Origin of the sequence: Glutamicibacter uratoxydans, from assembly GCF_050753455.1 — a bacterium.
In the GTDB taxonomy this organism is placed as follows: Bacteria; Actinomycetota; Actinomycetes; order Actinomycetales; family Micrococcaceae; genus Glutamicibacter; species Glutamicibacter uratoxydans_A.
On the sequence record NZ_CP192736.1, the window covers coordinates 1 to 57,671 of the forward strand.

The following is a 57,671-nucleotide window of genomic DNA, read 5'->3' on the forward strand; positions in this document are numbered from 1 at the left end:
GTGAGCAGCGACGAAACCAATAGCATTGGGAGCTCATGGCGCCAGGTGATCCGCCAAATCGAGAACGACGATCGGGTTAAAGCCCGGCACCGCCCGTATGTTTCTATGGCCAAGGCCCAGGGCTTGATCGGTAGCACGTTACTAGTTGCAGTTCCGAACGATTTCACCCGAGATATTCTGCAAACACAGCTACGCGAGCCACTAGATGATGCGCTTCGTATCGTTTTCCAAAAAGAGATCCGCTGTGCTGTCAGTGTTGATCTCACCTTGGAAGAAGTCGAGGAAACGGATCCTGAAACTGAATCAGTAGCAGCTACTCCCCTAGTTGACGATGATGAAGTAACGACCACCGGGCCACGTCCGAAGCCGGCCCCGCAGCCAACTCCCCCGTCGAATTCTCAGGAATTCGGCCGGCTCAACCCGAAGTACATTTTCGATACATTCGTCATCGGGTCCTCGAACCGCTTCGCGCATGCCGCGGCAGTGGCCGTTGCAGAAGCGCCGGCCAAGGCCTACAACCCGCTCTTCATCTACGGCGACTCCGGGCTGGGCAAGACTCACTTATTGCACGCAATCGGTCATTACGCCCGGCATCTCTATAAGGGGATTCGCGTACGCTATGTGAATTCTGAGGAATTCACGAACGACTTCATCAACTCGATTCGCGATGACGAAGGCGCTAGTTTCAAACAGACTTATCGTAATGTCGACATTTTGCTGATTGATGATATCCAGTTCTTGGCGAACAAGGATGCTACTCAGGAAGAGTTCTTCCATACCTTCAATGCGCTACACAACCACAATAAACAGGTTGTCATCACTTCGGATCTGCCGCCAAAACAGCTTCAGGGTTTCGAAGACCGCATGCGTTCGCGATTCGAATGGGGTCTACTGACCGATATTCAGCCTCCCGAGCTCGAAACCCGTATCGCCATTCTGCGTAAAAAGGCCGATGCAGAAAATCTCTCTGCGCCCAGCGACGTTATGGAATACATCGCTTCACGGATCTCCACGAATATTCGTGAGCTCGAAGGTGCGCTCATTCGAGTGACAGCTTTCGCCTCACTAAACAATCAACAGGTTGATCTAGCCTTGGCTGAAACTGTGCTCAAGGATCTCATTAGTGAAGACGGCGCGCAGGAAATCACTCCCGCGACCATCATCAAGCAGACCGCAGAGTACTTCAGCCTGACTATCGAAGAACTCAATAGCAAATCTCGTACACGCACTCTCGTCACTGCTCGCCAAATCGCTATGTACTTGCTGCGTGAGCTGACCGATATGTCGTTACCAAAGATCGGTGCCGAGTTAGGCGGCCGTGACCACACAACGGTTATTCACGCTGACCGCAAGATCCGTGAACTGATGGCTGAACGACGCGCGATTTTCAACCAAGTCACCGAACTAACTAACCGCATCAAACAAAGTCAGCGAGAGCACTAAATCCCGATAATCACAAGTGTGGATAACTTTGTGGATGAATTGGTGAAAGGTGGGCAGTTGCCTGCGGATAACCCGTAGGGCACCTGTGGAACCTAAAAATCGTGGAACTGAGTGTCAACAACCCTTTGGAACTAAGTTCCACCGTTAGCCACAAACTGTACACATGCACAATTGCGGGGATTTCGCGTAAGTTAGGGCTTATCCACAGGATCCACAGGGGTTATTAACACTCTTACTTTTAACCCTTTGAAACCAAATAACGAGTCCACTCCCCCGGATCCCAAAATTCGATCTAGCAAGCTCCACAAATTTTTGTGATCAATGCTTTACCGATCACAATCAGGTACCTAGCGGAAGATGGAGCTCACTTAACATGGCAAGATTGAAGATGGTCTACGTATCGTTGTCTATGATTACGACCCCGTAGACAATGGCCATACAGGCTCAAAGTAAACTTGTACGCTCCGAAAGGCGGATTGATTCGTGAAGTTCAGCGTTGAAAAGGATGTTCTGGCTGAGGCCGTATCCTGGACCGCTCGGTCTTTGTCACAGCGTCCGCCTTCACCAGTACTTGCTGGCATTTTGTTGACCGCACAACAGGGAATCGTGCGTCTCGAGGGATTTGATTACGAAATCTCCTCGCACATTCAGATACCAGCAGAAATTGCTGAAGAAGGTGCGATCCTCGTCTCAGGCCGACTATTGGCAGACATTACTCGCAGCCTTCCGCAGTCGACAGTCACTATCGAAACCGAAGGTTCAAAGATCACCGTCAGCTGTGGTCGCTCCCGGTTCCATTTGGCGACGATGCCCGTGGAAGAGTATCCAGATCTTCCAAAACTTCCAGAAGTTACCGGCACCGTTGATGGGCAACGTTTCGCAGAAGCAGTTTCACAAGTAATCGTGGCTGCATCAAAAGATGATACTTTGCCGGTGTTGACCGGAATCAAGGTTGAAATTGAAAACGATCAAATCACGTTCTTGGCTACTGACCGTTACCGTCTGGCCATGCGCGAGTTGAACTGGAAGCCAAACCAGCCTGAAATTTCTACCTCACTGCTGATCAAGGCCAAAACCTTGAATGAAGTAGCTAAAACGTTGGCGCATGCTGGTGAGTTAAAGATCGCCATCAGCGAGAACGGTGAGATGGTGGGATTTGAAAGTTCTAACCGCCGCACCACATCGCTATTGATCAACGGTGACTATCCAAAGATCCGTTCGTTGTTCCCTGAGAACACTCCAATTCATGCCACAGTGCGTGCGTCTGAGTTGATCGAAGCCGTACGTCGCGTTTCAGTTGTGGCCGAACGGAACACCCCGGTACGCATGGCCTTTACCGACGGTCAACTGACCATGGATGCGGGTACAGGTGAAGACGCTCAGGCCGAAGAGTCGATTGAAACTCAACTGACCGGTGAAGATATCACGGTCGCCTTCAACCCAACATTCCTTGGTGAAGGTTTGAGCTCATTCAATACCGAATTCGTTCGTTTTTCCTTCACCAGTGCACCTAAGCCTGCAATGATGACAGGCCAGGCCTCGTTAGAGGAAGCAGATCAGGATCAGTACCGGTATTTGGTCATGCCGGTACGCCTTCCAAACGCGAATTAGTAACTTCTTGGCGGTGAGTGGCAATAATGTCACTCACCGTATTTCTTTCGGGGACCTAGGTGTATATCTCTCAGTTGTCGCTCACCGACTTTCGCTCCTATGCGCAAGCCGACGTGCGTTTATCGCCTGGCATCAATGTGCTCATCGGCCCCAATGGAGTAGGTAAAACCAACATTGTTGAGGCCATCGGCTATCTAGCCAACCTCTCATCACATCGAGTGAGCAACGATGGACCGTTGCTTCGCTTCGGCACCGAACGCGCGGTCATCCGCGGAGCCGTACATCGAGCAGAGCGTGTCACTTCACTCGAGGTTGAAATTACCAGCGGAAAAATCAACAAAGCGCGAATCAACCGAGCAAATCCGGTGCGTGCACGCGAAATCTTAGGCATCGTAAGGACAGTTCTCTTTGCTCCTGAAGATTTGTCGCTGATTAAAGCCGATCCATCGTTCCGCAGAAAATTTCTCGATGATCTCTTGGTGTCGCTTCGCCCCGTTGAAGGCGGAACCAAGAATGATTACGAACGGATTGTGAAACAACGCAACGCCCTATTGAAGTCTGTGCGGGGCAAGAGCAAAATCAGTTCATCCCAAGAAGCCACCCTCATGGCGTGGGATTTGCAGCTAGCTGCCACCGGCGCCCGGCTGATGCGTGGCCGACTGAACGTTCTGGAATTATTAAAACCCTATGTGGTGGCGGCCTATGCTGACTTAGCCGATGGGGCGAAGATCGCCAGCGTGCAGTATCTCAGCTCATTAAGCGCAGAAGGTGCTGCGCCTGAGCTCGATCCACAAATACTCTCCCAATTGTCACAAGATGAGTTACAAGAACTTATCTTGCGTGCCGTGGAATCGAACCGGGCCAAAGAAATCGACCGTGGCCTTACGCTTTTTGGGCCGCATCGCGATGATTTAGCTTTACATCTTGGAAACACCCCAGCTAAGGGCTATGCATCGCATGGCGAAACCTGGTCTTTTGCCTTAGCTCTGCGGCTTGCCGCCTATCGGGTCTTTGGGGATGATGATCCACGTCCAGGTTCCGGTCCGATCTTGATCCTTGATGATGTTTTTGCTGAGCTGGATGCCACTCGGCGAGACCGTTTGGCGCATATTGTTGCTGGAGCCGAACAGGTTCTGGTCACGGCGGCCGTGCCAGAAGATGTTCCTACCGCGCTCAAGGGATCTTTCTTCCAAGTCAGCCCGGGGCAAGTTGACGATGTCTGAGCAGGAGATTGACCCAGCGAAGGCGCTCTTGAATCGGATGCGCCGGCTTGCCGAGGAACGCGGTGAGACCCGTCTTGACCCGGCGCGTCTTGCCCGTGTGCAACAGCGCCAGGCGGCTCGGAAGACTGGCGCCCAACCGGCAAAAACTGAATCGGATCCCAACGCTCGAGACCCACGAGCCATTGGCGATGTCATCGGCAGGCTCTCTAAAACACGTGGTTGGGGTACCCAAGTGGCCGTCGGGTCGGTGCTGGGACGCTGGTCGCAGATTGTCGGTGAGGAGATTGCTGCGCACTGCAAACCCGAATCTTTCGAAGACACCGTCGTCGTAGTACGCTGCGATTCGACTTCCTGGGCCACCCAGTTAAGGCTGTTGAGCCATGAGCTGCTCAAACGTTTCGATGCTGAGCTAGGACCGGGGATTGTGACCGTTATTCGGGTCTTGGGACCCAATGCTCCTTCGTGGCGTCATGGTCGACGCTCGGTAGCTGGTCGAGGTCCACGAGACACTTACGGGTAAGAATTGCTGGTGCGCCATGTGGCGCTCTCACGCACCCCGTGGCTGGATCCCCCCTCAGCGGATCGTTCTAGATCGCTCAGATGTCGGTTTTTGTGCGTTTAGTGGCCTGTTTTGCCCTGCCGATCCCACCATATTTCCATCTACCGGGTAGAATTGAGGCAAGTGTGTCATGGCTAGGCGGATGGTTTCGTCTGTGCCGTGCATAAGAACATGATCGCGGTGTTCCGAAGTGATTCGGCCCGTCGGTCTGCGCATCAAAATTCGAGGAGTACGTAGCACCCGTGTCTACCGAAAACGCTTCACCGCAGGAGCCGGCCAACAGCCCCAGCTCCACGGAATCGATGACTGCCAAAGTTGAGCATACCTACGGCGCACAAGACATCACCGTGCTCGAGGGCCTGGAAGCAGTCCGTAAACGCCCCGGCATGTACATTGGCTCCACCGGCCCCCGCGGCTTGCACCATCTGGTCTATGAAGTCGTGGATAACTCCGTGGACGAGGCCCTGGCAGGTTACTGCGACACCATTGACATCACGTTGCAAGCCGATGGCGGTGTTCGCGTAGAAGACAATGGGCGCGGTATCCCAGTGGATATTCACCCCACCGAGGGTAAGCCCACCGTTGAAGTGGTTATGACGATTCTGCACGCCGGCGGTAAATTCGGCGGCGGTGGTTACGCGGTTTCCGGCGGTCTGCACGGTGTGGGCATTTCGGTTGTTAACGCCCTATCCCGCCGGGTGGAAACCAAGATCTGCCGACAGGGTTACGAATGGCGCATTTCCTTCGCTAACGGCGGTGTCACCCAGCAAGAGCTGACTCAAGGCGCCGCCACCGAGGCCACCGGTACCCAGCAGATCTTCTACCCAGATCCGGAAATCTTCGATACCACCGAGTTTGATTTCGAGACGCTGCGTGCTCGCTTCCAGCAGATGGCCTTCCTGAACAGGGGTCTCCGAATCCGTCTGACCGATGAGCGGGTTGCGGCCGATGAGCCGGAAGCAGAGATTGACGAGACCGGTGAAAACGCGGCACCGAAGCCACGCGTGGTGGATTATCACTACGAGAATGGGCTGCTGGACTACGTCAAGCACCTGAACCAGGCCAAGAAAATTGAGCTGGTGCACGATGAGGTCATTGCCTTCGAATCCGAAGACACTGCCCGCGGCATCAGCATTGAGGTGGCGATGCAGTGGACCACCGCCTACGCCGAGTCGGTGCACACCTACGCCAACACCATCAACACCCATGAGGGCGGTACCCACGAAGAGGGCTTCCGCGCCGCGTTGACCTCGCTGATCAACCGCTACGCGCGGGATAATAAAATCCTGCGTGAAAAGGACGAGAACCTCACCGGCGACGACGCTCGCGAAGGATTGACCGCGGTCATTTCGGTGAAGCTCTCCGAGCCTCAGTTCGAAGGCCAGACCAAGACTAAGCTGGGCAACTCCATTGCCCGTGGCTTTGTTCAGGGCGTGGTCAATGAGGAACTTGGTGACTGGTTCGAGCGTAATCCGGGGGCTGCTAAGGACATTATCCGCAAGGCACAGATGGCCTCGCAAGCTCGTCTGGCCGCCCGTAAGGCTCGCGATAACGCCCGCCGTAAATCCCCGATGGAATCCTTCGGCATGCCCGGTAAGCTCTCGGATTGCTCATCGAAGAATCCTGTGGAATGCGAAATCTTCATCGTCGAGGGTGACTCGGCCGGCGGTTCGGCTAAGCGCGGCCGTGACCCGCATACGCAGGCCATCCTGCCGTTGCGCGGCAAGATCCTCAACGTGGAACGTGCCCGCTTGGATCGCGCGCTGGGTAACGCCGAAGTACAGGCAATGATCACCGCCTTCGGCACCGGTATTGGCGAAGAGTTCGATATGGCCAAGCTGCGTTACCACAAGATCGTGCTGATGGCCGACGCGGACGTGGATGGCCAGCACATCACCACGCTGCTGCTAACCCTGATTTTCCGTTTCATGCGCCCACTGATCGAACACGGTTATGTGTACCTGGCGGCTCCGCCGCTGTACCGCATCAAGTGGTCCAACGCCCCACACGAGTACGTGTATTCGGATAAGGAACGCGACGATTCGCTGACCAAGGGCGCGGCTGGCAATAAGCGTTTGCCTAAGGAAAACGGCATTCAGCGTTACAAGGGTCTGGGTGAGATGGACTACTCCGAACTCTGGGACACCACCATGGATCCGGCACGCCGCACCCTGCGACAGGTCGCCATGGATGACGCGGCCGCAGCCGACGAGGTGTTCTCGGTGCTGATGGGTGAGGACGTCGAGTCCCGCCGCAGCTTCATCCAGCAGAACGCCAAGGATGTGCGCTTCCTAGACATCTAGGACGCCACTTGGCCCTGCCACCTGATGCACGACAGAATTCTTGACTTACCCAAAGGGATGAAATGAGCGACGAGCAGACTCCTGAGAACGCGCCGATCGACGGTGAGATCGTAGCCGCTGGCGATACGATCGACCGGATCGATCAGGTTGATCTCCAAACCGAAATGCAGCGGTCCTACCTTGACTACGCCATGGCGGTCATCGTTGGGCGTGCGCTGCCGGATGTCCGTGATGGACTGAAGCCGGTGCACCGCCGCGTGCTGTACGCCATGTATGACGGCGGCTACCGGCCGGAACGGTCCTACAATAAGTGTGCTCGCGTGGTCGGTGAGGTCATGGGCCAGTACCACCCGCACGGTGACACCGCGATCTACGATGCGCTGGTGCGTCTGATTCAGGACTGGGTGATGCGCTACCCACTGGCTCTAGGCCAGGGTAACTTCGGCTCACCGGGTAATGACGGCGCCGCCGCCCAGCGTTATACCGAAACCAAGATGGCTCCGCTGGCCATGGAAATGGTGCGGGACATCAACGAAAACACCGTTGATTTCCAAGACAACTACGACGGTAAGAACCAGGAGCCGGTGGTTCTTCCGGCCCGTTTCCCGAACCTTTTGGTCAATGGCTCCTCCGGTATTGCGGTGGGTATGGCCACCAACATTCCGCCGCATAACCTGCGCGAAGTGGCCGAAGGTGTGCAGTGGTACCTGCAGAACCCCGAGGCATCCCGTGAGGAACTGCTGGCCGCGTTAATGCAACGCGTCAAGGGCCCGGACTTCCCCACCGGTGCCATGATTCTGGGCACCAAGGGCATTGCTGATGCCTACCGCACCGGCCGTGGCTCAATCACCATGCGTGCGGTGGTGAACGTCGAAGAAATTCAGGGCCGCACCTGCCTGGTGGTCACCGAGCTACCGTATATGGCCAACCCCGATAACTTGGCGATCAAGATCGCTGATTTGGTCCGTGACGGAAAGATTTCCGGGATCGCCGATATGCGCGATGAGACCAGTGGTCGTACCGGCCAGCGTCTGGTCATTATCTTGCGTCGCGATGCCGTGGCTAAGGTCGTGCTGAACAATCTCTACAAGCACACCGAACTGCAGTCGAACTTCTCCGCAAATATGCTGGCGATTGTTGATGGGGTGCCGCGTACCTTGCCGCTGGATGGTTTCATTCGCCACTGGGTGATCCACCAGATCGAAGTCATTGTTCGCCGCACCCAGTACCGGCTGGCCAAGGCCGAAGAAGAAGCGCACATTTTGCGCGGCCTGCTCAAGGCCTTGGATGCCCTCGATGAGGTCATCGCACTGATTCGTCGCTCCCCTACCACCGAGGCAGCCCGCGACGGGTTGATGGAACTGCTGGATATCGACGCCGAGCAGGCGCGCGCCATTCTCGACATGCAGCTACGTCGGCTTGCCGCCCTGGAACGCCAGAAGATCCAGGACCGTCACGCCGAGCTGGAAATCATGATTGCCGAGTTCAAGGCCATCATTGCCGATCCGCAGCGGCAGCGCAGCATCGTGTCCGAGGAACTAGCCGAGATCGTGGAGAAGCACGGCGATGATCGCCGTACCAAGATCCTGATGGGCTACGACGGGGATATGAGTGTCGAAGACCTGATCCCTGAAGAGGAAATGGTCGTCACCATCACCCGCGGTGGCTATGTCAAGCGCACCCGTATTGATAATTACCGTTCGCAGCAACGCGGGGGCAAGGGGATCAAGGGCGCCAGCCTGCGCGGGGACGACGTGGTGGAGCACTTCTTCGTCACGTCTACGCACAACTGGCTGCTGTTCTTCACCAACCATGGTCGGGTCTACCGCACCAAGTGCTACGAACTGGCCGAGGCCGGACGCGACGCTAAGGGCCAGCACGTGGCCAACGTGATGGCTTTCCAGCCCGATGAGCATATTGCTCAGGTACTGGATCTGCGTACCTACGAAGACGCTGAATACCTCATGCTGGCTACCCGTAACGGCTTGGTGAAGAAAACCCGTCTGGCGGATTACGACACCAACCGCACCGCAGGGGTCATCGCCATCAAGTTGCGCGAAGACGATGAACTGGTCTCTGCACAGCTGATCAGTGAAACCGATGATGTGATGCTGGTCTCGCGTAAGGGGCAGTCGGTACGCTTCACCGCCACCGATGCGGCATTGCGTCCGATGGGCCGGGCCACTTCCGGGGTGACCGGTATGCGCTTCCGTGAGGGGGATCAGCTCTTGGCCGCCGATGTGGTGCGCGAGGACGCCTTCGTCTTCACTGTTACCGATGAGGGCTATGCCAAGCGCACCGAAGTCTCCGAGTATCGCGTCCAATCCCGCGGTGGCTTGGGCATTAAGGTTGCTAAACTCAACGAAGAACGCGGTGAACTAGTCGGCGCGTTGATCGTTGAAGAAGGCGATGAGGTGCTGGTGGTGATGGCTTCGGGCAAGGTAGTTCGCTCGGCGGTTTCCCAGGTTCCGGCCAAGGGCCGTGACACCATGGGGGTCATCTTCGCTAAGCCCGATAAGAAGGACCATATTATCGCGGTAGCGAAAAATTCCGAGGAGGAGCTCGAAGAGAACTCCGAGGAAAGTGCAGTACCGTTGAATCCAGAAAATACGACCACTGAATCATCAGCGGAAGCAACCCCCGAAACTTCGGGCCCCGCGGATGAAAGCACTGACGGAGGTAACGCATGAGCACACCATCGACGCCTCGCCCGAGCGGTAATGGTGAATCATCGAATGCGACACCACGGACCACTCAGGTGAAACGACCAGCCCAGGGTGGCACTAACCCACGCCCGGGAGCGGCGCGTCCCGCTGCAGCCCGGCCGCAAGCCGGCGCCTCGCGTCCGGCACCAACCGGTGCCAAGCGCCCAGCGGCGACCGGTGCGCGTCCGGGTGGTTCAGCCCCCGGTGCACCCACACGCCCGGCCCCAAGTCAGGAAAAGTTGGTTCGACCAGCCCCGAAGGCCAAGGTGCGCAAGGCTCGCCTGTTGGTCTCGAAGGTTGAACCTTTCTCCGTGTTGAAACTCTCCTTCCTGCTTTCGGTCGCCTTCGGTGTGCTGACCGTGGTGGCTGCAGTGGCCTTCTGGGCGGTTTTGGATCTCACCGGCACTTTCGAAACCTTCAATCAGCTGATGCGCGACGCGATCGGCGCAGAGAGTAACTTCGATCTACGCAATGCCTTCTCGCTGGGTCAGGTCGCCTCTTACGCGACGATCTTGTCCGTAGTCAACGTGGTGGTTATTAGCGTTATTTCGATGCTTGGCGCGGTCTTGTACAACATCGCCGCCTCACTGGTCGGTGGCGTTGGAGTCACTCTAACCGACGACTAAAAGCCTCAAATCGGACCCCGGAAACGACTGTGATGGACGCCACCGGGGTTCGATTTGTATCCGGAGCAAAACCCCGGTAATGTTTTATTTCGTTCCGAAGGGAATGGTAAGGGCGTATAGCTCAGGCGGTTAGAGCGCTTCGCTGATAACGAAGAGGTCCCAAGTTCAAGTCTTGGTACGCCCACGGAAACCTTACCGACGAGAAAGAGGTAGAATGAAAAAGCTGCTGATTCTCGGATCGATTGCGGCCGCGGCAGTGGTCTTGATCAAAAAGGCTAAGGGTTCTGCGGAAACGAAGGAAACCTGGCATCAGGTAACCGACAAGGTTTCCTAAAACCTTCTCGGGGGTATGGCGCAATTGGTAGCGCACCTGCTTTGCAAGCAGGGGGTTAGGGGTTCGAGTCCCCTTACCTCCACCAGAGAAAAAGAGCCTCATCCACACGGATGAGGCTCTTTTGCTATCTACCGAGACCTCAAAGCAGGGTTCTCCGAAACCCTCCAAGAGCCTAGAACCGTTTCTAACGGACTGAATTACCCAGAATAGGCCCGAGAGCGGACTTGCGCATAATAGGCCAGTAGCTGATCCCCTATGACCTTCCACGAACGATCCTGAACGCTCCGGTGGGCGGAGCTGGCGAAAGCAAGTCGTTTGGTATCGTCATAGACCAAATCCGATACCTTGGCGCGAAGGTCGCTGAGATCGTTAGGCGCGTAGAGCCACCCGGTATGCGAAGAATCCACGAGGTCGACCGGGCCACCACGGCCTACGGCTACCACCGGAACTCCACTGGCCATCGCCTCCTGAATCGTCTGACAGAAGGTTTCGGAGGCACCGGGATGGACGAATAAATCGAAACTCGCCAACATGCCAGCAAGCTCTCCTCCGGTGAGGAAACCTGGGAAATGCGCATTCGGTAGTTCCGTGCGCAGGGTATCGCGCAATGGACCCGAGCCGACGATGACTAACTTGGTGTTCGGTAAATCAGCCAAGACTTTCAAATCAGCGACCTGTTTTTCCGCGGCCAAACGACCGATATAGCCGATGATTCGTTCACCATTGGGCGCTAACCGGGCGCGTAGCTGCGGGTCACGGCGTGCGGGGGTGAACAAAGAGGTATCTACCCCCCTGCGCCACAGTGCAAGACGGGAAATATTCAGTTGCTGGAGCTGATTCATGGAGAAACTACTAGGCGCAAGCGTCAAGTCGGCCGCATTATGGAGGGCTCGAACATGCTCCCAAAGCCTGGTCTCCAGCCATGGCACCTGATACCGCGCGGCATAAGAAGGAACTTCAGTCTGATACACAGCCACACTGGGAATTCCCAGATCCCGGGCCGCTCGTACCGCACGCCAGCCAAGTACAAAGGGGCTAGCTAAGTGCACGACATCGGGTGCGGAGTCATGGAGCATTCGACGAATCGAAGCAACCGGTCCTGGCGCCAATCGCACGCTGGGGTAGCTAGCTAAAGCCACAGACGGAACGGTACGAACCGGAAACCCGCAGTAACGACTGGGAACCGGACGCTGTCGCCGTGAATCGGCTAAAGAACCAGCCGGAGTGATGACTTCAGCCTGGTGCCCTTGAGCGCGTAAATGCTCCAGGGTTTTTAGCACGGAATTGGTGACGCCGTTCATATGCGGCAGGAAAGATTCGGCAACAATGGTGACCTTCACACATCCAGCGTGAGAGGTGCGAGTTGCCACTGCGTAAACCGCAGGTTCCGCGTTTATGAACTTCTTGGTTTTAACCCGCTCTCGAAATGTGTCCACGGTAAGCCCGCGCATAAATATCTGATTGGCCGCTTGAAATGTACTCTTATCAGGTGACCATCATTCTGGTGATCGTTGGTGTGCTGGGAGTTTCTGCTTCTGGCCCTTTGATTGCAGCTTTCCCCGCAGTACCCGTGCTAGCCATGGCTCTGTGGCGTAACTTCGGTGCCACCGCTGTGCTGGTGCTCCCAACTCTGGCTAAAGATCCGCGGAGTTTCCAAAAAATGCGCGGTCGAGAATGGACTTTTTGCAGCATCGCTGGTGTGTCCTTGGCGCTGCACTTTGTCTGTTTCATGTACGCGGTACGGATGACTTCGGTGGCGGCAGGCACGGCACTGGTCTGCATTCAGGGCGTATGGATCGTGCTTTTTCAACGATTGCGTGGGACGCGCTACAGTGCCAAGGTATTTTCCGGAATCGCAGTGGCGCTAGCTGGGGTTCTCGTGATTACCGGCTTTGATTTAGGCCATGGACGCGAAGCGATTATTGGGGATCTATTGGCTATCGCCGGCGGAATCCTGGCTGGTACCTATACGATCGCCGGATCGGTCGCGCGACGAACCATGAGCACCGGAGCTTACACCTCGGTGTGTTACGCCATTACCTCGGCAGTCTTATTGATCATCTGCCTGGTCACGGGTGAACAAATCTGGGGATTCGACGCTTGGGGCTGGTTTGGCATCATTGCGCTCACCGTATGCGCGCAGTTACTAGGGCATACAGCTCTGAATCATCTCTTATCGATTCTCGGGCCGTTGACTGTGTCGACCTTGATCCTGCTTGAGATTCCCGGGGCGGCGTTCATTGCAGCGCTCATGATCGGTCAAATCCCACCACCCGGAACCGTGCTGGGACTGATTGCGATACTCATTGGATTAGTTCTGGTCATCCGTGGGCAGAGTAAACAAACAGTCCCTAAGCCTGATAGCTAACCCGCAAGGCTATATGCGAATGAAAGCATATAGCCTTGTCGATTCACTATTAGTTCTCTTTCGCCAAGTTCTTGACCTCGTCGACGGTCGCCGGCTTCGGGGCATTTACTGGATCGAGAGTCGTTGGTTTAGGCGCCGGAAGCGTCCACGGGTCGTCGATTGGATTTGATGCCTTCCATGCCGCGACCACCGCAGCAACGGCGGCGGCAATGAGTCCCACGAGCAGGAACTTGCCGAACGTACACTTCTTCTTGGCCATGAAAACTCCTTGGCGTTCCGTTCTACTGATTCCCTTCCAGCGTAGGCACAAACAGGGGTCGCAGGCTACGCATGGCACATCCGCCAAGCGAAATTCTCAAAGTTTTCACTCAACGCGTAGTCCGGCTTTGGCAGTGCCGCATCTGATCATGGGAGAATGAACGCATGACTGCAATTGCTACGCATAAAGCTACGATTCACACCAACCAGGGCGACATCGTCGTAAACCTCTTTGGTAACCATGCACCAAAGACCGTTGAAAACTTCGTTGGTCTGGCTACCGGTACGCAGGAGTGGGTACACCCTGAATCCGGTGACAAGAAGACCGATACTCCGCTCTACAACGGAACCATCTTCCATCGCATCATTGCCGACTTCATGATTCAGGGCGGTGACCCATTGGGTCAGGGCTTTGGCGGTCCGGGTTACCAGTTCGATGACGAGATTCACCCAGAACTCGACTTCAACTCGCCATACAAGCTGGCTATGGCCAACGCTGGTATCCGTATGGGCCGTGGCACCAACGGCTCGCAGTTCTTCATCACCACCATCGCTACCAATTGGTTGCAGGGCAAGCACACCATCTTCGGTGAGGTCACCGACGAAGCATCCCGCAAGATTGTTGACGCGCTGAACAACGTGGCCACCGATGGTCGTGACAAGCCGCTCGAGGACGTTGTCATCAATTCGATTGACGTCGAGACTCTCTAAGGACCTTGCGTCCTTGACGCATGAGGCTCCGGCTATCTCTTGGTAAAAGGGAGAGTCGGAGCCTCGAACTTTAACTAGCAGCACATTTTCAAGCACTCAGGCAGGAACCCCTATGGCATACGGGCAAGTATCTCCCACACCGGCGCAAGCACCGAGCTGTTTCAAGCATCCGAGCCGGGTCTCTTATGTTTCATGCCACCGCTGCGGCCGCCCGGTCTGCCCTGAATGCCAGGTGCCCGCGCCAGTAGGAGTTCAATGCACTGAATGTGTACGCGCTGCTAACAAGGCAATTCCGCGGACCAGAACCCAATTTGGTGGGACCGCTCGGGCAGGAAAGCCCGTGGTGACCTATACATTCATTGGTTTGAATGCGCTGATGTATGTGCTGCAATGGGCCATTCCAAATTTTACGCAACAGATTTATCTGCTCGGTGCCCTCGCGTATTGGGAACCATGGCGCATCTTGACCAGTGCCTTCGCACATTCCCAAGGTTCACTGCTACATATCGCGATGAATATGTATGGGGTTTACATTTGCGGAACACTGCTAGAACCTCGGCTGGGGCGACTGCGGTTTACTTGGCTCTATCTCTTATCGGCATTCGGAGGCTCACTGGGGGTGCTAGTGCTCAGTAACCCCTTGAGCGCGACGCTGGGGGCATCCGGTGCCCTCTCAGGACTATTCTTAGCTCTCTTCATCGTGTTTAGAACTAATCGGTCGGCCCTGAAACAAATGGGTATCGTGCTCATGCTCAATGCGGTTATGGGATTCATAGTTCCTGGGATTTCTTGGCAGGGGCATCTAGGTGGGGCGGTATTGGGAGCCATTGCTGCAGCTGCAATCGTACTTATCCCCAAGGGCGCAAAGCGCTCCGCGATCCAGTTCACGCTTCTTAGCTCGATCACTCTCCTGCTGATGGTTAGTTGCTACCTCGCTGCATCGATGATCCGCTGGCCAATAGGCTAATTCGAACACAGGAATCCAAACTTATCCACAACTACTGTCCACAGTGTTAATAACTTACACACATGTAATTTGAGCCCAGGCGGATAGCTAACCAAGTGACTAGACCTGAATTCCCGGGGAATAGTCGCTCCCCATCGAAATTGTGCACAGATTAATTCACAAGTGTGGATAACTTTTAAACAGGCTCTGTAGATAATGTGGATTCCGACGCTGTGCACCGATCCACCGGGCTCTTCGAATTAATCTACGAACAGCGTATGACTTGGGAATATGACGTGTTTTCACACTACTTGTCGAAACTGTCCACACTGGAAATCCACAGTGTTAATAACTTACAACCATGTAGTTTGATGTTGCAGAACCCCGGAATTTGGCTGTATCTATCGGCTGGCTTCGAATTGCATCGCCACATATCCCCAGCTGTGGATAAACTTGTGAACAATTTATCGGACTCGATATCCACAGTGGCTGTGGACATCTGTGTATATCTGTGGAAGATGACTCAGAGAAGTGGCAAAACCAGTCGTACAGCTAAGTACGCCATGAAAAGGCAGATCAGCAGATCCAGTATTTGCCAGGCCCTAGGTTTGGCGAATAACCGAGAGAGTATCCTGGAGGCTGCTCCGAGGGTGCAAAACCAGATCACACTAGCGGCGATGGCACCTGCGGCGAACTGCCAACGATCAGCCGCAAAGCTATTGCCGATGGAACCAAGCAGAATAACGGTGTCCAGATAGACATGAGGATTTAACCACGTCAAGGCAAGGGTTGTGGCGATGACCTGTTTAGCAGATGGGGCCGTAGAAGTTTGTTTTGTGCTCAACGAGGTGGGTGAAAGGGCGCGACGCAAGGCAACCACTGAGTATCCAGCTAGGAAGAGTGCCCCCAGCATGCTTGCAGCGGGAAGAACCCAATTCGCCCGTTCGATGACTGCGCCGATTCCAGCGATTCCGGCGGTTATTAACACTGCGTCTGAGATGGCGCAGATTGCAACACAAGTCCAGACGAACTGTTTGGTGATTCCTTGGCGTAAAACGTGGGCATTTTGTGCGCCAATCGCCACGATGAGAGATAGGCCGGTGCCGAATCCAGTCAGAGCGGGGGAGATGAGCATGGAATGACGATAAAGTACCGAGCTTAGTGCTGTCGAACTTAACTAACTTACCTAACATTAGACTTGCTTACGTGAACTTCGACCTTGAGCAATTACAGACCCTATTAGCCGTGATTGATACGGGAAGCTTTGAGGATGCCTCAATCGATCTGGGCATTACTCCGTCGGCGGTGAGTCAGCGAATTAAGGCTCTAGAGTCACGGGCGGGAGCTATCCTAGTAATTCGTTCCAGACCTGTTTTGCCCACCGAGCAAGGGCTGAAAATCTTGGGTTACGTTCGACAAATCAGCATGTTAGGCAGTGCGTTGAACTCTGAGCTGCAAAGCCAGAGCGGAACCGAGGCGCAGGCTGAAATCTCTGTTGCGGTTAACGCTGATTCTCTAGCTACATGGTTTGGCCCCGTCCTCAAACGTTTGGCCGTGCGTCGCGATCTGAGTTGCGAATTTGTTCGAGCAGATGAACACCAAAGCGCGAAGCTACTGAAGCAAGGTACGGTCAGTGCCGCGGTCACCACCCAAGCCGAGGCCATGCAGGGGTGTGCTTCCCAAAAATTGGGTACTACGCGATATTTCGCGGTGGCAGCTAAGGGATTAGTTGAACAACAAGGCACTAAGCCAGGCGAGCAGCTGCAACTTGCAGACTTGCCAGTGGTGAACTTTGATCGCGATGATCCATTGCAACGTGATTTGCGCGAACGCCTTACCGGCTCACGCCGGTGGAGTCCTAACGTTCCAGTACATTATGTTCCCGACTCTTCACAATTTGCGCAGGCCATCCAAGCGGGGATGGGTTGGGGCATGATTCCTGAAATTCAACTTCGAGAGCTGTCGGGGGTCATGATTTTGGAGCATTCATGGTTCGTTGATGTGCCTTTGTATTGGCAACGATGGACGGTCTCCTCGACAGCACTGGACGCTTTAGGTGACATGTTATTTGCGGCCACCGGAATCGCCGGCCTACGTAACCATTAGTCTTGATGCGGTAACCGGGCCGGAAAGGTAAAGAAAAATCCCGGTCTGGGTAGAGCGGGATTTGGCGACGTACACCTAGGAATGTGCTGAACTATTTCCAGTTCGTCGTCATGAAAAAGCCGACCATCGCGATGCCGAAACCAATGACAATATTCCAGCCGCCGATGTTTGGAATAGGGAACAGGGTCTGAGAAATGTAGTAAACCATCACCCACACTAGGCCCAGCAACATCAGTCCAAACATCACCGGCTTGTACCAAACTGGGTTGGTGCTTTCGGAGGTATGTGCACCTGGCTTCTTGTTCTCAGATTTGTCGGTGCGACGATTCGATTCAGACAATGTGCGGCTCCCTAACTTCATCAGCCTAATGTAGTAATCGGGAAGCACTCAGATGTTCCCGGTAGTCTTAAGCATGAAGTATCGGCAGTTGATTGCTAATACTTCGTTTAGCTTCCATACTAGCGGTTTTCGACACCTTGATTCGCGTCGGATCCACTTATATGCAATCTATCCAGCACTTGTTGCCTACTCCTGCGAGGAATGCATAGTGAACCGTACGGTTACACCAACTGGGCGTCGGATGGCCCGGTCACAGGCCAGCATTGGCAACCGGATCCTCGGTGTCTTCGGCGAAATCCTTATAACGCTCGGGATCTTTCTGATGCTGTATGTGGCATGGGAGCTGTGGTGGACCAACATTGATTCGGCCCAAGCTCAGAAACAGGTAACCAACGAGTTGGTGCAGAACCTTGGGGATGTGCACATTCCGGAAGAAGTTGAAGAGCGGGACTACGGTCCGGCTCCAGTTACCGAAATCGCGGACGGGGAAACTTTTGGCATCATGTATTTCCCGTCCTTTGGGCGTAACGGTACTCACCACCCGGTCACCAATGGTGTAGGACCAGACGTAATCAACAGGGTAGGGATTGGGCAATACCCGCAGACTCAGCAGCCCGGCGAATTAGGTAACTTCGCGGTAGCAGCCCACCGACAGACCCACGGGCAAGTCTTCTGGGACATTGACAAACTCGGCGAGGGTGACAAGGTTTACCTGCAAACCAAGGAGGGTTATTACACCTATACCTGGCGCGAGACCGAAATTGTCCTCCCTAGTGCCGGGGAAGTCCTACTGCCGGTACCTCACGAGTTTGGGAGTGAACCAACCACATCCATTCTGACGATGACCAGCTGCCACCCGCCGTTCTCCACTCGTGAACGAATTATCGCTTACTCCGAACTGACCAATTGGCGCCCCTTGGATGCCGGGCCGCCGGCAGAAATTCGCGACATGGTCAAAGACGCAACCTCGTAGGAACTACACATGTATTCATGGATTTTTCGTAATCTTCCCGGCCCTTTATGGATCAGAATTATCTTCGCGCTCATTCTGATCGCGGCGGTCGTACTATTACTAATGATGTACGTTTTTCCGTGGCTGAGTCAGTACAGCCCATTCACCGAATCAACAATTAGTTTGAGGATGCTGTGAGCGCGACAAAAATCCTAGTAGTCGACAACTACGACAGCTTTGTATATACGCTGGTGGGTTACTTACAAGAACTCGGTGCCCAGACCACCGTGATCCGCAATGACGAATACTCCTTGGACCAGGTACTGGGCATGGCGGCGTCCCACAATGGCGTACTTGTTTCGCCGGGCCCCGGGGATCCTGCCGGGGCAGGTGTCAGCATTGACCTAATCAAGTGGTGCGGTGAGCAGGTAAAGCCGATGCTTGGGGTGTGTTTGGGACACCAGGCTCTCGCCGAGGCTTTCGGTGGAACCGTGACTCATGCCGAGGAGCTGATGCACGGGAAGACTTCCCAACTGAAGCACCAAGAGCACCCGATTTTCCGGAATGTCGCCAACCCATTTACCGCCACGCGTTATCACTCGTTGGCGGCTGTGCGTTCAACTATCCCCGACGAGTTGGAAATCATTTGTGAAACCGACGGGGGAGTGGTGATGGGGCTGGCTCATCGCAGCAAGCCACTGTGGGGGCTCCAGTACCATCCGGAGTCCGTCCTAACCCAGGACGGCTATCTAATGTTGGGTAACTGGCTCGAGCACGTTGGGCTAAGCGGAGCCGCAGCGAAAGCAACCGCGCTTAGCCCACTATTCAGTGCTCAATAGTTAGCGACTGATCTAGTGCTCATCTGCAAATCTACAGATGAGCACCAAGTCAGCGTTCAGGGCTGTAATCAGCACGGACACCTTGCCCCGAAAGACAAACTTGGTGGAACGGGTGCCACAGTCCACAACTGGCTAAGCCGTCCTCGAGTGCAAATCGATCGTTTAGTTGATTCAATCGGCGTTTGATTTGTCAGCAGCGCAATGAACGGCCTCGTACAGAGCACTCCTACCAAGTAGATCTGGATTCGGTGGAACTACTCGCCGTGCATGTAGGTCCTTTGGATTGGCTTGCTGCCGAGAATGAGGCGTCCTATGGGGACGCGACGATTGTTTACGCATTGTTGGGCTTGCACGACAGCTGCGCTGTGTGCTCGCCCAAGTTCGAGGGTTTTATGTGGCCGTCGGATCCAAATGAACGTGGTTACTTTGGAGCGATTGAGTATCGGGCGAAACTACGGTGAGTCCTTCCACTGCCCCTGAGTGAGCAACAGGGCCTAGGGTTTCTGCGCGACCCCATTCTTTGGCGTACTCTCCCCGCGTGCGGGCGAACAGCCGCATGTCACCATCAGCCACAGACGATATCTGTGAAGTCTCGCCAGCTAATGTTACTATTGGTAACATACTGAGGTGGGGATAATCGTGACGGAGCCAAAGCGAATTCCAGCGGCTAAACGGAAAGCAATGCTGGTAGCTGCCGGGATTGAGATTGCTCGAGCCGAAGGCGGAAGCTCGGTCACTTTGGCGCGAGTTGCCAAGGCGTGCGGGGTAACTAAGCCAATCGCCTATCGACTTTTCGTCGACTTGCCCGATCTGCTCGAGCAGATGCAACAACAAGTTTTGGCGGGCTACGAGGCTGTCATTATGCAGGCCTTGAACCAGGCCAAGGCGGCGGGAGCCCGCCGCGCTGAGCTGTTGGGGGTGCTCGCTCGCACCTATGTCGAGCACAACCTGGCCGACGGGGCAGTTTACGATACCGTGTCTGCCGCTCTGGCCGCCACTGTCGCAGCCGAGGAACCATCTCTTACTCTGCCCGACTCTTACCTTGCCCTTGCCCGCGACCTGTTCGGCCTGCCTGTAGGGCAGGAGACGACGGCGGTGGTGATGTTCCTTGGAGCAGCGGACTATCTCGTTGCCGCAGTTCAAACGGGCCGCGTCAGCTCTCAGGACGCCATTGCTCAGCTGACGAGATTGTTTGAGCCGCTGTCCGGTGGCCAGGAGCAGCAATGAATGCGTGGGCAATCACTGGCAGCGTCGTTGGCCTTGGGATTGCAGGCTTGGACCCGCTCGGGGCACTGATGGTCATGCCGGCAGTGATGGCTGGAGTTCGTCGGCACGTGGTCATGCTCTTCTTCACCACCGCCGCGTTCTTCACGATCGCCACAGGGGTTCTGCTGGGCGAGTCGGTACAGTACGTAGTTTCTTGGCTTGAGAACCTGACCGTACCCGTATCGGTGCGTCTGGCCGTTCAGATTGTTACTGCTGCGGGCTTAGGGTGGTGGGCCATTTACCGTTGGATCCACCGCAAAGACCCCAAGCAGGAGAAGAAGAGCAAAACGGTGCTCGTCGGGCCGATGGCGATGAGCCTAGCTGGAACGTTCTGGGGCGTCTCAGCGGTGACTGACCCCAGCTTTCTGGCATTGGCTGCGATCGATTCCCGCATCGGAAACTTGCTGGTCTCGGTTGCGCTCTACCTCGGGTGGTTCGTGGTCAGTCAAGCCCCGCTGTGTGCTGTGGTGCTCGCCCTGGCTGCCGGACGCGACTCCGCGCCCGTGCGCCGCTCGCTTGCCCTAGCCAGCGTCTAGCGGCGCCCGTCGCAGTGCTTCTGACTTTCCTGCTTGCAGGCGTCACAGTAGTTTTGGTTCTGAACGTGGCCACCTACCTGACCAGCGGAGCGTTCTGGCCTGTGTGAGCTATAACTGCTTTAAACGCAGGCCTTAGTCTTCCCTTCCTTCGCCCTCATCCGTCTCGGATGGGGGTGTTGATGATTCTTCGGGATTGTCACTTGATTCTTGGGTCGGGGCAGGTGAAGGTTCTGCAGGTTCATCGGCAATCACCAATTCGATGAAACTGCCCTGTGCGACATCGGTGTCTCGATCCGGATTCTGTTCGATGACGGTCCCCGGGACCGCTCCTTCCGTAGCTTGCATACGGAATTGAACCTTCAGACGTAGTTCCTCGCCTTCCAGCTTGGTTGTCGCCTCTTCCAAGGTCAGATTTAGTACCGACGGGACGGTGACTTTACCAGTGGAAAGTACTAGATCAACCTTGGTTCCGGCTTTGACTTTCGATCCCATCTCGGGACTGGTCCGCACCACCCAGTCGGTCGGGATGCTCGGGTGATTTTCCCGAGTGACCTCTCCGACGTCGAGGCCCGCTGCGCGCAACGCCTCGCGGGCCGCAACCTCTGTTTGATCAGACAACGTCTCTGGAATGACTCGTTGCTCGGATCCCTGAGAAATATAGAGCCGAATTAAAGATTCGGGTGGAACCGAAACACCGGCAGCGGGGTCGGTGCGGGTCACTCGACCTTCATCGATCTCGTCGCTGAATTCGCGCTCCACCTGTACCGTGAAATTCAACGCGGTGAGCTGTGCGTGGGCTTCTGCTTCACTGAGTTCCATCACTGTGGGGATGGTTACCGGTGCATTCCGTTCCTGTTCGATTTGCATCATGCGGAACACCATAAAAGCTGCGAAACCTACGGCGATGACCGCAATAATCGAAATCAACCACAGCATCCCACGGTTCGACTTGGGTTTGGCGTTACTTTCTTGCAGCTCTTGCCGGGTCGCAAAGACGGCATGCTCGCCGGTGGTGGGGTGAACCGGCTCGTATTCGGTAGTTGCCTGATAGCTCGCGGTCGGTTCGCTTTGGTAAAGCGCCACGGTGGGATAGTTATCTGTCTGAGCTGTTGCTTCCTGGAAGGCAATACCCTGGGAGGCGTCATCTAAGGCGCGGGCCAGATCGCCAGCGGACCCGAAGCGTGCGTCGCGTTCCTTGGACAGCGCCTTGAGAACCACCGCATCGTAGATTTGTGGAACGTCCGGGTTGGCTTCGCTGGGTGGGACGGGGTCTTCACCCACATGCTGATAGGCCACCGATACGGGGGAGTCCCCGGTAAACGGGGGCTTGTGAACCAGCAATTCGTAGAGTAAACAGCCGGCCGAGTAAATATCGGTGCGGTGATCCACGATCTCACCGCGGGCTTGCTCCGGTGACAAATATTGGGCGGTGCCAACCACGGCAGCGGTCTGTGTCATGGTGGCCGAGGAGTCATTGACGGCTCGAGCGATACCAAAATCCATGAGTTTGACGTGACCATCATCAGTCACCATGACGTTGGCTGGTTTGATATCGCGGTGTACTACATTCTTGGAATGCGAATGTTCTAACGCTTGGCAGACCCCGTTCATCACGTCCACTGCGAATTGGGGCTGAAGGTCTTCGTCCTTTAATAGCTGACGCAGGGTCCGTCCGGTTACGTATTCCATGACGATATAGGGTAGATCTTCGGCCAGCTCGGCGTTCGCGGCGATAACCCCGGTGTCATAGACGGCGACAATATTCGGGTGGCTCAATCCGGCCACGGCCCGGGCTTCGCGTTCGAAGCGGGAAACCACCATTGAATCGCGGGCAGTGTCCGGGCGAAGGAGTTTGATTGCCACCGTCCGGGAGAGCACACGATCCATTCCCAAATACACATCGGCCATCCCACCGCGACCGATCAATGATTGGACCTCGTATCGCCCGTTAATCAGTGCAGGGATTCCGGGTGGAAGCGCTGAGTGCTCACTCATTGGTCTTCGTCCGACTCCGTCTCGGTGTCAACCTCTGGAGATCCGGTCGGTGTACCCGAAATGCTCGGGCTTGGCTCCGGCTCCGGCCCGGAAGAGACAACTAGGTCAACGGGGGTTCCGGGGGCAACGTTCCCTCCCGTTGGATTCTGCTCCAACACGGTCCCGGCTGCGAGGGAGTCAGGTTGTTCGGTGATGGATCCCACCTCCAAGCCAGCGTTCGCGATGAGGCTTTGAGCACGCTGTAGCTGCTCGCCCACGAGATCTGGAACTTCGACGGTGGTCGGAGCCATCGCATATTCGACCACAACGGTGGATCCTGCTGGAACCTGACCCATAGGGCGGATGGAGAGCACCTCACCCGGTTCGCTGGTGCTGGATTCAATGGGACGGGCGTCGACCTCGAGGCCCAGACTTTCCAGCTCAGCGGTCACTGCGTCAATGCTCGAGCCGATCATATTCGGAACTTGCACCGTTTGGGGGCTGGTTTCTTCGGCCGGTTCGCTGGTTTCTTCGGTTGGCTCAGTGGTTTCTTCCGAGGGCTCGGTAGATTCGGTCTGTGACACCGTTGGCGATGGTGAAACCGACTCTTCGGTCTCGTCACCTGCGGTCAACAACGGCAACAGCCAAGCACCCAGGGCGATCAGCGCACCAAGAACGATCAACACCACTAACGGAATGACCCATGAGCTGCTCTTCTTCTCCTGGTCATGTTGATCCTCGGAGTCGGCTACCGAGTCGCTATCGAACTGGGAGTACGCGGCTGAGGCGCCAAAAGAGTCGTCGGCAGATGCCGCCACTGGCAGGGCACTGGTGGCCGGGGCAGGCTGTTGGGTGCTGCTGGCAGCCTGGGTGTAGGCCTGCGTGGCAGCATCATTCTGGTCTAATGCTTGGGTGGCGGTGTCATCGATTCCGGTCAGTAGCATACCGGGTACAGCGATCACAGCGGTACGGGTATCTTCCACCCGCAGCGCCTCGGCTGCCTCCGCCAAGGCGTTGGCGTTCTTCGGGCGTTCGGCGGGATCTTTAGCCAACATCGACATAATCAGCTGACGCACCGGAGCCGGAATTGTTTCAGGCAATGGCGGGGGAGCATCGTTGACTTGCGCCAAGGCGATGGCGATTTGTGATTCGCCGGTAAATGGACGACGCCCAGCTAGCAGCTCGTAACCGATAACGCCCAGCGCATAAATATCTGAGCTGCCGGTGGCGGTCTGCCCGGTGGCTTGTTCGGGGGCTAAATATTGTGCGGTGCCCATCACTTGACCGGTCGCGGTCAGCGGAACTTGATCGGCTAAGCGCGCGATACCGAAGTCGGTAATCTTCACTTTCCCCGAGGGGGTGACCAGAATGTTTCCCGGTTTCACATCACGGTGCACTAGACCGTGTTCGTGGGCTGCCGCCAACGCGCGGGCGGTTTGTGCGATCAGCGACAGGGTACGGTCGACATCGAGTTTGCGGTCGCGCTCGATAATCGTTGACAACGGAGGGCCGGGAACCAGCTCCATGACCAGATAGGCGGAGCCTTCTTCCTCGCCGTAGTCAAAGACGCCAGCAATTCCCGCGTGATTCAGCAGCGCGGTATGGCGGGCCTCAACACGGAAGCGCGTCAAGAACCCCTCATTACCGGTGTATTCCTCTTTGAGGATCTTAATGGCAACTAGGCGCCCCAGCACCTGGTCACGAGCTTTCCAAACCTCGCCCATGCCACCGATCGCGATGCGGTCGGTCAGCTTGTAGCGACCCCCCAGAGTCATCCCGGATACTGGTCTCACTGGTTGAACACCGCCTCTGTCATTTGCTTCATTAGGTCTACTGCCACCCGGGAATGGGTGTTGTAATCAATTCTTTCTAAGGCCACCGTAATGGCCACTTCCGGATCATCCCCGGGGGCGAACCCTGTAATCCACGAGTTCACGATACGGCCTTCGCCTTCCTCACTTGGCAGGTTTGCCGTACCGGTCTTGGCTCGTAGATCCACGCCCGGAACTTGTGCCCGCACCGCGGTGCCGCTCTCAACCGGACCCTTCATCAATTCTGCAACCTGATCAGCAATTTCCTTAGTGGTAGCCGTGGAGAATTCCTTGGGCGCTGGCTCCTCGATCACTCGCAGATCCGGGGCGATCACCTTCTTGATCAGGTTGGGCTGCATAATCACCCCGTCATTAGCGATACCCATGGCCACCATGTTCATTTGTAGCGGTGTGGCCTGGTTTTCAAAGCCACCGATCGCTGACTGGGCCAGTTCCGCCGAAGACATATTCAATGGGAAATGGCTGTTCACGACTGGCAAAGGGATGCTGAGCTGTTGGTTGTAGCCAAAACGCTCCACCACGTCTTCGAACGGAGCGTTACCCAGCTTCTCGCTCATTAAAGCGAACGGAGTATTGCAACTATTAGCGGTAATCCAGCGCAGGTCCGCCTCCGTGCGGCTCGAGCAACGTCCCTCGATGAAGTTTGAAATATTCGCCCCGCCGACATTCACGCTATCGGGGTTCACGAGCGGGGTATCCAGATCGTATTCACCGGATTCGAGGCCTGCAACGAGATCGAGAATCTTAAAACTCGATCCGGGGGTGAAACGATTACCAATGGCCGGGTTGACGTATGGACTTAGGCCCTTGACTGAAGTCAATGCCTTGAGATTCTCTGTGGCGAGCTTGGTCGAATGCACGGACAGGTCATTCGGGTCGAAACTTGGCTTGGATGCCATGACCAGAATATTGCCGGTCTTGACCTCCGTCACCACGATATGACCACGTAAGTCATCGGGCAGCATCTCAAACGCGGCCTGCTGCAACCGGTCATCAATGGTTAGTTCAACCGCTGCCCCCTCGGAAGTGTTTCCGGTGAACATGGCCGTGAGCCGGTCGAGGAACAGGTCTGAGCTATTCCCGGTAAGCCAACTATTCAGTTCACTTTCCAGATGGGTTGACATGTTGGCCAGTGAATAGAAGCCGGTTAGATGAGCGTAGACTTCCGGCTCATGATAAACCCGCTGATAGGTGAACTGGCCGTCTTCGGTGGGCACGGATTCGGCAATGGGTTTGCCATCCACCAAAATTGCTCCGCGGGGTAGATCGAATTCACGGTACAGCTGTCGCTTATTCAGCGAGTTCCCCGAAAGCTGGTCAGCGGCAAAGAACTGGATGTAGCTCAGTGCGCCGAAACAAACGACAAAGAGGATAACGAGGGCGATCCATACGCGTCGAATAGCCTGATTCACTTAGGATTCACCGCCTTCGATGATGCAGATCCGGGGGTTGCAAGCTCATCGGTGGGACCCACCGTGCCAGACATGGGGCGTCGAGAGTTATGCGAAATCATCAATAGCAATGCCACAATAATCCAGTTTGCTAGCAGCGAAGAACCACCGGCTGCCATAAAGGGGGTGGCTAGTCCGGTCAATGGGATCAAGCGGGTCACTCCGCCGACAATTACCAGAACCTGAAGCGCTAAAGTGAATGACAAACCGGTAGCCAAGAGCTTGCCGAAGGTATCGCGTGAACCCAGCGCGGCACGAATTCCTCGGGTGATCAGCAATAGGAACAGGATCAGAATCGCTGAGACTCCGATCAATCCCAGCTCCTCGCCAAAGGAAGCAATGATCATATCGGAGTTGGCCAGTGGAACCCGGTATGGGGATCCGTTGCCCAACCCGGTGCCAACCAGACCACCGTCAGCCATGCCGAAGAGTCCCTCAACGATCTGCAAGCTACCACCGGTGGCGTGGTAAACCTCGGGGTCGAAGGCGTTGAGCCAGGTGTTCAAGCGTCGGGTGACGTGACCCATCGTCGTAGCGGCGAACAGACCGCCGGCTACCACCATGAGTAGCCCGATCAGCACCCAAGAGATGCGGGCGGTAGCAACATAGATCATCACGATAAACAATCCGAAGAACAGGATTGAGGAACCCAGATCCCGCTGGACGACCAAGACACCAATGGACAGTAGCCAGGCGATCACCATAGGGGCCATGTCTCGCATCCGAGGTAATTGCATGGGTCCAAACTTACGGCCGGCCATCAGGATCAAATCGCGATTTGACGATAAATAGCCTGCAAAGAAGATCGACAGGGTGATTTTTGCTAATTCGCCTGGTTGTAGTGAGAAGTCGTCGACCCGAATCCAGATTCGGGCACCGTTGATGGTGACACCTAACCCGGGAATCATCGGAAGTAACAACAACACGATAGATGCCACAAGCGATATGTATGTGAAGCGGCGCAGATTCCGGTGATCCCGCAAAGCCCACAGCACCACGGCAGCGATCAGAATTGCAATGCCCGTCCAAATCAATTGACGAAAGGACTGGTTGGTTGAACGCGACAGATCAATTCGGTGGATCATCGCTAAACCTAGTGAGTTCAGCGCAATAGTAATGGGAAGTATTACCGGATCAGCATATTTGGCGAAAATCCGTAGCAGAATGTGAACAAATAAGGTCAATCCGCTAAGGATCCCCATCTCCAGAAGGAAATCGCGGGAATTTGCTTCTTCAGATGCTGAGCCGACAAGGTAGAAGGCAGCAAAACCAATACTGAGCGCAAGAAGCAGTAATAGGAGTTCGAAATTACGCCGGGGCACCGGCGCAGTTTGCAATTCACTCATTGCATGATCTCCTCACAGTAATCCGGAACGACTTCTTGGTCGCCTTGCGTTTCATCTCCACCGGGTGCTTGAACCGGACAGTTCTGTTTGGCGGTAATTAGTAGTTCATGCACCATCGATTGAGCATGATTCAAATCTTGCGCGTGAAGGGCACCTTCCACACGTTGCCGTGAATACGCTGGCAGTGCCTCGAGCGGGATGTTGCTGACCGACTCCACTTCGGAAAGTGAGAGTGGACCCAATTCTTGCGGCACGCCTCGATAAATTGCCACCTTATCGTCCAGTGGTGCGACGAAGTACTGAGTTTGTGTCCACAAATAACCCCATGCGCCAACGATAACCACGAGCACGCTCATCAGCGTCAATAACACGGGGAGGAACCATCGGCCGCGTGAGGTGACACTGTCCAGTGGGTCCAGTGCGTCACTGGCCTCAGGAGACCGGTGAGTCAGTAAGGCAGCTGCGCGGCGTTCGCCGGTACTTTGGGTGACTACCGGGATCTGGCCGGTCTGTGTGGCCAAGTCGGCTGCGCCCACTAATAGATGTGGGCGTTGAGAGATTTCGTGACGCAGCAGCGAGGCGCTGGCTTTGATGTCGCCTTCGGCGGCGATGGTCAGTTGCCCGGTGTCCGGCTCAGGATCATCGGGAGCAGGAGCGACGTGCGGCTCATCGACGGCAGAAATCACTTCAAAGATAACGATGGTGACGTTATCAGGTGCACCGTTGTGCAAGGTCGTGGCCACCAAGTCAGCCACCGCTTCATTCATGTCTTCGGTGGTGCGCAGGGTTTGCTCGATAATTTCATCGGCAACCACATCGGTCAGACCATCCGAGCACAGCAACCAGCGTTCTCCACTGCTTACCGGTAACTGCTGAACATCCAGTTCAGGGGACGCATCGGAATCGCCTAGAACACGCAAGAGTACGTTCTTGTGCGGGTGTAGCTGAGCTTCAGCTGGGCTAATCCGGCCTTCATCCACCAAACGTTGCACGAAGGTGTGATCCCGGCTGATTTGTTCGAAAACCCCATCCTTGAGCCGGTAGGCCCGTGAATCGCCAATATGAGCGAGGTGCAAAACCTCGTCGGAAAGCAGTACTGCGGTGACGGTGGTTCCCATCCCGGAGAGTTTAGGGTTCGCCGCGACGAGCTCATTGAGCACCAAATTTGCCGCCTGAATCTCATCGGGCAGGGCGTTTTGCGGGTCGGGGGTGTGTCGTCGATCCAAATGGATTAGATCCAACACGGTAGATGCCGAAGCGACATCACCGCCGACGTGGCCACCCATCCCATCGGCGAGGACCGCGAGGTACTCTCCAGCATAGGCCGAGTCATCATTCTTGGAACGGACACGGCCCACGTCAGACAGGGCAGCAAATTTGAGCTTTAACGCCATAGGCTAGGCCTTCAACTCCAAGACCGTCTTACCGATACGGATGCGTTGACCAATGTCCACCTGTTGGGGGCGTGAAAGCTGGTTCTCGCCAACGAAAGTTCCATTGGTGGAGCCTAAATCTTCGATAAACCAGCGTGAACCCTGCGGGAAGAGTCGTGCGTGGCGTCCGGAGGCGTAGTCATCATCCAGCACAACGGTGGCATCCTGCGCACGGCCGAAAAGGATCGGTGTGCCCGATAACTTAATCTCACGGCCAGCCAACGGCCCTTCGAGGATCTGCAGAATCGTGGCGGCTTTACGAATCGAGGGTTCGGGTTCGGCTAGTTGGGGGTTCTTCCGCTTGGCGCGGGCGCTAGGCTCGCCGGTGCGGGCACGAGCACCAATCACCAGGTCGCGGCGCATAGCTCCCACGACGCTGAGCACTAGGAGCCAGAGGAGAACGAGGAATCCGAGACGGAAAAGTGTCAGCACCAAGTCGTTCATGCATGCCCTCCAGACTTTTTGGCGATCAGACGGAAGACAACTTTGGTTTTCCCCAGCGAGATGATCGATCCGTCGTTGACCCGGACTTCACCGCTGATTTTCCGGCCATCAACATAGGTCCCATTGGTGGATCCGAGATCGACCACCACGTGACCATCTCCGCGTTCTTCGACTTTAAAGTGCTGCCGCGACACCCCCGGGTCGGATATCGGAATATCCGCCGAATTCGATCGGCCCAAGACAATCGACGGGTGATGTAAGGCATAACGTTCACCGTCGATCTCTAGCACGGCCTGTTTCACCGGTGACGGCGACGGTGGCGGAGCTGGGGTGGCAGTGGAACGTGGATGAACGGTGGTCTTCGCCGCAGGCGCCGCGGGCCGCAGAGTCCTCGGTGGGGGCTGAACCGCGGCGGAGGCTGCTGCATCGGTGGAGCCGTGCTTGACCGAGGAGGAGATCTCAAACTCTCCGCGTCGATGCTCCTCGTTGGCGACGAAGTGAATTCGAATGTCGTCTTGTACCGAATAGCCCTGACGCATGGCGTGGTCGGCGGTTGCTTTGGCCATTTCACCCACTACCGTCGACCCCCAGGACTTGGCGGTCTGATAGTCGTCGGGGCTTAGATGGACCAAGAAATCGTTTGGAACGAGGCTACGGCCTTCGCTAATCGCCATGATGCCGCGATCCATTTCGTTGCGCAGAGCCGTGGTTAGTTCCACAGGTTTAATTTCTGCGGTGCTGTTGCCACGAAAGAAGCTAGTGACGACCTTCTCTAGACCACGTTCGACGTTGTCGAGAAAGCTCATTTCGTGCGCTCCTTTCCTCGGATTCATGCTTATCGCAGACTTACTTTCTGTTCCTCTCGCGTGTGCGACAGGGAACTTCATTGTCGATCTTACTGTTTTCAGCTGTGGAATTGCAGAAAGTATGCTGCGCGCAAACCGGTGATGGTCTAAGTGAACGAGTTGCCAGAATATTTCGAGTGTGTCGGTAGACACAAACTGCCAAATTGATTAGGTGATTGGAAAGTCTTATGTATAAGATTATTCTCGTTGCTTCGACAGAAGTGATTATGCGCGAGTGGCGGAATTGGTAGACGCGCTGGCTTCAGGTGCCAGTGCCCGCAAGGGCGTGGGGGTTCAAGTCCCCCCTCGCGCACAGTGTAATGTCTCGGGAAATCGGTAAAACGATTTCCCGAGACATTAGTCTCTTAAGTCTCACCTATTCGGGTTTCGAACTGCTTGCCGAGAGTTTCCCGGTGAGTGGATTTTGAAATACCTGAAAATTTTGCCGATTCCTCTGTTGTTCAGGGTTATGTGCGGTTTTGTTTGCCATGACCAAGCAGTTAGCGTGTTCCGCGCTAAATCAGACCATGCGTTGGCCTACGATCACCGTGCATTTTGGTTGCGGACAGCATTTCGGCAATCCTCCCTGTGGGCCGGACTCGGTACGCATCCAGCCCACAGTGAAACTCATCAGCGCTAGTTCAGACGTAAACCAGTTTCTGTGGTGAAAAGATGAATATGGCTTGGCTCGGGAGCAATGTATAACTTCTCCCCGCGCATGGGAGGTTTGCGCCCATCTACGCGCATGACGATGTGGTGGTCCTTGCCCTCGAGGTGAATGGTGCCGTACACGTAGGCGTCGGCGCCCAGTTCCTCCACCACATCAACATGGAGTTCTGCGCCTTCGCCAGCGGGAGCCGGCCGCAGATCCTCGGGGCGAATCCCTAATGTGGTCCCACCGCTTGCTCCTGGAGCAGGATACTTGGCGTTGCCGAAGGCTACCTGCTCGTCATGTGCGGTCAGTTCTACCAAATTCATGGATGGAGAGCCGATAAAACCGGCGACGAAAACATTCCGTGGGCGATCGTAGAGCTCTCGAGGGGTGCCCACCTGTTGCAAAGTGCCATCTTTCAGAACCGCAACCCGATCTCCCATGGTCAGCGCCTCGACTTGGTCGTGAGTCACGTAAACCGTGGTGACGCCCAAGCGGCGAGTCAATGAAGAGATCTGAGTGCGGGTCTGGACGCGTAGCTTCGCATCCAGATTCGACAGCGGTTCATCCATCAAAAAAACCTGTGGTGAGCGCACAATCGCTCGCCCCATGGCCACCCGTTGACGCTGACCGCCAGACAAGGCTTTTGGCTTGCGGTCCAAATACTGTTCCAGATCCAGCAGTTTGGCGGCCTCTAGAACGCGCTGGGCGCGCTCTTCCTTGCTGACACCAGCGATTTTCAACGCGAAACCCATGTTCTCCGCCACGGTCATGTGTGGGTAGAGCGCATAGTTCTGGAAAACCATCGCGATATCACGATCCTTGGGAGGAACGTTGGTGACGTCCTTATCTCCGATGCGGATAGTTCCGCCATCAACGTCTTCCAGCCCGGCCAACATGCGCAAGGTCGTGGATTTGCCGCAACCTGAGGGGCCAACTAAAACGAGAAATTCTCCGTCAGCAATTTCAAGGTCGATTTCATCAACCGATGGGACGAGCGCCCCGGGGTAAATACGCGTGGCCTTTTCAAAAGTCACAGATGCCATGACGACATTCCTTTCACGGGCAGGTACGTGCCCGACGATCCGTAGTGAAAGTGATATGGGTAACAATGATTATTGCATGGGGAATGTTGAGTAAACAGCCCTTTGGCCTAGATTGCGCGCCATCATTTGACCCCGAGGGTAGAGTCACGCGCTACAAGTCTTCCGGCCAGGGTTACATGAGAGGTCTCCAACGGTTCCTGGCGCAGCAGCTTCAGTAATTGCCGAGCCGCGGAACGTCCCAGCTCATCTGCATCTAGGTTCACGCTAGTCAGGGGTGGATTGGTCGTAGCTGAGTAGGGTAGGTCATCGAAGCCCGCGACGGCTAAATCTTCGGGGATGCGTACCCCCGCCACCCGGGCCTCTTGCAGGACACCATAAGCGTGAGTGTCGGTGGCACAGCCGACGGCGGTAATGCCCTGAGCTTTCCATGTGGGCCAGACCCGCGCGAAGTGTTCTGCGGCCCGCCCCAGATCAATGGTGCAAGAACTGATGGCACCCTCGGGGATTTCCATGCCGTGCTCGGCGGCTGCTGTAGCAAAAGCCTCTTGGCGTTGACGCATGGTTGCGGTGTCGTTGATGGCATCCAGGTAGGCGACCTTGCGGTGGCCGCGTTGGGCAAAGTGTGCGGCCATATCTCGGGCACCCTGAGCAACATTCAAATTAACTGCCGGGACCTCTGGTGGCGCATCTGGCGCGTCAACCGCGACAACGGGAACTGGTGAACGAAGTTCGCCGATGAATTCGGGGTTGGGTGCATCGATCAGTAAACCGGCCGGGCGCAGGCTCAAGAGTCTGCGGGTTTCCTCGATACTCGGAGCCTGACCTGGGTCAGTGACGGCCAATAAGAGCTGATAATCCGCGCCTAAGACCTCGCGCACCCCGGCAATCAGCCGGGCAAAGAAAGGGTTGGAGATATCCGGGGCCACCATGATGACCGTGGAACTCACCCCGCGGGCCAACGAGCTACCGATACTGTCGACCACATAGCCCAGTTCGGCGATGGCTTCGCGCACCCGAGACACATTGCGTTCGGATACCCGGCCGGAGGACTTGCCATTGACCACTAAAGAGACGGTGGCCGTGGAGACTCCGGCCTGTTGCGCCACCATCGCCGCGGTAACGCGACGCGAGGGGGTCACATCGGCGGTGTGAGGGCCCGATATGTTCATGAACTCCATCATAGTGCGCTAAGTCACCACGGCGATTCGTGGACAGGCCCAAGTCTTTTGTCGAGATCTAGAAAGGCGGGTTAAGCGCTTGAAGTTAAGCGCTTAACGGTGCAGTATTTTTGAAGTACTTAGCCGGACAGACAGAATCACGTGATTCTCACCAGAATGAAGGTATCGATGACCGACGTGATGACGGACAATGCCCCACGAAAGATCATTTTGGACTGCGATCCGGGACATGACGACGCGGTAGCGATGCTCTTGGCCTATGGCAATCCGCAGATTGACCTCTTGGCGGTAACCACCGTTATGGGTAATCAGACGCTGGAAAAAGTGACCGCCAATGCGCTGGCCGTGGGAACCATTGCCGGAATGACCGCGATTCCCTTTTCTGCAGGCTGTACCCGACCCTTAGTGCGAGACCTGCAAACCGCCGGAGAGATTCATGGCGATTCGGGAATGGACGGGCCGCGACAGCCGGAATCGCGGATTACTCTCGATGAACGCCACGCCGTTGATCTATTGATCGAAACCATCATGGCCCATGAACCGGGTGAGGTCACCTTGGTGCCTACCGGAGCGCTCACGAATATTGCGCTCGCCGCTCGGAAGGAGCCGCGGATCGTTGAACGAGTGCGTGAAGTGGTCCTGATGGGTGGGGGATACCATACCGGCAACTGGAGCGCCGTGGCCGAATTCAATATCAAAATTGATCCCGAGGCGGCTCATATAGTCTTCAACGAGTCTTGGCCGGTGGTGATGGTCGGGTTGGATCTAACCCATCAGGCGCTGGCTACCACGGAGGTTGTGGATCGTATCGCTGCCATCGGTACCGGACCGGCTAAATTTGTGGGCGAATTGATGGAATTCTTCCATGCCGCCTACCGGGACGCCCAAGGTTTCGAAGCGCCGCCGGTTCATGACCCCTGTGCGGTCGCCTACGTAATTGACCCGAGCGTGGTGCGCACCGTAAAGGCTCCGGTGAATATCGAACTGCGCGGCGAACTCACCCTGGGGATGACAGTAACCGACTTCCGAACCCCGGCACCGCAGGGCTGCAACACCTCGGTGGCAGTGGAGCTGGACCATGAACGTTTCTGGGAAATGGTGACTAAGGCGCTTGAAAATATCGGTGAGGTCTCCCTGGAAGCCGCGGCGGAAACTTCACGGATCGGTTAATCCTGCGGTGACCCTCACTTCGCGGTACATGGACGTTTTGCACATCACTGAAATGAGCCAGCGATTTGTGACAGCAATCAATGCGAAAACACCGCCTGATTACATAGACTGAAGATGAACTTGAGCTCACCGAAGTAAAGGTTGTGTCATGGCAGTTAAGACTCCACATCAGAATGTCACGTTCGATTCCCTCGGCGAGCAGTCTCATGGCTATCTCGCACTCCCGCAGGCTGGCAGTGGTCCGGGAGTAATTGTCATCCAGGAATGGTGGGGACTGACCGACCATATCCGCGATGTTGCCGACCGTTTGGCTGCCGAAGGGTTCGTGGCGCTGGCGCCGGATCTCTATGGTGGTTGGATTACCCATGACGGAGCAGAAGCCGGCAAGATGATGAGCGAGCTTCCCGAGGCCGAAGGCGCGCGCCTGCTGGCTGGAGCCGTGGACTACCTGCTTGGTCGTGAGGAGGTTACCTCGCAGAAGCTGGGGGCCATTGGTTTCTGTATGGGTGGCGGATTCGTCCTCAACCTTGCCGCGCAGCAAGGCGAAAAGATTTCAGCCGCTGTCCCCTTCTACGGGGTCGGCCAAGGTGTTCCGGAAGACTACAGCTCGGTCACCGCGGCAATTCAAGGGCACTACGCCATCAATGACGCATCCTATCCGGTAGATACCGCCCGGGCGCAGGAGCAGCAAATCCGTGAACAGTCCGGCGCCGAAGTGAAGTTCTACTACTACGACGCAAACCATGCATTCCACAATGACGAGAACCCGGCCGGTAACTATCATCCGGAAGTGGCCAAAGTGGCGTGGGGTCGGGCTGTAAACTTCCTGCGCGAAAAAGCCGCGTAAAACGCATTTAGTGGCACAGCTCACATAGAGTGTGCTACACAAAGACAAGATCTAACTCAAACCTCTAAGGAGAAACACACATGTCTGAAACCATCATCGTTGGTGTTGACGGTTCCGAAACCGCACTGAAAGCCGCCCGTCGTGCCGCCGAGCTGTCCACCAAACTTGGCGCTGAACTGGTTGTCGTCACCGCACACGCTTCGGATAACACCGAGGTTGTGTCCATCGGTTCGGACACCTGGATCCTGGACGATGCCGAGCAGGCGCGTAAGCTGGCCGAACGTGTGGCACGCGATGTCCGCGATGCCCAGCCAGAAGCCAACATCATTGCCGCCGCTGGCCACGGTAAGCCAGCCGAAGTTCTCATTGGCGAGGCCAATGCGCGCAACGCCTCGATGATTGTCGTGGGTAACGTGGGTATGAAGGGTCTGGGCCGGGTGCTCGGTTCGGTGGCTTCCTCGGTCGCCCACTCGGCACCTTGCGACGTGCTGGTTGTGAAGACCGACAAGTAAGCGATTGACCTACTGCGTGGCCGCCATAATCACTGCGGCCACGCAGTAGTCTTTTAACGTGCACAAGCTACGCGTTACCTATGTCGCCGGGGTGGTTCCGGGCAAGTGGATCGACCGGTTTACCGAACGTTACCCGCAGATCGAACTGAGTGTTCAACGTCTGGATGAAGGGGATCCACTCGCCGCGCTGGCCAGCGACGACGCTGATGTGGTCTTCGTCCGTTTTGCCACCGGAGAGAACCCGCGTGATGACACCCGCCATGTCATCCCGCTCTATGCGGAGACAGAAGTGGTTTGTGCGGCTAAAGACCACGATATCGAGTACCTTGACCAGAGCGTTTCGGCCGCTGAACTTGCCGAGTTTGAGCATCTTGATCTCGCCGATTACCCAGTGGCTGTGGGTGGGGTCGCGATGGCCATGGAAGTGGTCTCCAGCGGCGGCTTCGTGGCACGGATGCCCATGAGTTTGGCCCGACTGCACGCCCGCAAAGACGTGATTTACCGCGAGGTGCACGACGGTGAGCCCACCCAAATTGGTGTCGCCTGGCTCAAAGATACCGAGAAGTCCGAGATGATCGACGAATTTATCGGCGTGGTTCGCGGGCGCAGCGCGAACAGCTCACGACAGGGCTCTGTCCGTGCCAAACAACAGCAAGGCTCAGCCAAAACCAAACGCGCCACTCAAACGGGAAGCGGGAAATCGGGCAAAGCTAAGCCGCAAGGTAAAGCTAAACCCCGCAAACGCCGCTAGAAACATCACGCCCGCGGCGAAGATCTCTAGTGAGCGGAGCGTAGCTCATGAGAAGGTGGGATTATGCAGCAATTTGACACTTTGAGCCTGACCTCGCAGGGATCTGCCCTGATTGTGACCATTGATCAGCCGGCCTCACTGAACGCCTTGGCCCTCGAGGTGGTGGCGGATCTTGAAAAGCTCGTCGAACATCTGAAAACCATCGGCTATGAATACCGTGGCATCGTGATTACCGGGGCGGGCGAGAAGTCTTTCGTCGCCGGAGCCAATATCGTTCAAATGAACGCCATGGACGCGGATGCGGCCGAAGCCTATGGGCGGCGCATGCACCGAGTCACCGAGGAGCTCGAAGCCCTGCAACTACCGGTCATCGCGGCCGTCAACGGATTCGCCCTAGGTGGTGGCTGCGAATTAGCGCTAGCCTGTGACTTCATTTACGCTTCGGAGAACGCCAGCTTTGGCCAGCCGGAAGTTAACCTTGGGTTGGTGCCCGGTTTCGGTGGATCGGTACGGCTGCCCCGACGCGTGGGCTTGGCTATGGCCCGCGAACTAATCTTTACCGGACGCCGGATCAAAGCAGCTGAGGCGCTGCGTATTGGATTGGCCAATAGGGTAGTTCCCTCCGGTGAGTTGCTCGACACCGCGGTGGCCACTATCGAGGAGATCGCCAAGGTGTCACCTACCGCGGTGAGCAATGTGAAAAACGTGCTGAACCAGGTGCTGGAAGTCGACGTTCATGCCGCTCTCGACCTGGAAGTTGCTAGTTTCCGTAAAGCCTTCGATACCGAAGACTCGGTGGAAGGACGCGCGGCTTTCGTGGAGAAGAGGAAAGCACAATTCCCCGGCAGATAATCCGTTACGGGCAACACCCCGATCAGTACCTCAGCGCCCATACTCCGTCCACCCCACGGGGCAGCGGGGCCGTGCTGATCATTCACGGAGGCTACTGGAGAACGAAGTACGATGCGAGCTTAGGCGAACTCTTGGCCGCGGATCTCGCCGCCCGAGGGATCCACGCCTATAACCTCGAATATCGTCGCGGAGCCGGGAGCGCCAAGCACATGTTGCATGATGCCCGGGCAGCGCTGGCCCACGTGACACAGGCTGGGCCGATTACGGTCATTGGACACAGCGCCGGGGGACACCTCGGCTGCCTACTGGCGGCCGCCGAACCGCGGGTGAGTCAAGTCATCAGCCAGGCCGGGTTGCTGGATCTAGAATTAGCTCAAGAACTCGGATTGAGCGATGACGCAGTGCAACTCATGCTGGGTGATACCCCACTATCCGAGGTCAACCCGGTAGGCCAATGGCCGTTTAAGGCTCGGGTGGTCATTTTCCATGGGAAGGATGATGAGGATGTTCCACCGGTAATGGCCCAGTCCGCTACCCGGGCGGCGCTCAGCAGCGGTCAGGAACACCACACCCAGTATTTCGAGGGCGATCACTACACGTGGATCGACCCGGCCACCACCCAGTGGCAAGCTTGCGTGGAGCAGTTGGCTCCATGGCACTTTGGAGGAAAATAATGAACCCGACGGTGATCGGCGAGGCGCTGGTCGATGTCCTAGCCCCGGGAATTTCCCCACCCCAAGAATTCGTGGGGGGAAGCCCATTAAACGTGGCCGTTTCGCTGGCCCGTTTAGGCTACCCAGGAACTCTCGTTTCACGCTGGGGTAATGACGAGAAGGGCCGCACCATCGAAGACTACCTGGCCGAAAACCGGGTGAAGTTCGTTGGTGGCGCCGATGATCAGGCCACAGTCATCGCCCATGGCACCTTGGACCCGGCCGGTGGGGCAACTTTTGCCTTTAATGCCTACTGGCAGCTGCCCACCCTCGGCACGGAACTCGATCCGAGCAGCCAGCTACTGCACACCGGATCCATCGCTACCCTGTTCAGTTCCGAAGAACTGCTACCGCTGGTGAGAAAAGCGCGCAGCCATGCCACGATCAGCTACGATCCGAACCTGCGCCCTTCGCTGGTGTCGAACCACACCCAGACGGTGGAACAGGTTGAAAACTTTGTGGCTGCTGCCGACGTGGTACGTGTCTCCGGAATCGACCTGCGCTGGCTTTACCCCTTGCGGTCGGTCCTAGATAGCGCTCGCGCTTGGCTCGATCTTGGCCCGGCGTGCGTGATCGCCACCGCCGGTTCCAACGGCTCGTTCGGGGTGACCCGTGCCGGAAGCGTGGAACATACCTCGACTCTGGTGGAAGTCACCGACACCGTCGGGGCCGGGGATTCGTTCACCGCAGCACTGCTGTGCTGGTTGGCCGAACATGACCTTATTGGGGCTGAACGTCGCGCGGCGCTGAACCAGCTGAGTGTTGCGCAGTTGGAAGAAGCCTTGCGCTTTGCCTCGCGGGCCGCCGCGGTGACCGTGACCCGAGCCGGGGCTAACCCGCCGTGGCGTGAGGAATTGTCATGATCAAGATGATCGCCTCTGACCTTGATGGCACCATCGTTTCCACCACAGGAAAAATCTCGCCCCGCACCCGGGAGGCTTTCCTCGCGGCCCGGGAGGCCGGGATCCACATTGTCTTCGTCACCGGGCGCCCATACCGCTGGTTGACCCCGATCGTCGATGCTTTCGGCGGGCTGGGTACCGTGATCTGTTCAAATGGTGCGGTGCTCTATGACTTGGAAAGTGATCAGGTGCTCTGGTCGCAAACCATCGATGCGGCTACCGCCGTTCAAGCGCAGCAAATTATTTTGCGCCATGAACCGAAAGCCACGTTCGCGGCGGAAACCACCAAGGGACTCCATCTGGGATCCGGTTTCGCCGAAACTGGACGCACCCTAGGCTCACTGGCCGAATTAGACCTGCACAGTCCCGAACTCGACGCGGAGGGAATTGTAAAGTTTCTGGCGCGCTCGCCGCAGATGAAGGTCGAATCGTTCTTCTCCACGGTTTTCCCGGAAATTTCACGGCTACTGTGGGTCACTCACTCGGCCACCGGGGTCTCACTGCTGGAAATGGCGCATATGGACATTCATAAGGCACACACCCTGGCGGACTACGCGGCCCGATTGAATATTAAACCCGCGGAGATCATGGCCTTTGGGGATATGCCCAATGATATTGAAATGCTCCAATTTGTGGGTCACGGATATGCCATGGCTTCGGGACACCGGGAAACCCTCGAAGCAACCTCGCTGATCGCTCCGCCCTTCGCGGAAGACGGGGTGGCTCAAGTGATCGAGAAACTGCTGAGATGAGCTACGGCTTCAGTCACCGCGGCTACCGTCAAGGGGATGAAGAAAACACGCTGATTGCCTTCGAGCGGGCCTACCAGACGGGTGTGCGGCATTTTGAAACCGATGTGCGGTGCACCTCGGACGATGTGGTGTACGCCTTTCACGATGAGACCGTAGACCGGATTACTCAGGTCGCAGGACGTTTTAACGACTTGACCGAGGACCAAATTGGCGAGTTACGCGCCGGTGGGCAGCCCTTGCTGCCGCTACGCGAACTGATCGAACGGTTCCCTGACGTCACACTCAACATTGATGTGAAAGACCAGCAGGTCATTGCTCCCTTGGCAAAGGTCATCGAACAAACACAAAGCCATCAGCAGATCGCGCTGGCTTCCTTCGACACGGCGCGCACCCGAGCCACCGCGCATCTGCTGAGCCAGCGGGTGCGGATGAGCCCGGGCACCAAGGAGATGACGCGTATCTGGTTGTGGGCGCACCTTGTTGGGCGGATCCCGGCGAAGTACGCCGCCGAATTCTGGGCCGTCCAAGTTCCGCAACGGCAAGGGGTTTTACCGGTCACCACGCGCCGCTTTATTCGCGCGGTACGCCGGGCCGGAATGCAGGTCCACGTGTGGGTGGTCAACTCCGAACCGGATATGCACAAGCTCCTAGAGCGCGGGGTCGATGCGCTGATCAGCGATGACGCGCCGCTACTGCAGCGGGTGTTGACCGGGTACAGCACAACCGATTAAGCATTCAAGCTCGGGTCAGCACTATGTGTTGACTAGGTAATCTTCAGGGTTTGCAGGATCTGCGGGGCAAAATGCTCAATCTCGGAGCTTTCCGCGTCAACGAGTAAGCGCAACCAAGTCTCGTGTTGGGCGAGCGGCGCAACCAGGCAGGCCGGGGCGATCAGGGGGTAGAGCTCATCAGGGGAACCGTAGGCGGCGAATTCCTCAAGATAGGCAAAGAGAACCCGCATAATCCGTTCATCGTTGATATCGCAGTTCCAGTGCTCGGTCATCACAGACAGCGGGTGAGCCAGCGAGGAAAACGGATGCGCCCAATGCGCGGCACCCAGGCCCAGAATTCGGCCGGGTTCGCCCACCTGTGCCGGAACCACAACCTGATCAAGCCCGAAGGCGCCGTGATCCAGACTCAACGGAACCGGGGAATCAGTGAGCACGGCACAGGCCTCACGTAGCTCGGCGGTGCCATCGAATAGTTCATCGGCTTGTGAACCGGTGAGGGCGAGCGGATGCCCGGCATCCAACGAGACGTGTAACATCAGCGCCTGCTCGAACTGCTCCGGCAGGTACTGCGGATCAATAACCGGCATCCCGACATCAAAGAAGGTTTGTTCGTGCCCCATCAGCGCAACCTGCAACGCGCCGAGGGAACGCAGAGCAAATTCCCAGTTTTCCACGGTCACCTCCAAGGCGTCCATGGTGTGTCCGTAGTCTGCGCTGAGCATATAGCCGGCACCTCGGTCGATAGCCAGCGGCATCACCACGCGTTCGGGGGCCAGTTCACCGGCGGTAACAGTAATGGCCGGTTCGGCGCTCATCCCCGGCGCGGTCGCGCTAAAGAGCAGATCTGCCGCATCGGTATGCACCGAAGCGCCGATCTGTTGCAAGGTGGCAGGCCAAAAGTCCACCTCACCCTCGCGCTGAATGCCATATGCCTCGCAGGCGGCATCGATCCAGGCGGCGGTGTCCTCACGCCAGTCATCGCTATTCCACACGTCTATCCAATGAGCCACGCTTCTAATCGTAGTATGTCGCCGCAAGCCGTGGTTGTTGCTACCGTGGAGAAGTAACGGCCTGTTTTGTCATCCATCGAAGGATTTCGATAGTGAACACATCTCGACCTGTATACCGACACCGCGATTTCAAGGCTGTGCTCTTTGACCTGGACGGGGTGCTAACTCCCACGGCCTTGGTGCACCGCCACGCTTGGCAAGAACTCTTCGACAGTTTCCTCTCCGCCATGTATCCGCAGTCCGAACCGTATACCACCGCGGACTATTTCGAACTGGTTGATGGGCGTCCCCGCTATGACGGGGTGCAGGCGGTCTTGGATTCCCGGGGTATCAGTTTGCCTCACGGCACCGGGCGCGATCTGCCGGGTTTCGAAACCGTCTGCGCTCTTGGCAACCTGAAAAATGACGTGTTCATTGACATTTTGGAACGCGAGGGGATCGCCCCTTACCCGGGATCCTTGGACTTTTTGCATCAGGTGTTGGATGCCGGGCTAGATGTGGCGGTAGTTTCTTCCTCGCGCAACGCCCGCACCGTGTTGAACGCCGCGGAGATCGCCGAATTCTTCCCTACCGTCATCTCCGGGACCGAAGCCACCTTGCGCGGACTGCCTGGTAAACCGGCCCCAGACACCTTCCTAGCCGCCGCCCGAGATCTGGGCTGGCGGCCAGAGGAATGCGTAGTGATCGAGGACGCGGTTTCCGGGGTGCAGGCTGCGGTGGCCGGTGGTTTCCGAGTGATTGGGGTGGCTCGGGAGGATAATGCTCAGGCCCTCGCGGCGGCTGGGGCCCACTTTATCGTCACCGACCTCGCCGAAGTGATGACCGCGGAATCCGATGACGCGTTGAACTTTGATCCGTGGTCAATTACCCGCGACGAGGCTCGTGACGGCAATGGGGCACAGGACACCATTTTTGCCCTGGGTAATGGTTTTTTGGGGGCCCGGGCACCCCTGCTTGGTGTGGGGGACCAAGTCGGTGGAAGTTTCATCAATGGGCTACATGAGACTTGGGAGCTGCGCTATGCCGAAAACGCTTATGGGCTAGCCACCACCGGGCAGACGATGATTGCCGCCCCGGATTTTCGTACCATGCGGGTCTATATCAATGATGAAGCCCTCGAAGTAGGGCGCACCGAAATGGTGCGTGATGATCTGCGCTTGGATTTCCGCGACGGCACATTGGTGGCTAATACGTTGTGGCGCACCGCCGAGGGACACCGGGTGGCGGTCACCAGCCGCTGCATGGTCTCTTTCACTGACCGGCATCTCGCGGTTCAGGACCTTAACGTCAGGCTGTTAGACGCTCCCGGACACGTGGTGGTGCAGTCGTCGGTCATCGGCATCGCCACTTCCTCACCGGTGCCCAGCCCGGCAGATTTGGATTCCGGCACCCTGCCGATCGATGATCCACGCAGGTCAGATTCTTCCGGACAGAACCCGCTCCTCCCGGCTGGTCACCATGAACAGGAAGGACGCGCCGGACTGTCCTATACCGTGCGGGGTTCATCAATGAGTGTGGCCACCGTGGTGGAGCATCAGATTTCGGTAACTGGTGGTGCTCAGGAAGCGATCGACAGTTCGCTTCAGGTAACGGCCGAACGTGCCGATCATTTCGCGAGCGTCAGTTTGGAAGCCGGACAAGGGCTCCGGCTGAGCAAATTTGTGGCCTACCATTCTTCGCGTCGGCATAGTGCGCGAGAAATGCTGGCCCGTTCACACCGTGCCCTAGGGCATCTAGTGCCGCGTGGGGCGGATGATCACTTCCGGGCCCAGCGTCAGTTTATGGGGGAATTTTGGAGTCGCAGCGATGTGCGGGTGGAAAGCGATGACAAAACCCTGCAACGTAAGATTCGCTGGAACCTTTTCCAACTGGCGCAGGCCTCGGCTCGCGCCGACGGGTTAGGTATCTCCGCCAAGGGAACCAGTGGTAACGGGTATTCCGGACACTATTTCTGGGACACCGAAATTTATGTGTTGCCCTTCTTGACCTATACCAACCCGCAGTGGGCCCGCAATGCGCTGCGTGCCCGGGTGTCGATGTTGCCAGCGGCGGCTCGCCGGGCCCAGACCATGAATGAAGAGGGGATCCTCTTTCCCTGGCGTACCATCAACGGTGAAGAAGGCAGCGCCTACTACCCGGCCGGGACCGCGCAGTATCACATCAATGCGGCCATCGCTTACGGACTTAACCGTTACTTAAACGCCACCGGGGACGAAGCGTTCTTGCGTTCCGGGGGTGCCGAGATCTTGGTGGGCACCGCGCGGATGTGGCTCTCCTTGGGCTTTTGGCGTACCAGCGGGGAGCGGGAAAGTTTCCATATTCACGGAGTCACCGGCCCCGATGAATACACCGCCATTGTCAATGACAACGTGTACACCAATGTGATGGCACGATTTAACCTCCGCTGCGCCGCAGATATGCTTGACCGCTTAGCTCACCAATTCCCCCGGTACTTCGACGAGCTACGTCAGAAACTCAGCATTAGTGAGCAAGAAGTCGCGAACTGGCGGCGCGCGGCGGACTGCTTCCACATCCCGTTCTCCGAACGGGTGGGCATTCATCCGCAGGATGAGCACTTCCTGAACCGTGAAATTTGGGACTTCGCATCCACCGATCCGGAAAAATTTCCGCTCTTACTGCACTACCACCCGCTAGTGATTTACCGTTTCCAGGTGATCAAGCAGGCTGATACGGTGCTGGCCCTGTGGTTGCGCTCCGCAGACTTCACCGATGAAGAAAAGCTTGCGGACTTCAACTACTACGATCCGCTCACTACCGGGGATTCCTCCCTTTCCGCGGCCGTACAGTCGATCGTGGCTGCGGAGGTTGGGTACCGGGACTTGGCCTACGAGTACTTCGACGAGGCCCTAAACGTGGATCTGAAGAACTTGCACAAGAACACCGCAGATGGGGTGCATGTGGCATCCACCGGAGGAGTCTGGGCCAGCATCATCTACGGTTTCTCCGGGCTGCGCGACGATGGCGAGGTGCTCAGTTTCGACCCACGGCTGCCAGCGACCTGGCACTCCTTGTCCTATCGTCTCGCCTGGCAGGGATCGACCATCACGGTGCGGCTAAACCCCGAGTCGCTGCGGCTGAGTATGGAAGGTGGAGCCAGCCTGTACTTCGAGGTGCGTGGTGAAAACTATTCGCTGTCCGCCAGTGAACCGGTAGAAATTGAATTGGACACCCGCGGTCAGGACCGCGGGGGTAGGCCCACCATGGAACATGTGGTGGCGTTGCACCGCGAGGATTCAGCCGACGTCATGCAGCCGCCGACGCAGGCCTAGGGTTGCGCCGGGGTATCCGCGGCAGCGGGTGCCGCAAGGTTATTGCCGCGTAGTCTTGCCACCGCGCTCATTACATGGAAAACGATGAGCGTGGCAAGAGTGCCAAGGGCGATCCCGCCGAGCTGGAACTGACCAAAGCTCAGTTCCTGCGTCACCGCGATGGCGATGATCAGACCGGTTCCCGCGGTCATCAGATTGATGGGGTTGCCAAAGTCCACCTTGTTCTCAATCCACAGGCGGGCACCAACAATACCGATCATGCCGTACAGCACGATGCCTAGACCGCCAATGACCCCCAGCGGGATCGTCCCAATCAAGGCTCCAAACTTGGGCAAGAAGGCCAAGGCCATCGCAACCACGGCGGCAACCCAGTAGGCCGCGGTGGAATAGACGCGTGAGGCCGCCATGACGCCGATATTCTCGGCATAGGTGGTGGTAGCCGAGCCGCCACCTAGACCGGCCAGCACACTGGCGGCACCATCAGCCATCAACGCCCGACCGTTGAACTGGCTCAGATCCTTACCGGTCATCACCCCGACGGTACGCACATGGCCGATATTCTCTGCGACTAATACGAAGACCGCCGGAAGGAACAGCAGGGCGGTATCGAATTGAAAGGTTGGGGTGTGGAATGCGGGAAGGCCAAACCATGCGGCCTCGGACACCGCAGAGAAATCAACCTGACCCTGCAGCAAGGCAACCAGATACCCAGCCACCAGACCCACCAAAATGGAAAGCCGGCCCAAGAGTCCCTTGAACGCCACGGTGGCGATAACCACCGCGAGCACGGTGAGGAAGGTGGTGAGCGGGAACTGCTGCATTGGTGCAAGGGTTGCGCTGGCCAAATTCAAACCGATGAGCGCCACAATGGTGCCCATCACCACCGGAGGCATCAGACTATGGATCCACCCGGTACCGGTCTTTTGCACAATTAACCCGACCAGGAATAGTGCAGCACCGGTCATGACAATACCGCCCAGCGCCGCCGTCATGTCATGGGCGTTGGTGGCCGCCACCACCGGGGCGATCAGCGCGAAGGAGGACCCCAAATAGCTCGGCACCCGGTTGCGGGTTACCAGCAGGAAAATGATGGTGGCAATACCGGTAAAGAGCAGAGTGGTGGTGACGGGAAAACCGGTCAATGTGGGAACCAGGATCGTGGCACCGAACATTGCCAAGATGTGCTGGGCACCGATTGAAATGGTCTGTGGCCAGTGCAGTCGTTCCTCGGGGGCAACCACTTCGCCGGGGGTAATCGTCTTGCCATTACCGTGGATTGACCATTTCATTTGCGTTCCTCCGTGACTGTGGGCCGTCGAGTAGTTTACGCCCTCAGCCCGGCCTGCGCGAAAAACAGCAGCTCATGACGTGCCGAGGTTTCAAAGGCCCGCCACATGCGTTCCCGGACGACCGGATTAGCCGTGGCGTATGTGCGACGCACCATCTCGATGGCGGCCAGGGTGGCGGCATCAAATTCTGCTGACGCGTAGGTGCTCAACCAGTCCTGGTACCGGTGCTGCGGATGATTGGCCGCGGCAAGCCGTGCACCGACATCTTGATAGATCCAGTAGCAGGGAAGGATCGCGGCAATCAATTGCGCATAGTCTTCCCCGCAAGAGGACAGATGGTTCACATAGTTCGCGGTGATCTCGCTGGGTTGGGCCGTGGTGTCTACGGCGTACTTCCGGTGCAACACCATTTCACCTTCGAAGGTGGCCGAGGCTGCCGCTGCCCAGAAACGTTGGGAATCAATGTCCGGGGCAATGATGCTGGCACGCGCCAAAACTTGGGCGTAACCGCGTAGGTAGAGTGCGTCTTGGTTGATGTAATAGTTGAAATCTTCGAAATTCAAAGATCCGGCGGACAGTTCGGTGATGAACTTCAGCGCATCAATCTCATTCCTGATCTTTTCGATTGCCTGCCACCATGTGGCCATCGGATCGACTGCCGGAGCAAGTCCCTGACCATTCCAGAGCGCGGTTAGGTGATTCACCGGCCCATGGCCCGATCCGACCTTAAGCTCGACGGAGGCGGTGATGGCTGAAGCAAGGAAATCCTTGGCAGCCTTCAGCGCTTGGACCCACTCACCGGTGCGGGCATGGAAACTGGCCAGCGCGCTGGAGAGCGTGCAACCGGTACCGTGGGTATTTTGGGTCTGAATCCGCTCCCCGGGGTAGTTAGCCAGCACCCCGTCCGGCCCGACCAATGCATCGGGGCAGGTGTCGGATTCCAGATGCCCACCCTTGGCGACCACTAATACCCGGTGACGTGCTGCAAGACGGGCAGCCTGTTCGAGAACCTGTTCCCAGTTGCTGGCGCGAGGTTCATCCAAAAGCACTGCCAGCTCATCCATATTAGGGGTGATCACGCTGGCCTGATCCAACAATGCTTCAATGGCCTGGTGCGCGGATGCATCTAGTAGGCGATCCCCGCTGGTAGCGATCATCACTGGATCCAGGACTACCGGTAAACCAGTGGGCTGCGCCGCCAACCAGTTCGCGACGGCATTAATGATCTCCGTATTCGCCAACATCCCGATTTTTACCGCATCAATACGAATATCGGCGAAAATACTGTTGAGTTGTTGGGTCACAAAGCCGGCATCGATGGCCTGCGCCGCTTGGACACCACGCGTGTTTTGGGCGGTGAGCGCGGTAACCACGGCCATCCCGTAACTGCCGGTGGCGGCGAAGGTTTTCAAATCGGCCTGAATGCCAGCTCCGCCGGAGGGATCTGACCCGGCAATCGAGAGGATGTTCGTAGTCATTTCTTCCCTTCCCACGCGTTAATCAGTTCCGTGGTGGCCCGCTGCGGGTCCGTGGCGGCGCAGATGGCACGAACCACGGCCATTCCGGCTGCCTGGGATTGCCGCAAAATGTCAGCATCGGTAGCCTCCAAAGAACCTATGGCTACGCAGGGCAGCGTGGAAATTCCTGCGGCCCGGGCAAAACCAGCTATGCCCAGTGGAGTCGGGTGATCCTTCTTGGTAGGAGTTGCCCGGATCGCGCCCACCCCCAAATAGTCGATTAGCCGAGCAGCTTCGTTCGCGGCATGTAATTGTTCGTCAGTGGAGGCGCTTAACCCGAGGATTGCCTCGGGTCCGATCAGCTCGCGCACCAAGGCTACTGGCAAGTCCTGCTGACCGATATGCACTCCAGTGACCGCAGCACCGGCCGCTCGGGCCGCCAGATACACGTCAACTCGGTCATTGATCAGTAGTTCGGCTTTGTCCCGGGTGATTTCCCCCGCTGCCAGTGCGAGATCGTGAAACTCGCGCGCAGATTCGTCCTTAGCTCGCAGCTGCACCCATTGCACGCCACCTGCCACGGCAGCGCGAATCACCTCAAGGGTGGAATGTGGGGTGCAACTTGCGGTGTTGGCGACAAGATAAACGCCAAGTTCTCTCATGTTCGTCCTTGAATCAAAGTTCTTGTAAATGTACCGAGTCCAGCTCGGACGGGTCGGTAAGAGCCAGTGCGTCGAGGAACTCGACGGCAAAGCTTCCCGGGCCGAGGCTCGTGGCGGCAGCTCTTTCGGCCGCTCGACCGTAGAAGGCGTGAGCTGCGAGCACAGCGCTGAAGGGGTTGTCAGATGCGGCTAGAGCCGCGGCGGTGAAGGCCCCAAGTGCGCACCCGCCACCGGTGATCCGAGTCAGCTCAATACCGTTGGTGTGCACCAAAACGGTCTTTTCGGTGCTGATAATGGCGTCGGCCTGTCCGGAAATTGCCACGATCGAACCATAACGCTCGGCTAGGTCTCGGCCGGCTGCAATAGCTGCGGTGACCGTGTCTTTCGCATCGATCCCCTCCGCGGAGGAAGGATGACCGGCCAGTGCGAGAATCTCCGAAGCATTGCCACGAATCACGGTGGGGCGATCTGCCACGATCCCTTGCGCATACTCGGTGCGTACCGGCAAAGCGCCGACCGCGACCGGGTCAAGTACCCACGGGGTTTGGGCGCTCACGGCCCCGGCGATGGCTTCATCTATAGCTGCGAATTGCTCAGTGCTGGGAGTCCCCAAGTTCACCAGCATCGCCGCGGCCACCTTCGCAAAGGGGCCAGCTTCACCGGGCAGGTTGGTCATAGCCGGGGAAGCTCCGGCAGCTAAAAGTGCGTTGGCAGTAAAGTTGGTGACCACATTATTGGTCAGGCAGAACACCAAAGGATTGGTGTTCCGCAGTGAATTAATCACCACAGATAGAGTCATATGCGACATCCCTCCGCTAGTTTGAACTAGTTCAGGTTCAACGGGTCTTATCTCAGTCGGTGGTACCGACACCCCGTGTCACTTGTTGACGAGCGTACGCAATTAGACGGCCGAAAACAAACTAGTCTGTAGCGCCGCGAGCATTAAGTGCGTTAACGTCCGGCACGACGTTGCAGGAGAGCAATGAGGGTTTGCAGTTCCACCTGTTGGTCACGAGCTAGCTCTAGTAAGTGGTCCACCGCGCTGACCAGTTCCCCCTCGGCCGCAGGGCGAGCGGCCGGGGCCTTAACCACGGTTCCCGCCCGCCGCCGGGAGAGCACTAGACCGGAAGATTCAAGCTCCTTATAGGCTCGGGCCACAGTTCCCGCAGCCACGCCGAGGTCGGTAGCCAGGGCTCTAACCGAAGGTAATCGACTGCCGTCCGGTAGTTCACCGAGCCGAATGAGCGTGGCGATCTGGGTGCGGATCTGTTCATAGGGTGGAACCGCGCTGCTAAGGTCCACCGTGACTTGGCTACTCACGAGGTCCGCCGCAATTCAGCCAGCTCACGCTTGCGCGCAAGGTCCGGGCGTTCCAGGACGACCGCCGAGGGGAGCAGGAAGATTACCAGCGCGAGCGTCACCGTCCCCGCCGGGAAGGGATAAGCCGCCAGCGGCAGGGCTACGATGATCGTGGTTACCGCGCGCAGTGCACGTAGTTCCAAAACCCGGCGATACCAGATCTCCATATCTTCATCTACATCCCATGGCAGGGTCATCCGCCGCACCAGGTAGCGGAAGCCGAGGAAGAGAACCAGCAGTAGAGCAACCAGCCCCAGCGCGACCAGTGGCCGGACCGCTACAACACCCCACAACCATGAGGTTGGGGGATTGAGCATTACCGCAAGGCTGGTGATGCTCAGTAGGCCAGCAACCAGATAGGTCCAGCGCGGCAGGGTGCGGTGTGACTTGGGGAGGTCTGCAGCCTGGCGCGACTGGACATGGGTGTAGTACATGATGGCCGCATTGGCCAGTAGGTAAAACACCGCAACCCCAACGTAGCTGAGCATGGTCAGCTCACCGCGGGTGGGTGAAAATGAAACCTCGGTCGAAAATTCGTAACCAATGAGCCCACCGAGCACCGCCGTCACCAGTACCGTCAGCGCGCAGGTCACAAATTGCATCGTGAAAAGTTGCTCCCGCATCCGGCTTACCGGATTGCTGCTTGACTTGGGTACGCCTTCAAAATCAGTGGGTGGGCGCCAGAACAGCATGGCAATGGTAATTCCGATGACCGCATAATTCGCCACCGAATCCCACTGGCCCACCACGTCATGGAGCTGGTTGTAGTAATCCATCGTGTCAGTTGTCGCAGTGTCGGCGTACTTATCGGCCTGCCGTGAGAACCAGCGAGCCTTAGAGTGCAGGAGTGAACCGGCTAAGGTGCTGACGGCGATGATTGCGGTACGGAAGAGCCGGTTCAGCCAGGTGCGGCGCAATAAGCGGTTATCGTGATCCGAGATCCCGGGTAGCGGCTTACGCAGCAGAATGAGGAAGGTTGCCCCCAGCACGGCTAACACTATTGATCCGGCAAAGACCAGTGTCAGCGGAAGGATTTCGGTGAACCCTCGGATGCCCGGTTGTTCGGGGTATTGGGCCCAATAGTCTTCACGTTCGATGGTCCGGGCCGGTAGCGCGGATAGCGCAGTGACATCACGAACCGCCCATAAAGCAATGCCTAAGCAGACCAATACCAGTCCCAATAGCAGTGCCAAATACCGGGGTAGGAGACCGCTGAGCGAACGTGGTTGAAGTGAGGCACTGCGTTGTGGTTTGAGGTTACGCGGCCAAGTGAATTGTCCGGCCACATACACGAAGAAAAGCCAGACCGCGGGAGTTAGCGCCATTCCCACCCCGACCCAGAATCCGCCCTCATCCAACTGGTCGAACGGAAGCTGATAGAAGGTATCGAACCAGTTCGACGAACTGGTGGCGAAGAAACCAATCACCGCACACCACAGGGCATGACGACGGGCCTGAGTCAGTTCGGCCCCGGGGCGTCCTGAACCGATGGCGCGAAGCACAAGATAAACAAGAAAAGCGGTGATCGCGAAATTACCAAATTGGGCAGATAGTGGGTACATCGGACTCCTCAAATTTGTATCAATGTATCAATAGATTGATACAGATGCCATCAAACTTTTGGGGGATAGATGCCGTATTCTCGGAGCATGGGCATCTTCACCTCTCATCAGCCTCCCGATCCCGTGGGCGATACGGCTCCACCAATGGACGAGCATCCGGCGCGCATCGCTGACATGTTAGGGCAGCTGCGGCAGTCGGCAAACTCCCGAATCACCCATCCGCGACGCTTTCGCATGCAGCAACTCAAAGCCTTAGAGAAGATGCTCATTGAACGCGAGGAAGAGTTTATTCAGGCGCTCGCCGAGGATTTGGGGAAGAACCCTACCGAGGCGAAATTCAGTGAAATAGATTTCGTACGGTCCGAAATTGATTACGCCCAGCGGCATCTGGCCGAATGGATGGATCCGCAATCGGTGAAGGTTCCGGTGGCGCTGCAGCCGGCCTTGGCGCGCGTTGAGGCACGTCCGTTGGGTGTAGTGCTGATTATGAGTGCATGGAATTACCCGTTGCAGCTGTTATTGGCTCCTCTAGTTGCCGCCATCGCCTCGGGCAATGCCGCTGTTCTCAAGCCGTCGGAATTGGCCCCAGCCACTTCCGGGGCGATCGCCCGTCTGCTGCCGACTTACTTAGATCCACGGGTTTATGCGGTGTGTGAGGGTGGAGTTGATACCGCAACCGAATTGTTGGCCGCGCGTTGGGATCATATTTTCTTTACCGGTGGAGCCACAGTGGCCAAGGTTATCGCACGTGCTGCGGCCGAGCACTTAACCCCAACAACCTTAGAGTTGGGCGGCAAATGTCCTATCGTGGTGGACAACCACTTGCCGGCGACGGCCAAGCGCATTGCCTACGCTAAATTCATGAATAGTGGCCAGACATGTGTGGCCCCTGATTACGTTCTTTCCTTTGGGGATACCGATGCCCTGGTGCAGCGGCTGGAGAAGACGATCACGAGTTTTTATGGCAAAGATCCGATGACGCATCCGGATTACGGGCGTATTATTTCTCAGCAGCATTTCGACCGGCTGACCGGTTTGCTGGAGCATGGGAAGGTGGTGGTCGGTGGCCAAAGCGACGCCGACACTCTGCGCATCGCTCCGACCGTCATGCGCGATGTGGATCTGGATAGCCCGTTGATGACCGACGAAATCTTTGGGCCAATTTTACCGATTATCGAAGTGGCAAGCTTCGATGAAGCGCTCGATTTCATTGCGCAGCGTCCCGCTCCACTGGCCGCCTACTTAATGAGTGAAAATCCGCGGTTGCAGACGATTTTCTCCGACCGTGTGCAGGCCGGAGGTATTGTTCACAACGCGCCGATGACCCATATGATCGTCCCGTCACTTCCTTTCGGCGGGGTTGGGGCCAGTGGAATGGGCTCTTACCATGGTCGATTCGGCTTCGAACGGCTGTCGCAGATGCGGCCGGAATTGAGTAAGACTACCGTCATTGACACCCTAAACGCGGTTTATCCGCCATATACCTGGGCTAAACGCAAGATCATCAACAAGCTGATGTAAGCTCGTTGACTTGTTTATATGCCTTGCAAAGAATAACTCCTGGAGGGGGCGGCTTAGTCTGCCAAGGCGTCGTCGACAATCTTCCGTGCTTCGCTAAGGACATGTTCCAGGTGTTCTGCGCTGAGGTTAGATTCTGCGTAGATCTTGTATATGTCTTCCGTGCCTGAAGGCCGGGCCGCGAACCAGGCATGGGCGCTCGAGACCTTTAGCCCACCAATGGCGAACCCGCTGGCCTCGGTAGCCTTGCTGAGGATCGGATCACCAGCCAAAGTGCTGGCCGTGACCATCGAGGCATCCAGTTTGGAGAGCGTCGCTTTTTGCTCGTAGCTGGCTGGGGCATCAAATCGTGCGTAGAAGCTACGACCGTGCCGCTGCACTAATTCTGCGTGCAACTGGCTGGGCGACTTGCCGGTAACCGCACGGATCTCACTGGCTAGGAGTGCCAGCATCATCCCGTCCTTATCGGTGCTGAATACCTTGCCATCAAAGTCAAGAAAGGAAGCGCCAGCAGACTCCTCGCCACAGAAGGCGACTCGGCCCGAGGCCAGCGGCTGCACAAAATATTTGAATCCCACCGGAACTTCGCGCAACTCTCTTTCATGTGCGGCAACAACATGATCAATGAGGAAGGAAGACACCAGGGTCTTGCCAATTTGGGCGTCCGTTGGCCAACCTGGGCGGTGTGTCAGCAAATAGTCGATGGCCACGGCTAGGAAGTGATTTGGATTCATCAGCCCGGCATCCGGGGTCACGATACCGTGCCGGTCTGCGTCGGCGTCATTGCCGGTAGCGATATCGAACTTATCTCGATTGGCAACCAAGGATGCCATGGCGAAGGCTGAGGAGCAATCCATCCGGATCTTTCCGTCCTTATCCAAGGTCATAAAACTAAAACGCGGATCCACTTGCTCGTTGACTACGGTCAGATTTAGTCCGTAGCGCCGACCAATTTCACCCCAATAATGTGCGGAAGCCCCGCCCAATGGATCGGCGCCAATAGCGATCCCAGACGCTGCAATAGCCGGAAAATCGATGACGTTGGCCAGATCTTGGATGTACAGTTCACGAAAATCAAAGGGCTCCGGATTGGCGGCTGCCCGCTTAATCCGGCCAGAGGCCATTAATTCGTTGGCACGCTGGGCAATGGGAGCCGAGATCTCCGACTCGGCGGGACCACCGTGCGGTGGATTGTACTTAATACCGCCATCGGCCGGAGGGTTGTGCGAGGGAGTGATGATCAAGCCGTCGGCCAAGTCTTGGCCCCGAGCGTTATGCACCAAAATAGCGTGGCTGAGCGCCGGGGTGGGAGTCAGACCATCCTCGGCCAGTACGCGGATATTATTTCCCGCCAATACTTTTAAGACCGTGCGGTAGGCAGGCTCGCTCAAGGCGTGACTGTCCTTGCCCACGTAGATGGGGCCAGATATCCCTGCGTCCTGCCGGTAATCCACCACGGCTTGGGTGATGGCAGCGATGTGTGCCTCGTTAAAGGAACCGTTCAATGAACTGCCGCGATGCCCGGAGGTGCCAAAGCTGACGCGTTGTTCGGGGACCGATAGGTCCGGCACAATCTGCGAATAGGCCGCTAAAACCGCCTCCAGGTCGATAAGGTCAATCTCCTGAGCCGGTTGTCCGGCGCGCTCGTGTGCCATAGCCATCTTTCTGCTGGGGGAATCTGGATCTTCCCCAATCCTAATGACTTTGCCCCAGACAAGATGGGTTGCTGAGGGTTTTCAAGGGTGCCGCGCCCGGGGTGAGGCTAGGGAGCCGCTGTGTGCGTTAGATATTCGTACAATGAAGATGATGACCTACTATCCGTATCAGCCGCCGAATCCTTATCCGCGTCCTCCCGAATCGCGCGGCATGTCGATTGCCGCGTTAGTGCTGGGCATTGTCTCGATTCTGGGGTTGTGGGCCACGATGGTGGTGCCGCTAGCAGGAGTCATTGTGGGGCATTATGGTTATGCCCGCGAACGTGCTGGTGAAGGGATGGCCGTTGCCGGGCTAATTCTTAGTTGGATCTCCTTGGCGCTTTCGGTTGCCACCCTAGTCGTCATCTTCTGGCTCTTCTCCACCGGATATTCTTTTTTTACGAAGCTATACCAAGTCAGTGACTACGGCTTCGCTTAGTTTCGATCGATAAGTCATCTTTAATCTCTTGCCGAGATCAACTCTGAGCGGTAGCGTATCGATTATCGTTAATAACGAATACCGATAGGTTTGCTCATGATTGGAACGTTCATCATTTTCCTTGCCACAGGAATCCTCGTGGCCATCCTTGGGGTCCTCGTGTACGGGTTCAAAAGGCCAGTCGGGCCAGCCGGCTCGGCGGTAGGGCTCACCCGGGTTGTGGCCATTGGGGGGTTGATCCTTTTGGGTGCGGTGAACCTCTGGGCCATCGTGTCCACGCTCATCGGGGAAAGCGTGGAAGTGACAGTGCCGGTCAACCCCTACTGGCCGGAACATCCGAATATCACCGAGGTGTATCCGAATCATGGGGATCAGGTCTCCAGCGTGATCACTGAATCCCAAGTGACCACAAGTGTGCTGAGTGTAGGCACCCGGCTCCTTTTGGCCGGTGGGATTTTGCTTGAGGCCAGTGCGGTGCTCGCGGTGCTGATCGCGGTGATCGTGTTGTGCAACAATCTGCGCTCGCTGCAACCGTTTACCGCACGCATGCAGCGCACCGGTCGGATCACTGCCGCGGTCATCGCAGTCGGGAGCTTCGCTGGACAAATTCTGTCGGGTTTCGGCGCCGGCCGAGCTGGCGATGAATCTATCTCCATCTATAGTTGGGCTTCGGAAGGATTAGCCGAGCCCATAGACGTTCCTTGGCCAGTTCCTACTTGGTATGTGAGCCTAGATTTCGGGCCGTTTTTTCTCGCTTTGGGGATCCTAGTGGTCGTGGAATTAGTGACAGCTGGAGTGAAGTTGGGGCAGGAACATCGCAAACTGCAGGCCGACACTGACGGGCTGGTATAGGCGTGGAGTTACACAGTGTGCAGTGCAGGCTCTCGGTGCTCCTCGAAGAACGCGAAATGAGTCTGGTGCGGCTCAGTGAGTTAGTGGGAATCAGCGTGGTGAACCTGTCGGTGCTGAAAAATGATCGAGCGAAAGCAATCCGTTTCTCTACGCTGTCCGCTATTTGTGCCGCCTTGGACTGCGAAATTGGCGAGCTCTTAGTGCTTCGTAAATAGCAAAGAAGCTGGCTCGCGGTGCGAACCAGCTTCTTTGAATTGTGCGGAATTGAGATGGCTCTAGTGAACCGAACCCATCAGACGCTTTAGCGCGGGGGTTGCCGCCATCATGGCGATACCCAGAACCACCGCGGTACCACCCATTGCGATGAAGTATGGGATTTCATTGCCCGGGGTGTAGTAGCCGGCCAAGACACCTGAAAGGGTGGTGCCCAGCGAGACCGACAGGAAGAACAGGGCGATCATCTGGGTTCCGAAGGCGGCCGGGGCCAACTTGGTGGTCACCGCCTGACCAATCGGGGAGAGCAACAGTTCAGCAATGGTGCAGAGTAAGAGAATGCCGACCATGGCCAGCAGTGGAGTCTTAGCTAAGGAATCCAGTGGGATGAAGCAGAGGAAGGCGATACCCACGACAACCAGTGCCAAGCCGAACTTGATGCTGGTGCGTGGCTGGCGGTTGCCGAGTTTGGTCCACAGGGCAGCGAAGACACCAGCAAGTAGCACGATGAACACGGGGTTGATCGACTGGACCCAGCTGGCTGGCATTTCCCAGCCGAACAGGTGGCGATCCAGGCGAGCGTCCGAGTAAGCGGCGACGAAAGTGAACTGCTGCTGGAACAGGGCCCAGAACGCGGCGGAGGCGATGTAGAACGGGATGAAGGCGTAGACATGCTTGCGTTCGCCGGCGCTGACGCGAGGGCTACGCAGAATCAGCACGAAGTACACAGCCGTTGCAGCAATCACGACGTAGGCAATGGTGGAAGCCAAGTTTTCCGGGGTGACGATCTTCAAAGCGAAGGCCAGCACGATCGCCAGAATCACGCCGGCGAAGATCAAGATGTAACGCTTGCGTTCGTTGGCAGGTAGTGGGTTGGCCACCGTGCGGACTGCCTCGGGCAAGTTCTTCCGGCCAATGGCGTAGATAGTCAGACCCACGGCCATGCCGACTGCGGCGGCACCGAAGCCGAAGTGGAAGCCCATGGACTGGTGCAGCAGACCGGTGAGCAATGGACCAATCAAGCCACCAATGTTCACGCCCATGTAGAAGATCGAGAAGCCGGCGTCGGCCTTCGGATCATCCTTGGAATATAGCGACCCGACCAGAGCGGTCGCATTGGCTTTCAGACCACCGGAACCGATGGCCACCAGTACCAGGCCGGCAGCCAAGCCGGTAAAGCCGGGCAGGAAGGCCAGCGCCAAGTGGCCGGCCATAATGACTACTGCCGAAACGAACAGCACCCGCTCTGAACCCCACAGGCGGTCGGCGATCCACGCACCCAGAATGGTGCTCAGGTAGACCGCGCCACCGTAGGCACCGACAAGCGACAGGGCCAAGCCCTGTTCCATGCCCAGGCCACCTTCGGTGACGGAGAAGTACATGTAGTACGCCAGCAGCGCCTGCATGCCGTAGAACGAGAAACGTTCCCACATTTCGACGCTGAACAAGTTGGCCAGAGGCGCGGGATGACCGAAGAAGGTCTTCCCGGTTTTCTGTGCGTTCGGTGAATCAATAGACATGCGTAATATTCTCCGCTTCTATTGACTTCGATGCCTACTTATGCGTTGTAACTCACATGGTTTGGTCTATCACAGGGTTTTATGCTCCGGACAGGAGCTGATGTGCCAAAATGAGCAATTCGCCCTCATTTCCGCGCGGCGAAATGAGCTGAATGCTCATTGGCATCCCATCGGCCGAATGGGAGACCGGGACGGTGATCGCCGCGCACCCTGCAACATTCACCATGGAGGTGTATGGGGTGTATTGGC

At 56.8% G+C, this 57,671-nt stretch carries 53 protein-coding genes, 3 tRNA genes and 1 riboswitch (1 of these 57 running past the window's edge); of the genes, 33 read left to right on the top strand and 23 right to left on the bottom strand.

The annotated features are described in order from the left end of the window. The 10 genes from dnaA (at window position 1) to ACQQZ8_RS00050 (ending at window position 10,889) form a co-directional block, all read left to right on the top strand. On the top strand, window positions 1-1,443 hold the full coding sequence (dnaA, locus tag ACQQZ8_RS00005) for a chromosomal replication initiator protein DnaA (protein ID WP_431710723.1): 1,443 nt from the start codon (window positions 1-3) through the stop codon (window positions 1,441-1,443). A 483-nt stretch (window positions 1,444-1,926) separates the two neighbouring features. Next, window positions 1,927-3,054, top strand: coding sequence for a DNA polymerase III subunit beta (gene dnaN / locus ACQQZ8_RS00010; protein WP_431710724.1), 1,128 nt, complete (start codon window positions 1,927-1,929; stop codon window positions 3,052-3,054). Between the two features lie 59 nt (window positions 3,055-3,113). After that, window positions 3,114-4,277: a DNA replication/repair protein RecF gene (gene recF / locus ACQQZ8_RS00015; protein ID WP_431710725.1), complete on the top strand. Its 1,164-nt coding sequence runs from the start codon at window positions 3,114-3,116 to the stop codon at window positions 4,275-4,277. Beyond that, window positions 4,270-4,797 carry a DUF721 domain-containing protein gene (locus ACQQZ8_RS00020; RefSeq protein WP_431710726.1) on the top strand — a complete coding sequence of 176 codons (528 nt, stop codon included), beginning with the start codon at window positions 4,270-4,272 and terminating at the stop codon, window positions 4,795-4,797. The genes recF and ACQQZ8_RS00020 overlap by 8 nt, the downstream gene beginning before the upstream one ends. 341 nt (window positions 4,798-5,138) lie before the next feature. Then, a complete protein-coding gene (gene gyrB / locus ACQQZ8_RS00025) occupies window positions 5,139-7,139 on the top strand; it encodes a DNA topoisomerase (ATP-hydrolyzing) subunit B (RefSeq protein ID WP_431712211.1) in 2,001 nt (666 codons plus the stop codon). 62 nt (window positions 7,140-7,201) lie between these two features. Next, entirely contained in the window at window positions 7,202-9,829 is a 2,628-nt protein-coding gene (gyrA, locus tag ACQQZ8_RS00030) for a DNA gyrase subunit A (RefSeq protein ID WP_431710727.1), read from the top strand. Further along, window positions 9,826-10,470, top strand: a complete 645-nt coding sequence (locus tag ACQQZ8_RS00035) for a DUF3566 domain-containing protein (RefSeq protein WP_431710728.1) — start codon at window positions 9,826-9,828, stop codon at window positions 10,468-10,470. Before gyrA ends, ACQQZ8_RS00035 begins: the two co-directional genes overlap by 4 nt. A 110-nt stretch (window positions 10,471-10,580) precedes the next feature. Beyond that, a tRNA-Ile gene (locus ACQQZ8_RS00040) sits at window positions 10,581-10,654 on the top strand. Window positions 10,655-10,684: 30 nt separating this feature from the next. Continuing rightward, a complete protein-coding gene (locus ACQQZ8_RS00045; protein ID WP_431710729.1) occupies window positions 10,685-10,804 on the top strand; it encodes a DLW-39 family protein in 120 nt (39 codons plus the stop codon). A 9-nt stretch (window positions 10,805-10,813) separates the two neighbouring features. Beyond that, window positions 10,814-10,889, top strand: a tRNA-Ala gene (locus ACQQZ8_RS00050). Between the two features lie 112 nt (window positions 10,890-11,001). Here ACQQZ8_RS00050 and ACQQZ8_RS00055 read toward each other — a convergent pair. Continuing rightward, entirely contained in the window at window positions 11,002-12,144 is a 1,143-nt protein-coding gene (locus tag ACQQZ8_RS00055) for a glycosyltransferase family 4 protein (RefSeq protein ID WP_431710730.1), read from the bottom strand. Window positions 12,145-12,293: 149 nt separating this feature from the next. On the opposite strand from ACQQZ8_RS00055, the gene ACQQZ8_RS00060 reads away from it, so the two are divergent. Beyond that, window positions 12,294-13,172: a DMT family transporter gene (locus tag ACQQZ8_RS00060; protein ID WP_431710731.1), complete on the top strand. Its 879-nt coding sequence runs from the start codon at window positions 12,294-12,296 to the stop codon at window positions 13,170-13,172. A 49-nt stretch (window positions 13,173-13,221) separates the two neighbouring features. On the opposite strand, the gene ACQQZ8_RS00065 is transcribed toward ACQQZ8_RS00060, so the two are convergent. Next, window positions 13,222-13,431 (bottom strand): hypothetical protein, encoded by a 210-nt coding sequence (locus tag ACQQZ8_RS00065; protein WP_431710732.1) that lies wholly within the window; start codon window positions 13,429-13,431, stop codon window positions 13,222-13,224. Window positions 13,432-13,595: 164 nt separating this feature from the next. Here ACQQZ8_RS00065 and ACQQZ8_RS00070 point away from each other — a divergent pair, with 164 nt between their 5' ends. Together ACQQZ8_RS00070 and ACQQZ8_RS00075 are read left to right on the top strand one after the other, a co-directional pair. Then, window positions 13,596-14,141 (top strand): peptidylprolyl isomerase, encoded by a 546-nt coding sequence (locus ACQQZ8_RS00070; protein ID WP_431710733.1) that lies wholly within the window; start codon window positions 13,596-13,598, stop codon window positions 14,139-14,141. Window positions 14,142-14,481: 340 nt separating this feature from the next. Next, complete coding sequence (locus ACQQZ8_RS00075) at window positions 14,482-15,108, top strand: rhomboid family intramembrane serine protease (protein ID WP_431710734.1); 627 nt, start codon at window positions 14,482-14,484, stop codon at window positions 15,106-15,108. Window positions 15,109-15,610: 502 nt separating this feature from the next. On the opposite strand, the gene ACQQZ8_RS00080 is transcribed toward ACQQZ8_RS00075, so the two are convergent. After that, on the bottom strand, window positions 15,611-16,222 hold the full coding sequence (locus ACQQZ8_RS00080; RefSeq protein WP_431710735.1) for a LysE/ArgO family amino acid transporter: 612 nt from the start codon (window positions 16,220-16,222) through the stop codon (window positions 15,611-15,613). Window positions 16,223-16,293: 71 nt separating this feature from the next. Between ACQQZ8_RS00080 and ACQQZ8_RS00085 the strand changes: the two genes are divergently transcribed. Then, on the top strand, window positions 16,294-17,193 hold the full coding sequence (locus ACQQZ8_RS00085) for an ArgP/LysG family DNA-binding transcriptional regulator (RefSeq protein WP_431710736.1): 900 nt from the start codon (window positions 16,294-16,296) through the stop codon (window positions 17,191-17,193). Window positions 17,194-17,284: 91 nt separating this feature from the next. On the opposite strand, the gene ACQQZ8_RS00090 is transcribed toward ACQQZ8_RS00085, so the two are convergent. Then, a complete protein-coding gene (locus ACQQZ8_RS00090; protein ID WP_431710737.1) occupies window positions 17,285-17,533 on the bottom strand; it encodes a cell division protein CrgA in 249 nt (82 codons plus the stop codon). A 208-nt stretch (window positions 17,534-17,741) separates the two neighbouring features. On the opposite strand from ACQQZ8_RS00090, the gene ACQQZ8_RS00095 reads away from it, so the two are divergent. The 4 genes from ACQQZ8_RS00095 (at window position 17,742) to ACQQZ8_RS00110 (ending at window position 21,126) form a co-directional block, all read left to right on the top strand. Continuing rightward, entirely contained in the window at window positions 17,742-18,506 is a 765-nt protein-coding gene (locus ACQQZ8_RS00095) for a class E sortase (protein WP_431710738.1), read from the top strand. A 173-nt stretch (window positions 18,507-18,679) separates the two neighbouring features. Beyond that, on the top strand, window positions 18,680-19,324 hold the full coding sequence (locus tag ACQQZ8_RS00100; RefSeq protein ID WP_431710739.1) for an anthranilate synthase component II: 645 nt from the start codon (window positions 18,680-18,682) through the stop codon (window positions 19,322-19,324). Window positions 19,325-19,963: 639 nt separating this feature from the next. Then, entirely contained in the window at window positions 19,964-20,551 is a 588-nt protein-coding gene (locus tag ACQQZ8_RS00105; RefSeq protein WP_431710740.1) for a TetR/AcrR family transcriptional regulator, read from the top strand. Continuing rightward, entirely contained in the window at window positions 20,548-21,126 is a 579-nt protein-coding gene (locus ACQQZ8_RS00110; RefSeq protein ID WP_431710741.1) for a hypothetical protein, read from the top strand. Before ACQQZ8_RS00105 ends, ACQQZ8_RS00110 begins: the two co-directional genes overlap by 4 nt. A 132-nt stretch (window positions 21,127-21,258) precedes the next feature. Here the strand turns inward: ACQQZ8_RS00110 and pknB are convergent, their stop codons facing one another. From pknB to ACQQZ8_RS00145, 7 genes are read right to left on the bottom strand one after another with little or no spacing between them, the layout of a single operon-like run. Then, complete coding sequence (gene pknB / locus ACQQZ8_RS00115) at window positions 21,259-23,121, bottom strand: Stk1 family PASTA domain-containing Ser/Thr kinase (RefSeq protein WP_431710742.1); 1,863 nt, start codon at window positions 23,119-23,121, stop codon at window positions 21,259-21,261. Further along, on the bottom strand, window positions 23,118-24,893 hold the full coding sequence (locus ACQQZ8_RS00120) for a protein kinase domain-containing protein (RefSeq protein ID WP_431710743.1): 1,776 nt from the start codon (window positions 24,891-24,893) through the stop codon (window positions 23,118-23,120). Before ACQQZ8_RS00120 ends, pknB begins: the two co-directional genes overlap by 4 nt. Beyond that, the gene (locus ACQQZ8_RS00125; RefSeq protein ID WP_431710744.1) at window positions 24,890-26,344 is read right to left on the bottom strand and encodes a penicillin-binding transpeptidase domain-containing protein; all 1,455 of its coding nucleotides are present in this window, start codon (window positions 26,342-26,344) and stop codon (window positions 24,890-24,892) included. The genes ACQQZ8_RS00120 and ACQQZ8_RS00125 overlap by 4 nt, the downstream gene beginning before the upstream one ends. Continuing rightward, the gene (locus ACQQZ8_RS00130; protein ID WP_431710745.1) at window positions 26,341-27,729 is read right to left on the bottom strand and encodes an FtsW/RodA/SpoVE family cell cycle protein; all 1,389 of its coding nucleotides are present in this window, start codon (window positions 27,727-27,729) and stop codon (window positions 26,341-26,343) included. The genes ACQQZ8_RS00125 and ACQQZ8_RS00130 overlap by 4 nt, the downstream gene beginning before the upstream one ends. Then, entirely contained in the window at window positions 27,726-29,123 is a 1,398-nt protein-coding gene (locus tag ACQQZ8_RS00135) for a PP2C family protein-serine/threonine phosphatase (RefSeq protein ID WP_431710746.1), read from the bottom strand. Before ACQQZ8_RS00135 ends, ACQQZ8_RS00130 begins: the two co-directional genes overlap by 4 nt. A gap of 3 nt (window positions 29,124-29,126) precedes the next feature. Next, window positions 29,127-29,606, bottom strand: coding sequence for an FHA domain-containing protein FhaB/FipA (locus tag ACQQZ8_RS00140; protein ID WP_431710747.1), 480 nt, complete (start codon window positions 29,604-29,606; stop codon window positions 29,127-29,129). After that, complete coding sequence (locus ACQQZ8_RS00145) at window positions 29,603-30,412, bottom strand: FhaA domain-containing protein (RefSeq protein WP_431710748.1); 810 nt, start codon at window positions 30,410-30,412, stop codon at window positions 29,603-29,605. Before ACQQZ8_RS00145 ends, ACQQZ8_RS00140 begins: the two co-directional genes overlap by 4 nt. Window positions 30,413-30,680: 268 nt before the next feature. Here ACQQZ8_RS00145 and ACQQZ8_RS00150 point away from each other — a divergent pair. Further along, a tRNA-Leu gene (locus tag ACQQZ8_RS00150) sits at window positions 30,681-30,764 on the top strand. A gap of 323 nt (window positions 30,765-31,087) precedes the next feature. On the opposite strand, the gene ACQQZ8_RS00155 is transcribed toward ACQQZ8_RS00150, so the two are convergent. Further along, window positions 31,088-32,149: an ABC transporter ATP-binding protein gene (locus ACQQZ8_RS00155; RefSeq protein ID WP_431710749.1), complete on the bottom strand. Its 1,062-nt coding sequence runs from the start codon at window positions 32,147-32,149 to the stop codon at window positions 31,088-31,090. Window positions 32,150-32,271: 122 nt separating this feature from the next. Continuing rightward, the gene (locus ACQQZ8_RS00160) at window positions 32,272-33,318 is read right to left on the bottom strand and encodes a LacI family DNA-binding transcriptional regulator (protein ID WP_431710750.1); all 1,047 of its coding nucleotides are present in this window, start codon (window positions 33,316-33,318) and stop codon (window positions 32,272-32,274) included. 165 nt (window positions 33,319-33,483) lie between these two features. On the opposite strand from ACQQZ8_RS00160, the gene ACQQZ8_RS00165 reads away from it, so the two are divergent. The 9 genes from ACQQZ8_RS00165 (at window position 33,484) to ACQQZ8_RS00205 (ending at window position 40,557) form a co-directional block, all read left to right on the top strand. Beyond that, the gene (locus ACQQZ8_RS00165; protein ID WP_431710751.1) at window positions 33,484-34,497 is read left to right on the top strand and encodes a nucleoside hydrolase; all 1,014 of its coding nucleotides are present in this window, start codon (window positions 33,484-33,486) and stop codon (window positions 34,495-34,497) included. Between the two features lie 148 nt (window positions 34,498-34,645). Further along, window positions 34,646-35,344, top strand: a complete 699-nt coding sequence (locus ACQQZ8_RS00170; RefSeq protein WP_431710752.1) for a dienelactone hydrolase family protein — start codon at window positions 34,646-34,648, stop codon at window positions 35,342-35,344. Between the two features lie 80 nt (window positions 35,345-35,424). Further along, the gene (locus tag ACQQZ8_RS00175; RefSeq protein ID WP_431710753.1) at window positions 35,425-35,856 is read left to right on the top strand and encodes a universal stress protein; all 432 of its coding nucleotides are present in this window, start codon (window positions 35,425-35,427) and stop codon (window positions 35,854-35,856) included. Window positions 35,857-35,914: 58 nt separating this feature from the next. Continuing rightward, complete coding sequence (locus tag ACQQZ8_RS00180) at window positions 35,915-36,607, top strand: substrate-binding domain-containing protein (RefSeq protein WP_431710754.1); 693 nt, start codon at window positions 35,915-35,917, stop codon at window positions 36,605-36,607. Window positions 36,608-36,670: 63 nt separating this feature from the next. After that, window positions 36,671-37,459, top strand: a complete 789-nt coding sequence (locus ACQQZ8_RS00185; RefSeq protein ID WP_431710755.1) for an enoyl-CoA hydratase/isomerase family protein — start codon at window positions 36,671-36,673, stop codon at window positions 37,457-37,459. A gap of 71 nt (window positions 37,460-37,530) precedes the next feature. Beyond that, the gene (locus ACQQZ8_RS00190) at window positions 37,531-38,133 is read left to right on the top strand and encodes an alpha/beta hydrolase (protein WP_431710756.1); all 603 of its coding nucleotides are present in this window, start codon (window positions 37,531-37,533) and stop codon (window positions 38,131-38,133) included. Next, window positions 38,133-39,035, top strand: coding sequence for a carbohydrate kinase family protein (locus ACQQZ8_RS00195; protein WP_431710757.1), 903 nt, complete (start codon window positions 38,133-38,135; stop codon window positions 39,033-39,035). Before ACQQZ8_RS00190 ends, ACQQZ8_RS00195 begins: the two co-directional genes overlap by 1 nt. Continuing rightward, the gene (locus tag ACQQZ8_RS00200) at window positions 39,032-39,826 is read left to right on the top strand and encodes an HAD family hydrolase (RefSeq protein ID WP_431710758.1); all 795 of its coding nucleotides are present in this window, start codon (window positions 39,032-39,034) and stop codon (window positions 39,824-39,826) included. Before ACQQZ8_RS00195 ends, ACQQZ8_RS00200 begins: the two co-directional genes overlap by 4 nt. Beyond that, window positions 39,823-40,557, top strand: coding sequence for a glycerophosphodiester phosphodiesterase family protein (locus ACQQZ8_RS00205; protein ID WP_431710759.1), 735 nt, complete (start codon window positions 39,823-39,825; stop codon window positions 40,555-40,557). Before ACQQZ8_RS00200 ends, ACQQZ8_RS00205 begins: the two co-directional genes overlap by 4 nt. Before the next feature lie 32 nt (window positions 40,558-40,589). Here the strand turns inward: ACQQZ8_RS00205 and ACQQZ8_RS00210 are convergent, their stop codons facing one another. Continuing rightward, window positions 40,590-41,567 carry a hypothetical protein gene (locus tag ACQQZ8_RS00210; protein ID WP_431710760.1) on the bottom strand — a complete coding sequence of 326 codons (978 nt, stop codon included), beginning with the start codon at window positions 41,565-41,567 and terminating at the stop codon, window positions 40,590-40,592. A 92-nt stretch (window positions 41,568-41,659) separates the two neighbouring features. On the opposite strand from ACQQZ8_RS00210, the gene ACQQZ8_RS00215 reads away from it, so the two are divergent. Further along, on the top strand, window positions 41,660-44,857 hold the full coding sequence (locus ACQQZ8_RS00215; RefSeq protein WP_431710761.1) for a beta-phosphoglucomutase family hydrolase: 3,198 nt from the start codon (window positions 41,660-41,662) through the stop codon (window positions 44,855-44,857). On the opposite strand, the gene ACQQZ8_RS00220 is transcribed toward ACQQZ8_RS00215, so the two are convergent. The 6 genes from ACQQZ8_RS00220 to ACQQZ8_RS00245 form a co-directional block, all read right to left on the bottom strand. Further along, the gene (locus ACQQZ8_RS00220; RefSeq protein ID WP_431710762.1) at window positions 44,854-46,146 is read right to left on the bottom strand and encodes a uracil-xanthine permease family protein; all 1,293 of its coding nucleotides are present in this window, start codon (window positions 46,144-46,146) and stop codon (window positions 44,854-44,856) included. The genes ACQQZ8_RS00215 and ACQQZ8_RS00220 overlap by 4 nt on opposite strands. A gap of 35 nt (window positions 46,147-46,181) precedes the next feature. Next, window positions 46,182-47,624: a bifunctional hydroxymethylpyrimidine kinase/phosphomethylpyrimidine kinase gene (gene thiD, locus ACQQZ8_RS00225; RefSeq protein WP_431710763.1), complete on the bottom strand. Its 1,443-nt coding sequence runs from the start codon at window positions 47,622-47,624 to the stop codon at window positions 46,182-46,184. Then, a complete protein-coding gene (gene thiE / locus ACQQZ8_RS00230; protein ID WP_431710764.1) occupies window positions 47,621-48,265 on the bottom strand; it encodes a thiamine phosphate synthase in 645 nt (214 codons plus the stop codon). The genes thiD and thiE overlap by 4 nt, the downstream gene beginning before the upstream one ends. Before the next feature lie 13 nt (window positions 48,266-48,278). Further along, window positions 48,279-49,064 carry a hydroxyethylthiazole kinase gene (thiM, locus tag ACQQZ8_RS00235; RefSeq protein ID WP_431710765.1) on the bottom strand — a complete coding sequence of 262 codons (786 nt, stop codon included), beginning with the start codon at window positions 49,062-49,064 and terminating at the stop codon, window positions 48,279-48,281. Beyond that, window positions 49,056-49,150: riboswitch (TPP riboswitch) on the bottom strand. Its footprint overlaps the gene before it by 9 nt. Before the next feature lie 66 nt (window positions 49,151-49,216). Beyond that, window positions 49,217-49,585, bottom strand: coding sequence for a GntR family transcriptional regulator (locus ACQQZ8_RS00240; RefSeq protein ID WP_431710766.1), 369 nt, complete (start codon window positions 49,583-49,585; stop codon window positions 49,217-49,219). Continuing rightward, complete coding sequence (locus ACQQZ8_RS00245) at window positions 49,582-51,186, bottom strand: hypothetical protein (RefSeq protein ID WP_431710767.1); 1,605 nt, start codon at window positions 51,184-51,186, stop codon at window positions 49,582-49,584. Before ACQQZ8_RS00245 ends, ACQQZ8_RS00240 begins: the two co-directional genes overlap by 4 nt. 87 nt (window positions 51,187-51,273) lie before the next feature. On the opposite strand from ACQQZ8_RS00245, the gene ACQQZ8_RS00250 reads away from it, so the two are divergent. Next, on the top strand, window positions 51,274-52,707 hold the full coding sequence (locus tag ACQQZ8_RS00250) for an aldehyde dehydrogenase family protein (RefSeq protein ID WP_431710768.1): 1,434 nt from the start codon (window positions 51,274-51,276) through the stop codon (window positions 52,705-52,707). 53 nt (window positions 52,708-52,760) lie between these two features. Here ACQQZ8_RS00250 and pgm read toward each other — a convergent pair whose 3' ends face one another. Beyond that, window positions 52,761-54,359, bottom strand: coding sequence for a phosphoglucomutase (alpha-D-glucose-1,6-bisphosphate-dependent) (gene pgm, locus ACQQZ8_RS00255; protein ID WP_431710769.1), 1,599 nt, complete (start codon window positions 54,357-54,359; stop codon window positions 52,761-52,763). Between the two features lie 142 nt (window positions 54,360-54,501). On the opposite strand from pgm, the gene ACQQZ8_RS00260 reads away from it, so the two are divergent. From ACQQZ8_RS00260 to ACQQZ8_RS00270, 3 genes are all read left to right on the top strand, one after another. Next, a complete protein-coding gene (locus tag ACQQZ8_RS00260; RefSeq protein WP_431710770.1) occupies window positions 54,502-54,837 on the top strand; it encodes a DUF4190 domain-containing protein in 336 nt (111 codons plus the stop codon). 96 nt (window positions 54,838-54,933) lie between these two features. Then, on the top strand, window positions 54,934-55,689 hold the full coding sequence (locus ACQQZ8_RS00265; RefSeq protein ID WP_431710771.1) for a hypothetical protein: 756 nt from the start codon (window positions 54,934-54,936) through the stop codon (window positions 55,687-55,689). A 56-nt stretch (window positions 55,690-55,745) separates the two neighbouring features. Next, entirely contained in the window at window positions 55,746-55,904 is a 159-nt protein-coding gene (locus tag ACQQZ8_RS00270; protein ID WP_431712098.1) for a helix-turn-helix domain-containing protein, read from the top strand. Window positions 55,905-55,964: 60 nt separating this feature from the next. Here the strand turns inward: ACQQZ8_RS00270 and ACQQZ8_RS00275 are convergent, their stop codons facing one another. Together ACQQZ8_RS00275 and ACQQZ8_RS00280 are read right to left on the bottom strand one after the other, a co-directional pair. Further along, entirely contained in the window at window positions 55,965-57,422 is a 1,458-nt protein-coding gene (locus ACQQZ8_RS00275) for a peptide MFS transporter (protein ID WP_431710772.1), read from the bottom strand. Window positions 57,423-57,501: 79 nt separating this feature from the next. Next, window positions 57,502-57,671, bottom strand: partial view of an amidase gene (locus ACQQZ8_RS00280; RefSeq protein WP_431710773.1) — the 3' end only. 1,255 nt of this gene lie beyond the right edge of the window; only the last 170 of its 1,425 coding nucleotides appear in the window; its start codon lies beyond the right edge, outside the window — the gene reads right to left on this strand; it ends in the stop codon at window positions 57,502-57,504.

Excerpts from the sequence above, each read along its gene's own strand:
- gyrB (WP_431712211.1), top strand. The coding sequence starts at position 5,139 with ATGACTGCCAAAGTTGAGCATACCTACGGCGCACAAGACATCACCGTG.
- ACQQZ8_RS00165 (WP_431710751.1), top strand. The coding sequence starts at position 33,484 with ATGAAGGTATCGATGACCGACGTGATGACGGACAATGCCCCACGAAAG.
- ACQQZ8_RS00035 (WP_431710728.1), top strand. The coding sequence starts at position 9,826 with ATGAGCACACCATCGACGCCTCGCCCGAGCGGTAATGGTGAATCATCG.
- ACQQZ8_RS00260 (WP_431710770.1), top strand. The coding sequence starts at position 54,502 with ATGAAGATGATGACCTACTATCCGTATCAGCCGCCGAATCCTTATCCG.
- ACQQZ8_RS00275 (WP_431710772.1), bottom strand. The coding sequence starts at position 57,422 with ATGTCTATTGATTCACCGAACGCACAGAAAACCGGGAAGACCTTCTTC.
- ACQQZ8_RS00175 (WP_431710753.1), top strand. The coding sequence starts at position 35,425 with ATGTCTGAAACCATCATCGTTGGTGTTGACGGTTCCGAAACCGCACTG.
- thiM (WP_431710765.1), bottom strand. The coding sequence starts at position 49,064 with ATGACTCTATCTGTGGTGATTAATTCACTGCGGAACACCAATCCTTTG.
- ACQQZ8_RS00170 (WP_431710752.1), top strand. The coding sequence starts at position 34,646 with ATGGCAGTTAAGACTCCACATCAGAATGTCACGTTCGATTCCCTCGGC.
- ACQQZ8_RS00070 (WP_431710733.1), top strand. The coding sequence starts at position 13,596 with ATGACTGCAATTGCTACGCATAAAGCTACGATTCACACCAACCAGGGC.
- ACQQZ8_RS00110 (WP_431710741.1), top strand. The coding sequence starts at position 20,548 with ATGAATGCGTGGGCAATCACTGGCAGCGTCGTTGGCCTTGGGATTGCA.
- ACQQZ8_RS00155 (WP_431710749.1), bottom strand. The coding sequence starts at position 32,149 with ATGGCATCTGTGACTTTTGAAAAGGCCACGCGTATTTACCCCGGGGCG.
- ACQQZ8_RS00130 (WP_431710745.1), bottom strand. The coding sequence starts at position 27,729 with ATGAGTGAATTGCAAACTGCGCCGGTGCCCCGGCGTAATTTCGAACTC.
- ACQQZ8_RS00200 (WP_431710758.1), top strand. The coding sequence starts at position 39,032 with ATGATCAAGATGATCGCCTCTGACCTTGATGGCACCATCGTTTCCACC.
- pknB (WP_431710742.1), bottom strand. The coding sequence starts at position 23,121 with ATGAGTGAGCACTCAGCGCTTCCACCCGGAATCCCTGCACTGATTAAC.
- ACQQZ8_RS00065 (WP_431710732.1), bottom strand. The coding sequence starts at position 13,431 with ATGGCCAAGAAGAAGTGTACGTTCGGCAAGTTCCTGCTCGTGGGACTC.
- ACQQZ8_RS00245 (WP_431710767.1), bottom strand. The coding sequence starts at position 51,186 with ATGTACCCACTATCTGCCCAATTTGGTAATTTCGCGATCACCGCTTTT.
- ACQQZ8_RS00020 (WP_431710726.1), top strand. The coding sequence starts at position 4,270 with ATGTCTGAGCAGGAGATTGACCCAGCGAAGGCGCTCTTGAATCGGATG.
- ACQQZ8_RS00270 (WP_431712098.1), top strand. The coding sequence starts at position 55,746 with ATGAGTCTGGTGCGGCTCAGTGAGTTAGTGGGAATCAGCGTGGTGAAC.
- ACQQZ8_RS00195 (WP_431710757.1), top strand. The coding sequence starts at position 38,133 with ATGAACCCGACGGTGATCGGCGAGGCGCTGGTCGATGTCCTAGCCCCG.
- thiD (WP_431710763.1), bottom strand. The coding sequence starts at position 47,624 with ATGACTACGAACATCCTCTCGATTGCCGGGTCAGATCCCTCCGGCGGA.
- ACQQZ8_RS00140 (WP_431710747.1), bottom strand. The coding sequence starts at position 29,606 with ATGAACGACTTGGTGCTGACACTTTTCCGTCTCGGATTCCTCGTTCTC.
- ACQQZ8_RS00145 (WP_431710748.1), bottom strand. The coding sequence starts at position 30,412 with ATGAGCTTTCTCGACAACGTCGAACGTGGTCTAGAGAAGGTCGTCACT.
- ACQQZ8_RS00160 (WP_431710750.1), bottom strand. The coding sequence starts at position 33,318 with ATGAACATATCGGGCCCTCACACCGCCGATGTGACCCCCTCGCGTCGC.
- ACQQZ8_RS00135 (WP_431710746.1), bottom strand. The coding sequence starts at position 29,123 with ATGGCGTTAAAGCTCAAATTTGCTGCCCTGTCTGACGTGGGCCGTGTC.
- ACQQZ8_RS00045 (WP_431710729.1), top strand. The coding sequence starts at position 10,685 with ATGAAAAAGCTGCTGATTCTCGGATCGATTGCGGCCGCGGCAGTGGTC.
- pgm (WP_431710769.1), bottom strand. The coding sequence starts at position 54,359 with ATGGCACACGAGCGCGCCGGACAACCGGCTCAGGAGATTGACCTTATC.
- thiE (WP_431710764.1), bottom strand. The coding sequence starts at position 48,265 with ATGAGAGAACTTGGCGTTTATCTTGTCGCCAACACCGCAAGTTGCACC.
- ACQQZ8_RS00185 (WP_431710755.1), top strand. The coding sequence starts at position 36,671 with ATGCAGCAATTTGACACTTTGAGCCTGACCTCGCAGGGATCTGCCCTG.
- ACQQZ8_RS00250 (WP_431710768.1), top strand. The coding sequence starts at position 51,274 with ATGGGCATCTTCACCTCTCATCAGCCTCCCGATCCCGTGGGCGATACG.
- ACQQZ8_RS00205 (WP_431710759.1), top strand. The coding sequence starts at position 39,823 with ATGAGCTACGGCTTCAGTCACCGCGGCTACCGTCAAGGGGATGAAGAA.
- ACQQZ8_RS00220 (WP_431710762.1), bottom strand. The coding sequence starts at position 46,146 with ATGAAATGGTCAATCCACGGTAATGGCAAGACGATTACCCCCGGCGAA.
- ACQQZ8_RS00080 (WP_431710735.1), bottom strand. The coding sequence starts at position 16,222 with ATGCTCATCTCCCCCGCTCTGACTGGATTCGGCACCGGCCTATCTCTC.
- gyrA (WP_431710727.1), top strand. The coding sequence starts at position 7,202 with ATGAGCGACGAGCAGACTCCTGAGAACGCGCCGATCGACGGTGAGATC.
- ACQQZ8_RS00265 (WP_431710771.1), top strand. The coding sequence starts at position 54,934 with ATGATTGGAACGTTCATCATTTTCCTTGCCACAGGAATCCTCGTGGCC.